Raw genomic sequence first — 57,671 nt, 5'->3', positions numbered from 1 at the left:
ACATGAACATTGCCGCCGCCATGGACCGCGCCGTCGAGGCGTCGTATGCGGCCATGGGTGTCAGCTCGCCCAACCCGCCTGTCGGAGCGGTGATCCTGGCAGCCGACGGCACCCTTGCCGGCGTCGGCGCCACCCAGCCGCCGGGCGGCCCGCACGCCGAGGTGATGGCACTGCGTGCGGCCGGTGACGCGGCGCGGGGCGGGACTGCGATCGTCACGCTCGAACCCTGCAACCACACCGGCCGCACCGGGCCGTGTTCGCAGGCACTCATCGAGGCCGGCATCGCCGAAGTCCACTACGCGGTCAGCGACCCCAACCCCGTCGCCGCCGGCGGCGCGGACACCCTGCGAGCCGCCGGCATTCGGGTGACCGGGGGAGTCGCAGTCGACGTCGTGGAGAACGGTCCGCTGCGTCCGTGGCTGACCCGACAGCGACTCGGGCGCCCGATGATCACCGCCAAGATGGCGGCCGGCGTCGACGGCCGGATCGCCGCACCCGACGGCACCAGCCAGTGGATCACCGGCCCCGCTGCCCGCGACCACGCCCACGGGCAGCGGTCACGCCTCGACGCCATCGTGATCGGCACCGGCACCGCCCTCGCGGACAACCCGACCCTCACCGCCCGCACCTCCGACGGCGGTCTGTACCCGCACCAGCCGTCACGCGTCGTACTCGGACGCCGCGACCTGCCTGCCGACGCCAACCTCCGCGACGACACCGGCGGGCCGCTGGTCCGCGTCGAATCGCACGAGCCGGCCGACGTCCTCGCCGCGCTGCCCGACGCACTGTGGGTCCTGGTGGAGGGTGGTCCGCACATCCTGGGCGCCTTCTTCGACGCCGACCTCGTCGACGAGGTCCACGCCTACGTCGCGCCGATGGTCCTGGGGGCCGGCCGCAGCTCTGTCGAGATCCCCGGGGTGACGACACTCTCCGACGCCAGGCGGTTCGAGACCTCGGGGGTCGCAACGCTCGGTGATGATGTCTTGATCACACTCACACGCCGTTTGTCGACGTCGGGGCAGGGTTGAGCAGGACATGTTGCGCGACACACCGCCGGCGAACTGTTTCGCTCAGCGAAATTCCAATGCGACTCCGTTCTCGCATCGTGCTAGCGTCGATATCACCAGTTCTCGGGGCGGGGTGAGATTCCCCACCGGCGGTGATGAAGGTGCGGTGGATACGCAACTTCCAGCCCGCGAGCGCCTGTCAGATGACAGGGACAGCAGATTCGGTGAGATTCCGGAGCCGACGGTCATAGTCCGGATGCGAGAGAACAGGCGACACAATGCCGCCCTGTCTGCTCCGAGCGAGCAGGAGGAGTGCGTGTTCACCGGAATCGTGGAGGAACTCGGCGTCATCGCCGACCGCGAGGATCTCTCTGATGCAGCCCGCTTCACCGTGCGGGGACCCATCGTCACCGCCGATGCGGGCCACGGCGACTCCATTGCCGTCAACGGCGTGTGTCTCACCGTCGTCGACCTCCGTCCCGGCGAGTTCACCGTGGACGTGATGGGGGAGACCCTGCGTCGAAGTTCCCTGTCCGACCTCGCCGCCGGCAGCACCGTCAACCTCGAGCGCGCCATGCCCGCGAACGGGCGTTTCGGCGGCCACATCGTGCAGGGCCACGTCGACGGGACCGGTCGCGTCCTGTCCGTGAGCCCCTCGGAGAACTGGACGGTCGTACGGATCGGCGTGCCCGGGAAACTCACCCGCTACCTCGTCGAGAAGGGCTCGATCACCGTCGACGGTGTGTCGCTGACCGTCTCGTCCGTCGGCGGGACAGGTGACGACTCGTGGTTCGAGATCTCCCTGATCCCCACCACTCTCAACGAGACCAATCTCGGTGCCACCAAGCCGGGCACCGTGGTCAACCTCGAGGTCGACGTCATCGCGAAGTACGTGGAACGTCTGCACCTCGGCAACCAGGCCGATGTCCCTGCGCTTGATGTCACAGAGGCGAAATGAGCACAACGAGTGAGGTTTTCATGAGCGAATTGCCACGTGACGGAGAAGGCGAGACCAGCGGTGAGGGGGTCAAGCTCGACTCGATCGAACGCGCCATCGCCGACATCGCGGCGGGCAAGGCCGTCGTCGTGGTCGACGACGAGGATCGCGAGAACGAGGGCGACCTGATCTTCGCGGCCGAGATGGCCACCCCGGAGCTCGTCGCGTTCATGGTCCGCTACACGTCCGGCTACCTGTGCGTGCCGCTCGACGGCGACTCCTGCGACCGCCTCGGCCTGCCCCCGATGTACTCGATGAACCAGGACAAGCACGGCACCGCCTACACGGTGACCGTCGACGCCCGCGAAGGCATCGGCACCGGTATCAGTGCCTCGGACCGCGCCACCACCATGCGTCTCCTCGCCGACCCGGAGGCCACCGCGGGAGACTTCACCCGTCCCGGTCACGTCGTCCCGCTGCGCGCCAAGGAAGGCGGCGTGCTGCGTCGTCCCGGCCACACCGAGGCCGCCGTCGACCTCGCCCGCCTCGCCGACCTCGCACCGGCCGGCGTCATCTGCGAGATCGTCAGCCAGAAGGACGTCGGCTCGATGGCCCGCTCCGACGAGCTGCGCGTCTTCGCCGACGAGCACGACCTCGCCATGATCTCGATCGCCGACCTCATCGCGTGGCGTCGCCGCCACGAGAAGCACGTCGTGCGCGTCGCCGACGCCCGGATCCCCACACGTCACGGCGACTTCCGCGCCGTCGGCTACTCCAGCATCTACGACGACGTCGAGCACGTCGCCCTGGTAAAGGGCGACATCACCGGCGACGACGGCGAGGGACACGACGTCCTGGTCCGCGTGCACTCCGAGTGCCTGACCGGCGACGTCTTCGGCTCGCTGCGCTGCGACTGCGGTCCGCAGCTCGACGCCGCGATGGAGATGGTGGCCGAGGAAGGCCGCGGCATCATCCTGTACATGCGTGGCCACGAGGGCCGCGGCATCGGCCTGCTGCACAAGCTGCAGGCCTACCAGCTGCAGGACGCAGGAGCCGACACCGTCGACGCCAACCTGGAACTCGGCCTGCCCGCCGACTCCCGGGATTACGGCCTCGGCGCGCAGATCCTCGTCGACCTGGGGGTCTCGTCGATGCGTCTGCTCACCAACAACCCGGCCAAGCGCGTCGGGCTCGACGGCTACGGTCTGCACATCGTGGACCGGGTCGCGATGCCGGTGCGCGCCAACGCCGAGAACCTGCGCTACCTTCGCACCAAGCGCGACCGGATGGGACACGACCTCGTGGGCCTCGACGACCACGCGCTGCCCGGTGACGACGCATCTGAAGGAGCCCCCGCATGAGCGGCCACGGAGAACCGACCCTCGAACTCGCCGACGCCGGCAAGCTCCGGCTGGCGATCGTGTCGTCGCAGTGGCACGAGAAGATCTGCGGCGCACTGCTCGACGGCGCGGTCCGCGCAGCCAACGAGAACGGTGTCACCGAGCCCACCATCGTGCAGGTCGCCGGTGCGATCGAACTGCCGGTCATCGCGCAGGCGCTGGCCCGCACCCACGACGCCGTGGTCGCGCTCGGCGTCGTGATCAAGGGTGAGACACCGCATTTCGAGTACGTGTGCGACGCGGTGACCGCCGGTCTGACCCGGGTCTCGCTCGACGAGTCGACGCCGGTCGGCAACGGTGTGCTGACCACGCTCAACGAGGATCAGGCGATCGCCCGCGCGGGCCTGCCCGGTTCGACCGAGGACAAGGGTGCGCAGGCGACCGTCGCCGCACTGGCCTCGGCGCTGACCCTGCGTGCGCTGCAGCGCGGCGAGGCCCTGCCGACCGCGGTCGGAGGAGCATCGGCGTGACCTCCCCCCGTTGGGACCTCGTCTACCGGCCGCGCAAGCTGCCGCGGTGGGCGATCGCGGCGGCCGTCGTGATCATGGCGATCCACATCACCTTCGGGCTGCTGCTGACGATCGAGGACGTCGGGGTCCGCAACCTCGGCGGCTCCGACCAGGTCGCGATCATCCTCATCGGTGTCCTGTTCACGGGCGTCGCCCTGCTGTTCACCCGGCCGCGGCTGCGTGTCGGGCCCGAAGGTGTCGAGGTGCGCAACCTGGTGCCCACGCGCCTGTTCACCTGGGACCAGGTCCTCGGACTGACGTACCCGGAGAAGGGTTACGGCGCCTGGCTGCTGTTCCCGTCCGACGAACACATCACCGTGCTGGCGGTCCAGGCCGGCGACGGCCCGCAGGCCGTTGAGGCGATGGCCCGTTTCCGCGAGCTCGAAGAGCGCTACCGCGGGACCGTCCGACCCGCCAACTAGCCTGGAACACGTGGCCGACCCGACTACCTACCGCCCTGCGCCCGGAACCATCCCGACCGATCCCGGGGTGTACAAGTTCCGCGACGAGCACGGTCGTGTCATCTACGTGGGCAAGGCCAAGAACCTCCGGTCTCGCCTGACGTCGTACTTCGCCGACATCGCCTCGCTGCACCCGCGCACCCGTCAGATGGTGACGACCGCCGCGTCGGTCGAGTGGACCGTCGTGGGCACCGAGGTCGAGGCCCTCCAGCTCGAATACAACTGGATCAAGGAGTTCGATCCGCGGTTCAACGTCCGCTACCGCGACGACAAGACCTATCCGATGCTGGCCGTCACCCTAAACGAGGAGTACCCGCGGTTGTTCGTCTACCGCGGGCCGCGGCGTCGTGGCGTGCGGTACTTCGGGCCGTACGCGCATGCATGGGCGATCCGCGAGACCGTCGACCTGCTGACCCGGGTGTTCCCCGCCCGCACCTGTTCGGCGGGCGTGTTCAAACGGCACCGCCAGATCGACCGTCCGTGCCTGCTCGGCTACATCGACAAATGCGCCGCCCCCTGCATCGGCCGGGTCGACGCCGAGGAACACCGCGAGATCGTCGAGGACTTCTGCGACTTCCTCGCGGGCCGCACCGACATGTTGATCCGCAAGCTGGAACGCGACATGACCGCCGCGGCCGAGGACCTCGACTTCGAGCGGGCGGCCCGGCTGCGCGACGACATCGGCGCACTGCGGCGCGCCATGGAGAAACAGGCCGTGGTCCTCGGCGACGGCACCACCGCCGACGTCGTCGCGGTGGCCGGCGACGACCTCGAGGTGTCCCTGCAGGTGTTCCACGTACGGGAGGGCCGCGTCCGCGGTCAGCGCGGCTGGGTCGTCGAACGCACTGACAACGGGACCGACGGCGACGTCGTCGGCGACTTCATCACCCAGTTCTACGGCGCGCAGGTCGATTTCGACGCCACGGTCGACGTCGGCGCCGACCGCGCGCACGGCGAGTCGGTTCCGCGTGAGGTCCTGGTTCCCGAATTGCCCGCCAACGCAACCGAACTCGAGGAATGGCTCACCGGACTGCGAGGGAGCAGGGTCACCCTGCGCGTACCGCAGCGCGGCGACAAGAAGGCGCTCTTCGAGACCGTCGCACGGAACGCGGGCGAAGCGCTCACCCAGCACAAGCTCCGCCGCGCCGGCGATCTCACCACCCGGTCCGCCGCGCTCACCGAGTTGCAGGAGAACCTGATGCTCGATCAGGCGCCGCTGCGCATCGAATGCGTCGACATCTCCCATGTGCAGGGCACCGACGTGGTGGCCTCCCTCGTCGTGTTCGAGGACGGCCTGCCGCGCAAGTCCGACTACCGGCACTACTCGATCCGCCACGCCGCCGGGGACGGGCACTCCGACGACGTCGCGTCGATCGCCGAGGTCACCCGGCGCCGCTTCCTGCGTCACCGAGCCGATCGCGATGCACCGCCGCCGGAGTCGGGGGCGGTCGATGCGGAGCCCCAGACCCCCGCGCAGCCACGGAAGTTCGCGTACCCGCCCAACCTGTTCGTCGTCGACGGCGGTGCGCCGCAGGTGCACGCCGCGGCAGCGGTCCTCGACGAACTGGGCATCACCGACGTCGCGGTGATCGGACTCGCCAAGCGCCTCGAGGAGGTGTGGGTGCCCGGCGAGGACGACCCGATGATCCTGCCGCGCAGCAGCCAGGCACTGTTCCTGCTGCAGCGTGTCCGCGACGAGGCGCACCGGTTCGCCATCACCTTCCACCGCAGCAAGCGCAGCAAGCGGATGACCGAGTCGGTACTCGACGGCATCCCGGGTCTCGGAAAGACACGACGCACCGCGCTGGTGACCCACTTCGGGTCGGTCGCGCGTCTGCGTGAGGCATCCTTGGAGGAGATCGCCCAGGTCCCCGGGATCGGTCGGACCACCGCGAGTGCGGTGCAGGCCGCGCTGGGCGGTGACACTGTTGCAGAGGCGGTGTCGACGGTGTTGGCCGAGACGGTGAACGAAGCAGAGATGACGGTGGTGACCGGTGACGCGGGACGGGGTGTCGATGAGTGAGCGGGCCGAGGCCGAACACGACGAGCAGGTGACCGGGGGAGCGCACGACTCCGCCGCGTCGGACGAACTGACCGTGCTGTTCGTCACGGGCATGTCCGGCGCGGGCCGCTCCACGGCGGCAAACGTGCTCGAGGACGACGGCTGGTATGTCGCCGACAACGTCCCGCCGTCGCTGATCTCGACGATGGTCGGGATGGTGCGGGAGAGCGACCCGACCATCAGCCGGCTCGCCATGGTGCTGCGCGCCTCCGACCCGAACCTCGCCCACGAACTCGAGCAGCTACGGGACAGCCTGGAACGGTCGGGGATTCGTACCCGGCTGCTGTACCTCGATGCGAGTGAAGAGGCGCTGGTCCGCCGCTTCGAGCAGGTGCGTCGCCGGCACCCGTTGCAGGGCAAGGAAACCCTCGTCGAGGGCATCGCCCGCGAGCGCGCGATCCTGGCGCCCATCAAGAATGTCGCCGATCTGGTCGTCGAGACCTCGGCGCTGACCGCGGCCAAGCTGCGTTCGGTGGTGGAAGGCGTGGCACCGGGTGACACCGAACCCCGGCTCAGCATCGCGGTGCAGTCCTTCGGCTTCAAGTACGGACTGCCCATCGACTCCGACCTCGTCGCCGACGTCCGGTTCCTGCCCAACCCGCACTGGATCGATGAGCTGCGCGACCACAACGGGCGGGAGGCGCCCGTCCGCGACTACGTCCTCGGCCAGCCCGACGCCGAGGACTTCCTCGACCTCTACACCGGTCTGGTGTCCATCGTCGGCCGCGGCTACCTGCGAGAAGGCAAGCGCTACATGACGATCAGCGTCGGCTGTACCGGTGGCAAACATCGCAGCGTCGCCATCTCCGAGGAGCTCGCCCGACGGCTCCGCAAAACCGTCGACGACGCCGGTGCGGCCTCCTACGACGTGCGCGTGATGCACCGCGATCTGGGGCGCGAATGACCCAGAAGATCGTCGCTCTCGGAGGCGGCCACGGTCTGTACGCAACGCTGACCGCGATGCGCTACCTGAGCACCGACGTCACCGCGGTGGTGACGGTCGCCGACGACGGGGGATCGTCGGGCCGCCTCCGCGCCGAACTCGGTCTCATCCCGCCGGGTGACCTGCGAATGGCGCTGGCGGCGTTGATGTCTGCGCCGAAGGCGCTCGAGGACTTCCAGACCGCGGGGGATCCCGACACCCGTCGACGCCACGAGTTGTGGGCCGAGGTGCTGCAACACCGCTTCGGCGGTCGCGGCGCACTCGCCGGACACCCCATCGGCAATCTGATGCTGGCCGGTCTCACCGAGGTCCTCGGCGACACGGTGGCCGCACTGCAGGAACTGCGGTCGATGTTCGGGATCGTCGGGCAGGTGCTGCCGATGTCGACCGTCCCGCTCGACATCGAGGCGGACGTGTCCGGACTCGAGGCCGACCCGCGCATCAGCCGCGAGATCCGCGGACAGGTCGCGGTGGCGACGACGCCCGGCAAGGTGCGGCGCGTCCGGTTGATCCCCGAGGATCCCCCGGCCTGCGAGAGTGCGGTCGAGGCAATCGAATCCGCCGATCTGGTGATGCTCGGCCCGGGGTCCTGGTTCTCCAGCGTGATCCCGCACGTGCTCGTGCCCGAACAGCTCAAGGCGTTGCAGCGCACCGCTGCCCGCAAGGTGCTCGTCGTGAACCTCGCACCCGAGCCGGGGGAGACGCCCGGGTTCTCGGTGGAGAGGCATCTGCACGTGCTGCACGCCCACGCCGACACCTTCCGCATCGATCACGTCCTGGTCGATGCGTCGTCGGTTCCGGCCGGACGCGAACGCGAACACCTCGTGCGCGCGGCCGGACTCTTCGGCGCCGAACTCAACGTCGGCGATGTGGCGGTACCCGGTCGCCAGGTCCATGACCCGGCGAAAGTCGCCGCCGTCGTGAACGAACTGTGCGAAGGTGAATCGAACCGTTACGCTGACCGGGCGGACGCCTGACCCAGGCGATGATGATCCGACGTTTTCTTTCAGGGACGTGTGGTCAGTTGACAGGAGGACAGGGACCGGTGGCGATGACGGCAGCGGTGAAAGACGAGCTGAGTCGCCTGGCGGTGACCCAGGTGAGTTGCCGGAGAGCCGAGGTGTCGGCGCTGCTGCGTTTCGCCGGCGGTCTGCACATCGTGGCGGGCCGCGTCGTGGTGGAGGCCGAGGTCGACATGGGCAATGTCGCGCGGCGCCTGCGACGCGAGATCCACGACCTCTTCGGCTACGGCTCCGATGTCCACGTGCTGCGGGGTGGCGGTCTGCGCAAGTCGGCCCGCTACATCGTGCGGATCACCAAGGACGGCGAGGGCCTCGCCCGGCAGACCGGGTTGCTCGACCTGCGCGGCCGCCCGGTGCGCGGACTCCCGGCCCAGGTCGTCGGCGGCAGCGTCGCGGACGCCGAAGCCGCTTGGCGCGGTGCGTTTCTCGCACACGGGTCACTGACCGAACCCGGTCGGTCGTCGGCGCTCGAGGTCAGCTGCCCCGGACCCGAGGCCGCACTCGCACTCGTCGGCGCCGCCCGCCGGCTCGGTGTGACCGCCAAGGCCCGCGAGGTCCGCGGGGCCGACCGCGTCGTCATCCGCGACGGCGAGGCCATCGGCGCGCTGCTCACGCGGATGGGCGCCCATGACACCCGTCTGGTGTGGGAGGAACGCCGCATGCGCCGCGAGGTGCGTGCCACCGCGAACCGCCTCGCCAACTTCGACGACGCCAACCTCCGGCGCTCGGCCCGTGCGGCCGTGGCCGCGGCGGCCCGCGTCGAACGCGCCCTGGAGATCCTCGGCGACGAGGTGCCCGATCATCTCGTCGCGGCGGGACAACTCCGCGTCACCCACCGTCAGGCCTCCCTGGAGGAGCTCGGCCAGCTGGCCGACCCGCCGATGACCAAGGACGCCGTCGCAGGCCGCATCAGACGCCTGCTGTCCATGGCCGACAAGAAGGCCCGTCAGGACGGCATCCCGGACACCGAGTCGGCGGTCACCTCGGAGCTTCTCGACGACGCGTGAGCAAGCGCTCGGCACCTGACAGGAGGACCTGCGATGTGCCGTACGTAACCCGGCCTACTAGGCTGGGGTCGACGTGTGCGGACCGGAGGTCACCCGTGTGCCATCGGTGACCGCTCACGGCGCGGCCAGCAGGGCTTGGACCCACAGGCCTGACCATGAATACCGCTAAGGAGCACAACTGTGACTGTTCGGGTAGGCGTCAACGGATTCGGCCGGATCGGCCGCAACTTCTTCCGTGCCGTCGAAGCGCAAAAGGCTTTGGGCACCACTGACATCGAGATCGTCGCGGTCAACGATCTCACCGACAACGCGACCCTCGCGCACCTGCTGAAGTTCGACTCGATCCTCGGCCGTCTGCCCGAAGACGTCAGCCTCGAGGGCGACGACACCATCGTGGTGGGCGACAAGAAGATCAAGGCGCTCGAGGTCAAGGAAGGCCCGGCTGCCATCCCGTGGGGCGACCTGGGCGTCGACGTCGTCGTCGAGTCGACCGGCATCTTCACCGCACGCGCCAAGGCCCAGGGTCACCTGGACGCCGGCGCCAAGAAGGTCATCATCTCGGCCCCCGCGTCGGATGAGGACATCACCATCGTCATGGGCGTCAACGACGACAAGTACGACGGCAGCCAGAACATCATCTCGAACGCCTCGTGCACCACGAACTGCCTCGGCCCGCTGGCCAAGGTCCTCAACGACGAGTTCGGCATCGTCAAGGGCCTCATGACCACGATCCACGCCTACACCCAGGATCAGAACCTGCAGGACGGCCCGCACAAGGACCTGCGCCGCGCACGCGGTGCCGCGATCAACATCGTGCCGACCTCGACCGGTGCCGCCAAGGCCATCGGCCTGGTCCTCCCGGAGCTGAAGGGCAAGCTCGACGGCTACGCGCTGCGCGTGCCGATCCCCACCGGCTCGGTCACCGACCTCACCGCACAGCTGGCCAAGCCGGCCACCGCCGATGAGATCAACGCCGCGCTCAAGGCTGCTGCCGAGGGCCCGCTGAAGGGCATCCTGAAGTACTACGACGCCCCGATCGTCTCCTCCGACATCGTCACCGATCCGCACAGCTCGCTGTTCGACGCCGGCCTGACCAAGGTCATCGACGATCAGGCCAAGGTCGTCTCCTGGTACGACAACGAGTGGGGTTACTCCAACCGTCTCGTCGACCTCATCGGACTCGTCAGCAAGTCTCTCTAGTCCACTCGTCGTACAACGGAAAGAGGAGTCAACGCCTCATGGGTGTTCCCACTCTGAAGAACCTTCTGGAAGAAGGTGTTTCGGGTCGGGGTGTGCTGGTCCGCTCGGATTTCAACGTCCCGCTCGACGGGTCGACGATCACCGATCCGGGTCGCATCCTCGCCTCGCTGCCCACCCTCAACGCGCTGATCGACGCCGGTGCCAAGGTGATCATCACCGCGCACCTGGGTCGTCCGAAGGGCGAGCCCGACCCGAAGTTCTCGCTCGCGCCCGTCGCGGCGCGGCTCGGCGAGGAACTCGGCCGCAACGTGCAGCTCGCCGGTGATGTCGTCGGTACCGACGCGCTCGCCCGCGCGGAGGGTCTCACCGACGGCGACGTCCTGCTCCTGGAGAACATCCGCTTCGATCCGCGGGAGACCTCCAAGGACGACGCCGAACGCGAGAAGCTCGCGAAGGCCCTCGTCGAACTCGTCGGCGAGGACGGCGCGTTCGTGTCGGACGGCTTCGGAGTGGTCCACCGCAAGCAGGCGTCGGTCTACGACGTCGCCAAGCTGCTCCCGCACTACGCGGGAGAGCTGGTGGCGGCGGAGGTCGACGTCCTGTCGAAGCTCACCGACGAGGTGACCCGTCCCTACGCGGTCGTCCTCGGCGGCTCGAAGGTCTCCGACAAGCTCGGGGTCATCGAGGCGTTGGCTCCCAAGGTCGACACGCTGGTCATCGGCGGCGGCATGGCGTTCACCTTCCTGGCCGCACAGGGTCATCCGGTGGGCACCTCGCTGCTGCAGGAAGATCAGATCGACGTCTGCAAGAGCCTGCTGGAGCGGTTCGGCGACGTCATCCACCTGCCCGTCGACGTGGTGGTGGCCGACAAGTTCGCCGCCGACGCGGAGGCGAACACGGTGGCTGCCGACGCCATCCCGGACGGCTGGATGGGTCTCGACATCGGACCGGAATCGGTGAAGCGATTCGCCGCGGTCCTGTCGGGCGCCAAGACCATCTTCTGGAACGGCCCGTCGGGTGTGTTCGAGTTCGAGAAGTTCTCGGCCGGCACCCGCGGCGTCGCCGAGGCCATCGCCGGCGCGACCGGCAACGGTGCGTTCACCGTGGTCGGCGGCGGCGATTCCGCCGCTGCGGTGCGGACCCTCGGTCTGCCCGACAGCGACTTCTCGCACATCTCCACCGGAGGTGGCGCATCGCTGGAGTACCTCGAGGGCAAGGAACTCCCCGGACTCAAGGTGTTGGAGAGCTGATGGCCACGCGCAAGCCGCTCATCGCGGGCAACTGGAAGATGAACCTGAACCACCTCGAGGCCATCGCGCTGGTTCAGAAGATCGCCTTCGCACTGCCGGCGAAGTACTTCGACAAGGTCGACGTGACGGTCATCCCGCCGTTCACCGACATCCGCAGCGTGCAGACCGTCGTCGACGGTGACAAGCTCCTGCTCACCTACGGTGCACAGGACCTGTCGGCGCACGACTCGGGCGCCTACACCGGCGAGATCAGCGGTGCCTTCCTCGCGAAGCTCGGCTGCACCTTCGTCGTCGTCGGCCACTCCGAGCGTCGCACCCTGCACGGTGAGACCGACGAGATCGTCCTGGCGAAGACCAAGGCGGCGCTCAAGCACGAGCTCACCCCGATCGTGTGCATCGGTGAGGGCCTCGACATCCGTGAGGCCGGCGAGCACGTGTCGTACAACGTGGCGCAGCTCAAGGGTTCCCTCGCAGGCCTGTCGGCGGCGGAGATCGCCAAGACGGTCATCGCCTACGAGCCGGTCTGGGCCATCGGCACCGGCCGGGTGGCCAGTGCCGCCGACGCCCAGGAGGTCTGCAAGGCCATCCGCGAGACCCTCGCGGAGATCGCCGACGCGGAGACCGCGGCCTCGGTGCGGATCCTCTACGGCGGTTCGGTGAACGCCAAGAACGTGGGCGACATCGTCGGCCAGACCGACGTCGACGGTGCTCTCGTCGGCGGCGCGTCGCTGAAGTCCGACGAGTTCGCGACCCTGTCGGCGATCGCCGCGGGTGGCCCCTTGCCCTGACGGGTCACACCCACGCGTACACTATGGCAGGTTGGCTTCTTGCCGGTTCGTCCGGCAGCCGGAGCCGACCTGCCACAGCTGTATCTTCAGATGTTTACGGAAGGGCGTTGCAACTCGTGACTGTGCAAGGTGCACTCGACATCGGATTGATCGTGACCAGCGTGCTGCTGATCGTGCTCGTCCTGCTGCACCGCGGCAAGGGTGGCGGTCTGTCGTCGCTGTTCGGCGGCGGTGTCCAGTCCAGTCTGTCGGGTTCGAGCGTCGTCGAACGCAACCTCGACCGGCTGACGATCTTCGTCGGCCTCATCTGGGTGATCTTCATCGTCGGCGTGGGCGTCGACATCAAGCTTTCCTGAGTTTCTTTCTGCACTCCGACCTCGGGCGACGCGTGATACGCGTCGCCCGACGCTTTCCCCGGGATGCCGGATACCGCCGATCTCGGGATACTTGACGGCATGAGTGAAACCGCCCCCGCCAAGGGAGCCCCGGCATCTCGTCCGTCCATCTCGATCGTCGATCACATCGTCGTCGACGACGAGGGCCGTGCACTCACCGAACCATTACGCGAGGACATCCGTCTGCTCGGCGGCATCCTCGGTGAGGTCGTCGCCGAACATTCCGGCACCGACGTCTTCGACCTCGTCGAATCCGCTCGGGTGGCCGCTTTCGGCGTGCGCCGCAACGAGATCGATCGCAACGAACTCGCGGACATGTTCGTCGACCTCGACGTCTCCACCGCGGTTCCGGTCATCCGCGCCTTCAGCCATTTCGCGTTGCTGGCGAACCTGGCCGAGGACATCCACCGCGAACGTCGACGCGCGATCCATGTGCGGGCCGGTGATCCGCCCCAGAAGTCCAGCCTCGCCGCGACGTACCGGCAACTCGCCGACGCCGGACTCGGCGACGACGAGGTCGGCAAGGCACTCGCCGACGCGAACGTCGTCCCGGTCATCACCGCACATCCCACCGAGACGCGGCGTCGTACCGTGTTCGAGGCGCAGAACCGCATCACCGAGCTGATGCGCTTCCGCGGACGCACCGAACTCACCCCCGACGAGGACGCCGAGGTCACCGAGGCGATCCGGCGTCAGATCCTCACGCTGTGGCAGACCGCGCTCATCCGCCTCGAACGACTCACCATTCAGGACGAGATCCGTTCGGGCCTGCGCTATTACGACGCCTCGTTCTTCGACGTGGTGCCGGCCATCAACACCTCGGTCCGTGCCGCACTGCGGTCGGCGTACCCCGACGCCGGTCTCGCCGACGAGCCGATGATCCGCATGGGGTCCTGGATCGGCGGCGACCGCGACGGCAACCCGTTCGTGACCGCCGAGGTCGTCACCCTGGCCACCACGCTGGCCGCCGAGACGGCGGTGGGGCACCACCTCGCCGAACTCGAGAACCTGGCCCAGGAACTGAGCATGTCGGCGCGACTGATCACCGGCACCGAGCCGTTGCTCGACCTCGCCGAGGCCGACGCCGACGACCCGGGCGTCGACGAGCCGTTCCGACTCGCGTTGCGGCACATCCGCTCCCGCCTCGCGGCAACAGCCAACGGCATGTTCGACGAGGACTTCCTCTCCTCGAGTGATCTCTTTCTCATCGACGGCAAACCGCCCTACGCCGACGCCGCCGAGCTTCTCGCCGACCTGGACGTCATCGATGCCGCCCTGCGCGCCAACAAAGACGACTCCATCGCCGACGACCGACTCCTCGCCCTGCGGGAATCGGTGCGGACCTTCGGATTCCACCTGTCCGGACTCGACATGCGGCAGAACTCCGACATGCACGAGGAGGTCGTCGCCGAACTCCTGGCCTGGGCGGGTGTGCACGCCGACTACGCCTCGCTGGACGAGGAGGCGCGCGTCGAGATCCTGTCCGCCGAACTGCAGGCACGACGCCCGCTGACCAGTCCCGACGCAGAGCTGAGCGAGCTCGCGACCAAGGAACTCGGCATCGTGCGGGCCGGCGCGAAGGCCGTCGCGACCTTCGGCCCGGAGGCCGTGCCCAACTACATCATCAGCATGTGCACCTCGGTCAGCGACATGCTCGAGGCCCTGATCCTGCTGAAGGAGGCCGGTCTCTTCGATCCCGGCGTCGCCGGTGAGAACGCGCCGCAGTGCACCGTCCGCGTCGTGCCGCTGTTCGAGACCATCGAGGATCTGCAGCAGGGCGCCACGACGCTGCTCGCCGTCCTCGACGTGCCGTTCTACCGCGCTCTGGTGGAGTCCCAGAACGGCATGCAGGAGATCATGCTCGGCTACTCCGACTCCAACAAGGACGGCGGCTACATGGCCGCCAACTGGGCGCTGTACCGCGCCGAACTCGATCTCGTGGAGGCGGCGTCCCGGTCGGGAATCCGGTTGCGACTGTTCCACGGTCGCGGTGGAACGGTCGGCCGCGGCGGCGGCCCCAGCTACGACGCGATCCTCGCTCAGCCGCCCGGTGCGGTACAGGGTTCACTGCGGATCACCGAGCAGGGCGAGATCATCGCCGCCAAGTACGCCGAACCGGTCACCGCGCGCCGCAACCTCGAGACACTGCTCGCCGCGACCATCGAGTCGTCACTGCTCGACGTCGAAGGCCTCGGCGACGAATCGGAGTCGGCCTACGAGATCATGGACGACATCGCCGCCAAGGCGCGTGCGGCGTACAGCCGGCTGGTCCACGAGACTCCGGGTTTCGTCGAATACTTCACCACGTCGACGCCGCTGTCGGAGATCGGCGCCCTCAACATCGGCAGCCGCCCGGCATCGCGCAAGCAGACCGAGAAGATCACCGATCTCCGCGCGATCCCGTGGGTCTTGTCCTGGACGCAGTCGCGGGTGATGCTGCCTGGTTGGTACGGCACGGGTTCCGCATTCGAGGAGTGGGTGGCCGACGACCCGGCTCGCCTGGAGGCGTTGCAGCGCTACTACGAGAAGTGGCCGTTCTTCCGCACCGTCATGTCCAACATGGCCCAGGTCCTGGCGAAGTCCGACATGGGTCTGGCCCACCGCTACGCACAGCTCGTACCCGACGAGGAACTGCGCGAGAAGGTGTTCGGCATGATCGTCGACGAGCACGAGCGCACCATCGCGATGTGCGCGAAGATCACCGGCACCGACGACCTGCTGCACGACAACGCCGCCCTGAAACGTTCGGTCTACAACCGGTTCCCGTACCTCGAGCCGCTCAACCTGCTGCAGGTGGAGTTGCTGCGCCGGTTCCGTGCGGGGGAGGACACCCCGCTGGTGCGTCGCGGTATCCAGCTGACCATGAACGGTCTGGCGACGGCGCTGCGGAACTCGGGCTAACGCCGCACGCAAAGATATAGCCCGAAACCGCGCCTGCCGCGGTTTCGGGCTATGAGATCGTCGAATGTCCTCAGCCGTAGTGGCAGACGTAGCTGACGGCGTCGGTGACCTCGATGTCGAACGAGGAGTCGCCGGGCACCGAGAACGAGTCGCCGGCGCCGTAGGTGGCCCAGTCCTCGCTGCCGGCGAGCCGCACTCGGCAGGTGCCGCTGTGCAGTTCCATGACCTCGGGTGCTCCGGTGCCGAAATTCAGCGACGCGGGCAGGATGACGCCGGCCGACTTGCGGGTTCCGTCGGCGAGGTGGAACGTGTGGCTCACGCATTTGCCGTCGAAGTAGACGTTGGCGCGCGGGTCGAGGGTCACGTTCGCGTAGGTCGAGGTATCGGTCACGATGACAGAGCCTAGCCAATCAGCTGTCGAGGTTCTTCGCGGCGTCCTCGTCGAGGAACCAGATGGTCCCCTCGGTGCCGTGGGCGCCGGCGCAGGGCCAGTCGGCCGGGTCGGCACCGCTGTGGGCGGCGGCGACGGCCTCCGCCTTGTCGGCGCCGGCGACGAGGAACCACACGTTGCGCGACCGATTGACCACCGGCAGCGTCAGGGTGATCCGACGCGGCGGCGGTTTGGGTGAGTCCTCCACGGCGACAACCGTTTTCTCGGTCTCCGCGGTGGCCGCGGTGTGCGGGAAGAGGGAATTGATGTGGCCCTCGCCGCCCATGCCGAGCAGGTGCAGATCGAACTGCGGTGCGACGCCGTCCGACGAGCGTCCGGCCAGGATGGCTGCGTAATCGGCTGCGGCGGCGTGGATGTCGTCGCCGAACGGGCCGTCGGACGGAGCCATCGGGAACACCCGCGTCGGGTCCACCGGCACTTTGTCGAGCAGTGCCTCGCGCGCCTGGCCGGAGTTGCGTTCCGGGTCGTCGGCGGGCACGAAACGGTCGTCGCCCCAGTACAGATCGACCTTCGACCAGTCGATCGTGCCGCTGTCGGCGGCGAGCGCCGACAGGATGCCGATCCCGTTGCTGCCGCCGGTCAACACGATGCTCGCGACCCCGCGCTCGGCCTGCGCGCGCTCGACCAGGTCGACGAAGCGTGCGGCGGCGGTGACGACGAGTTCCTGCTTGGAGTCGAAGACGAGCGTCTCGGCAGCGGTCATGGGGTGAGAACTCCTTCGTTCGTGTCGGTGAAGTCGACCTCGGGCACCCCGCGCAGGGCGTCGGCGTAGACCTCGTCGGTGTCGAGGCGGCGGAGCTCCTCGGCGATGCACACGGGTAGATCGCGGTGTCCCATGGCGATCCGGCCATCGGGTTTGCCGGGCATGGTCAGTACCGCGTTGTTGCCCTCGTCCACGGCGAGGATCGTCGGACCCTCGTCGCGGTGGAGGCGGATCTCGAAGCTGCCGCGCCGGCGGCGGGTCGGCACGCCGAGCGCCGAACGCAGCCATCCGGCGATGAGATCCACCGCCGGGGATTCGTGTGCGCCGGTCACGTCGACCGCGGTGATGGGCGAGTGCGGCGCCCGGTCGACGGCGGACGCCAGAATGGCACGCCAGTGCGTGACCCGCGACCACGCGATGTCGGTGTCGCCGGGGGAGTAGGACTCGAGGCGACGGGCGAGCACCGTGGCGGGATCGGAGTCCTTGGTCGCGTCGAGGATTCGGCGATGGCCGAGTTTGCCCAGCGGGTCGTCCGCTGGGCGCGTCGGGCCTTCGCCCGGCCACCACGTCACCACGGGTGTGTCCGGTAGCAGGAACGGGGTCACCACACTGGCCGGCTGGTCGGCGAGGTCGCCGTACAGCGACAGCACCACGACCTCCGACGCGCCGGCATCCCCGCCGACGCGGATCTGGGCGTCGAGGCGCGAATTCTCGTCGCGGCTACCGCGATACACGACGATGACGCGACTGGGGTGTTCGCGGCTGGCCCCGATGACGGCCTCGATGGCCCCTTCCATCGGTTCGCCCTGTTCCACGCAGACGACGAGGGTGAGCACGCGACCGAGACTGAGAGCGCCACCGGCGGCCCGCACCTCGATGATCCTCTTCGCGACACTTCGGGTGTCCGTGTCGGGCAGCTCGACGATCATCGCGGATCCTCCTGGAGGGGCTGGGCGGTGGACATCAGGGCCGGCGCCACGCGCGTCCCGCGCGGGTCATCATCTCGTCGGCCGACGGCGGTCCCCAGGTTCCCGACTCGTAGGTGTCGGGGGAGCCCTCGGCCGCCCATTGCTCGAGCACGGGATCGAGTATCTTCCACGACAACTCGACCTCCTCGTTCACCGGGAACAGCGACGGCACGCCGAGCAGGACGTCGAGGATGAGTCGTTCGTAGGCCTCCGGCGACGCCTCGGTGAACGCGGTGCCGTAGCTGAAGTCCATGTTGACGTCGCGGACCTCCATGCTGGAGCCCGGCACCTTCGACCCGAAGCGGAGGGTGATCCCCTCATCGGGCTGCACCCGGATGACGAGGGCGTTCTGGCTGAGCTCCTCGGTCATCGTCTGGTCGAACGGCAGATGCGGCGCACGCTTGAACACCAATGCGATCTCGGTGACGCGCCGGCCGAGGCGCTTGCCGGTCCGCAGGTAGAACGGCACTCCCGCCCAGCGACGGGAGTCGACCTCGAGGGCGATCGCGGCGAAGGTCTCGGTCTTGGAGTCCTTGGCGAACCCGTCCTCCTCCTTGAGCCCGGCCACCTTCTCGCTGCCCTGCCAGCCCGGGCCGTACTGGCCCCGGGCCGTGTTCTCGTAGATCGGCAGGACGTTGCGCGTGGCCGCCAGGACCTTGATCTTCTCGGCCTGTAACTGCTTGGGCTCGAAGGAGATCGGTTCCTCCATCGCCACCAGCGCCATCAGCTGGAGCAGGTGGTTCTGGATGACGTCACGCGCCGCGCCGATGCCGTCGTAGTAGCCGGCCCGGCCGCCGAGGCCGATGTCCTCGGCCATGGTGATCTGGACGTGGTCGACGTAGTGCGAACTCCACAGCGGGTCGAACAACTGGTTGGCGAAGCGCAGCGCCAGGATGTTCTGCACCGTCTCCTTGCCCAGGTAGTGGTCGATGCGGAACACCGACGACTCCGGGAAGACGTTGTTGACGATGGCGTTGAGTTCGCGGGCGGACTCGAGGTCGTGGCCGAAGGGCTTCTCGATGACCACCCGGCGCCAGCTGTCGCCATTCTGTGTCGCCAGCCCGCTGCGTTCGAGCTGCTCACACACAGTAGGGAACGCCTTGGGTGGGATCGACAGGTAGAACGCGTGATTGCCGTCCGTGCCGCGTTCGGCGTCGAGCGACTTGAGGGTGTCGCGCAACATGTCGAACGCGGAGTCGTCGTCGAAGTCGCCCTGCACGAAGCGGAACCCCTCCGCGAGGCGCTCCCACACCTCCTCGCGGAAGCCCGTGCGGGCATGTTCCCGCACGGCGTCGTGCACGATCGCCCCGAAGTCCTCGTCGGTCCAGTCGCGTCGGGCGAAGCCGACGAGAGCGAACGACGGGGGGAGCAGACCGCGGTTGGCGAGGTCGTAGACCGCAGGCATCAACTTCTTGCGTGCCAGGTCTCCGGTGACGCCGAAGATGACCAGACTGCACGGGCCCGCGATGCGGGGCAGCCGCTTGTCCTGGGGGTCACGGAGCGGATTGGTCCAATTATCGGGTCCCACTGCGTCCTCGCCGACGGCCACGGGGGGTTCAGCCCTTGATCGCCGCGGACAACTGCTCGGCGGTCGCGTTGAGCAGATCGTTCCACGCGTCCTCGAACTTGCTCACGCCCTCGTCCTCGAGGACCTTGAAGACATCGACCGTGTCGACGCCCACCGCCGAGATCTTGTCGAAGACCTCCTGGGACTCCTGCGCGAGACCGATGATCGAGCCGGTGTTGACCCAACCGTGGTCGGCGAAGGCGTCCATCGTCTTGCCCGGCATGGTGTTGACCGTGTTCGGGGCGACGAGCTCGCTCACGTACAGGGTGTCCGGGTAGTCGGGGTTCTTCACGCCGGTCGACGCCCAGAGCGCGCGCTGCGGGCGGGCGCCGTGTGCGAGCAGGTCGGGGAAACGCGATTCGACCTCGAAGATCTGCTGGTAGGCCGAGTAGGCCAGCCGGGCGTTGGCGAGGGCCGCCTTGCCCTTGAGCTCGGTGGCCTCCGGGGTGCCGATGGCGTCGAGGCGCTTGTCGATCTCGGTGTCCACGCGGGAGACGAAGAACGACGCCACCGAGTGGATGTTCGACAGGTCGTGGCCGGCCTCCGCGGCGGCGTCGAGGCCGTCGAGGTAGGCGTCCATGACCTCTTTGTAGCGCTCCACCGAGAAGATCAGCGTCACGTTGACGCTGATGCCCTCGGCGATGACCTTGGTGATCGCGGGGAGCCCGGCCTTGGTGGCCGGGATCTTGATCAGCAGGTTGGGGCGGTCGACGATCTTCCACAGCTCGATCGCCTGGGCGACCGTGCCGTCGGTGTCGTGGGCCAGGCGCGGATCGACCTCGATCGACACCCGCCCGTCGACGCCGTCGGACTCCTCGTACACCGGCGCGAGGACGTCGCAGGCGTTGCGTACGTCGTCGGTGGTGACCGTGCGGATGGTGCCGTCGACATCGGTACCGCGTGCGGCCAGTTCGGTGACCTGTGCGTTGTAGGCGGTGCCCTTCGACAGTGCGGCCTGGAAGATCGACGGGTTGGTGGTCACGCCGACCACCGACTTCGTGGCGATCAGTTCGGCGAGATCACCGGAGCTGATCAGGTCCCTGGACAGGTCGTCCAGCCACACCGAGACACCGGCGGCGGACAGTTCGGCGAGCTTCTCGTTCTGGGTCACGATTTCTCTCCTTGGTTTGTGCGGCTGCTCAGCCGGCGATGACGCGTTCGGCGGCCGAGGTGACGGCCTCTGCGGTGATCCCGAACTTGGTGAAGAGCACCTTGTAGTCGGCCGACGCACCGAAGTGCTCGATGCTGACGATCTCGCCACCGGCGCCGACGATGCGGTACCACGGCATCGCGATGCCGGCCTCGACGGCGACACGCGGAACCGACGGCGGCAGCACGTGATCCTGGTACCCCTTGGGCTGCTCGTCGAACCACTCGATACTCGGCATGGACACGACGCGGGCCTTGATTCCCTTGTCGGCCAGGGCCTTCTGCGCCTCGACGGCCAGGTACACCTCGGAACCGGTGCCGATCAGCACGACCTGCGGGTCGCCCTCGGAGTCGCTGAGGATGTAGCCGCCGTTGGCGACGCCCTGCGCCGAGGTGCCCTCGAGGATCGGGAGGTTCTGGCGGGTGAGCGCCAGGCCGACCGGGTGATTGCGCCGGGTCAGCAGATGCGCCCACGCGTAGGCGGTCTCGTTGGCGTCGGCCGGACGCACGACGTCGAGATTCGGGATCGCGCGCAGTGCGGCCAGATGCTCGATCGGCTGGTGGGTCGGGCCGTCCTCGCCGAGACCGATCGAGTCGTGGGTCCAGACGTAGATCGGGTCGATCTCCATCAAAGCGGCCAGGCGGACGGCCGGACGCATGTAGTCGGCGAACTGGAGGAAGGTGCCGCCGTAGGCGCGGGTAGGGCCGTGCAGGGCGATGCCCGACAGGATCGACCCCATCGCGTGTTCGCGGACACCGAAGTGCAGGGTGCGGCCGTACGGGTTGGCCGACCACTTCTTGGTGCTGATCGACGTCGGGCCGAACGAGGGCTCGCCGTCCATCGTGGTGTTGTTCGAGCCGGCGAGGTCGGCGGAACCGCCCCACAGCTCGGGCAGCACGGGCGCGAGCGCGCCGAGCACCTTGCCCGAGGCGCTGCGCGTCGCCACGTCCTTGTCCCCGACGTTCCAGCTGGGCAGGTGTTCGGCCCAGCCCTCGGGGAGTTCGTGTGCGGTCAGGCGGTCGAAGAGCGCCTTCTGCTGCGGGTTCTTCTCGGCCCAGGCGTCGAAGGACGCGGTCCAGGCCTTGCGCTCCTCGGCGCCGCGCTCGACCAGCTTGCGGGTGTGGCCGATGACCTCGTCGGTGACCTCGAAGTTCTTCTCCGGGTCGAAGCCGAGGATCTTCTTGGTCGCGGCGATCTCCTCGTCACCGAGCGCCGCGCCGTGGGCCGCGCCGGTGTTCATGAGGTTGGGCGCCGGGAAGCCGATGATGGTGCGCAGGCAGATGATCGACGGACGGTCGACGACCTCCTGGGCGGCCTTGATCGCGGCCTCGATGGCCACCACGTCCTCGCCGCCCTCGACGGTCTGCACGTGCCAGCCGTAGGCCTCGTAGCGCTTGGCCACGTCCTCCGACAGTGCGATGTCGGTGTCGTCCTCGATCGAGATCTGGTTCTGGTCGTAGAACACGATGAGGTTTCCGAGCTGCTGCGTGCCGGCGAGCGAGCTCGCCTCGGAGGTGACGCCCTCCTCGATGTCACCGTCGGAGGCGATCACATAGATGTAGTGGTCGAAGGGGCTCTCGCCGACGCCGGCATCGGGATCGAAGAGTCCGCGCTCGCGGCGGGCGGCCATCGCCATGCCGACCGACGAGGCCAGGCCCTGTCCCAGCGGGCCGGTGGTGATCTCCACACCGCGGGTGTGGCGGAACTCCGGGTGGCCGGGGGTCAGTGAATCCCAGGTGCGCAGCGCTTCGATGTCGTCGAGCTCGAGACCGAATCCGCCGAGGTAGAGCTGGATGTAGAGGGTGAGGCTCGAATGACCGCACGACAGCACGAATCGGTCGCGGCCGGCCCAGTCGGTGTCGGTGGGGTCGTGACGCATGACGCGCTGGAAGAGCGTGTAGGCCAGCGGTGCGAGGCTCATCGCGGTGCCGGGATGACCACTGCCACACTTCTGCACCGCGTCGGCGGCCAGCAGGCGGGCCGTGTCGACGGCCCGGGTGTCGAGGTCGCTCCAGTCGTCCGGATGGCGAGGGGTGGTCAGTGCGCGGATCTCATCTGTGTCGGCCACGATGGTGATTGTCTCCTGTGCCTGCTCGGGGTGTCGGCGCGTTCGGAGTCCAGAGTAATCGGCCGCGAGGGTGCCCTGCGCGCCGACCGAAGGTTACCGGTGGGTTCGGTGATCGTCGCCGGTCACGGGCTCCGCTGCGACGCGATTACGGTTCGCGAAGGCAAACGTCTACCATGCTCTGTAGTAGCCCGCGGCGATCTGTGCGGGCGGACGAGGAGTGTTCGTGAGGATAGGGGAGCGTGTGAGCGGAGATCATCCCGCCGCATCCCACTCGACCGACACCGCATCACAGCAGGTCTCGACCGAGCCGGTCATGCCGGCGGATCTGACGTGGGCCGGACGTGTGCGTGCGACGGTGCTCGCGTACATCGCGCTGACGAAGCCGCGGGTCATAGAGTTGCTGCTGGTTGCGACGATTCCGGTGATGCTGCAGGCCGATCGCGGTCATGTCGACATCGCCGTCATCGCCTTCACCTTGATCGGTGGATGGCTCGGTGCCGGCAGTGCGAACACCCTCAACATGGTCGTCGACGCCGACATCGACAAGAAGATGAAGCGCACCGAGCGACGTCCGCTCGCCCGGCACGCGGTCGCCACGCGCAGTGCGCTGATCTTCGGTCTGGTGCTCTGGGCCGCGTCGTTCGCGGTCCTGTACTTCGCGGCGAATCTGCTGTCCTCGCTGCTCGTCTCGGCGACGATCATCTTCTACGTCGGTGTCTACACGATGATCCTCAAGCGCCGCACCTGGCAGAACGTGGTGTGGGGCGGTGCCGCCGGATGCATGCCGACCCTGGTCGGCTGGGCGGCCGTCACCGGTTCGATCAGCTGGCAGCCGATCGTGCTGTTCCTCGTCATCTTCTTCTGGACTCCGCCGCACACCTGGGCGCTGGCGATGCGCTACAAGGAGGACTACAAGGCGGCCGGCGTGCCGATGCTCCCGGTCATCGCGACCGAGGAACACGTCACCCGCCAGATGCTGATCTACACCTGGCTGACCGTCATCACCTCGCTGCTCCTGATCCCGGCGACCAGCTGGATCTACACGGTGATCGCCGTCGTCGCCGGAGCATGGTTCCTGGAGCGGGTCACCAAGCTCTACCGCGACACGAAGCGCGGTGCCGAGGTGAAGCCGCTCAAGGTCTTCCTGCAGTCCAACGAGTACCTGGCGATCGTCTTCTGCGGTCTCGCGATCGACGCGGTCGTCGGCCTGCAGACGATCTCCTCGTACTTCTGATCGATCCGTGCTCCTGATCTGTCACTGATCAGACGGCAACAGGACTGTCGCACCCGTGGTCTTGCGTGCCTCGAGATCCGCGTGGGCCTGCGCGGCGTCGGCCAGTCGGTAACGCTGTCCCACCCGGACGTCGACATCGCCGTCGAGGATCGCCTCGAAGTACTCGCCCGCACGCCAGTTCAGCTCTTCGGGCGTCGCGGTGAAATGCGCCAGGGTGGGTCGGGTCACCGACAGCGAGCCGGCCGGGTTGAGGCGCTGCAGATCAAACGGCGGTACGGGTCCGCTGGACGCTCCGAACAACACGATGATGCCGCGGACGGCTGTCGCGGCGAGTGACTGCTCGAAGGTGTCCGCGCCGACCCCGTCGTAGACCACCGGAGCACCGCGGCCGTCGGTCAGTTCGCGGACGCGCGCGGCCAGGTCGTCCCCGTACCGCAGCACATGGTCGGCTCCGGCCTGCCGGGACAGTTCCTCCTTCTCGTCGGAGGACACCGTCGTGATCACCCGCAATCCGTGGCGTTTGGCCATCTGCGTGAGGATCAGCCCGACCCCGCCGGCCCCGGCGTGGATCAGAACGGTGTCCTCCGGATGAGGGTGGGCACTTCCGTCGAGGAGGTAGTGGGCGGTGAGCCCGCGCAGCAGCGACGAACCGGCGATGGCGTCGTCGACCCCGTCGGGCACGATGACCGCCTGGGCTGCCGGCACCGCGACGAGTTCGGCGTATGAGGCCGGCGCCGCACACCAGGCGACCCGCTGACCCACGTCGAGTCCCGCGACCTCCGACCCCAGGGAGACGACCTCTCCGGCGCCTTCCGTGCCGGGGATGTACGGCGGGGTCGACGGGTACAGTCCGCGCCGGAGATAGGTGTCGATGTAGTTCACTCCCACCGCGGATGTCCGGACGATCACTTCGTCGGCGGCCGGGATCGGATCGTCGACGGTACCGAAGGCCAACACATCCGGACCGCCGTGGCGGGTCACCTGTATCGCACGCACGACACCCGTTGTACACGGGGAACACGCCGGGTGTGATGCCCATCCCGGTATCCGGATCACTCTGCGCCCACCGGTATGCTGAGCGTCATGACTGACAGTGCCGCCACCGACACCACAGCCACGCCGACGGTTCAGGCCCCGAGCGATGTCGTCGCCTCGGTGAAGAAGTTCGTCGCCCGCGAGGGCGGCAGCGCCAAGGTCGTCCTGCAGGCGATCGGTGCGGCCGGTGTCCGGATCACCCTCGTCGGTGACGCCGGCGGAGTCCTCGGTGACCGGGTGGTGGCCGACCTCGCGACCGCGCAGGCCGTCGTCGATGCCGTCGACGGCCTCGAGATCGCCGAGTGGGACCGCGACCTCACGTCGGAGACCACCGTCAAGCCGTCGCACTACCGGAAGATGGCCGGCTGGGTGGCCCGCCAGAAGCGCTTCCCGAAGGCGCGGAACCGCGCGATCCTCTGACGCGGCGGTTCTCTCCCGCAGACGAAGAAACGACCCCCGGCGACTTGGGTTCTAGTGATCCCCGCAACACCCTGGCTATCAGGGAGTTGCGGGGATCATGGTTTCTGCGGAGTTGAAGGAGCTGTTTTTCGAGGCGTTGGACCGTGAATACGGCAACGTGACAGCAGCGGCGCGCAGTGTGGGAGTCAACCGTGCCACGGCATATGGGTGGGTTCGTCGAGCCGGCTTACGTGGTCGCGGCAAACGGGGCACTTCCGGGCATCCAGGACGCGCTCGCTATGACGCGCTGCGCGCTGCCGGTGTCGGCCGCCGTGAGGCTGCCAAGCAAGTCGGAGTGCACATCCGCACCGCCCGGGACTGGGATAAAGGGATCCGCAAGATCGGCAACGCGCGCCTCCACCCCGATGGCCGTCGGATCGACTACAAGACCGGTGTGACCACTGTTGACACGCGACCGTCACTGGCCCGGATCGAAGCCCCACTGCATCCTCGGTTTCTCACCTTGTCCGAGCGGGAACAGATCGCCGACATGCGTCGCGCCGGCGACTCGCTGCGGGAGATCGGGCGCCAGCTGGGTCGGCCGGCATCGACGATCAAACGAGAAATCGATGCCTACTCCGTTTCTGGGGTGTATCGCCCTCATCGAGCCCAAAGAGACTGGGCAAGTTCGCGTTTACGACCAAAAGACTCCAAGCTGGCGGTCGGTGGACCGTTGCGGGATTACGTTTCGAACAAACTCGCCGAGCAATGGTCTCCCGAACAGATCAGTCACACTTTGATCATCGAATTCCCCGATGACGAGGCGATGCGAGTGAGTACCGAAACGATCTATCAGGCGATCTACGTCCAAGCCCGGGGGGGGTTGCGCCGCGAACTCGCCGACGCGTTACGCACCGGCCGCACCCACCGCAAACCTCACCGGTCCCCAGATCGACGCACCACCCGGTTCGTCGACGAGATGGTGATGATTTCCGATCGACCGGCCGAGGTCGAGGATCGGGCTGTGCCCGGTCACTGGGAGGGTGACCTCATCGTCGGCAGCCGGTCGGAATCAGCCATCGTGACGTTGGTCGAACGCTCGACTCGCTATGTGCTCCTCGGTCATCTACCCGGCGAGCACACGGCCGAAGCAGTCCGTGACGTACTGATCCCGCTGATCGGTTCTCTGCCCGAGCACCTGCGGGGATCGTTGACCTGGGACCAGGGCTGCGAGATGGCCGCCCACAAGCAGTTCAGCATCGCTACCAATGTGCCCGTCTACTTCTGCGACCCGCATTCACCCTGGCAGCGAGGCTCGAATGAGAACACCAATGGGCTACTGCGCCAATACTTTCCGAAGGGCACCGACCTGTCGGTGCACACTGCCGCAGACCTCGAACTCGTCGCCCAACGACTCAACAGTCGACCACGCAAAACGCTCGACTGGACAACCCCAGCCGAGCGTCTGCGTGATTTACTTGTACCCGTCTAACCAACCGGTGTTGCGAGGACCCCTAGAATCCGCCCGATCGCCGGGGGTCGTTTCTTCTGTCGGTGGGTCAGGCAGCGTCGACGCGCGGCTGGTCGGTGGCCTGTGCCACCAGAACCTGCCAGGTCGCGCCGATGAGGAGCAGTGCGCTGCCGAACATGTGCGCGATGACCAGCGCGACGGGTAGATCGGTGAAGTACTGGACGAAGCCGATCACGCCCTGCAGCACGAGCAGCGCCACGAAGACCAGCGCCGACCGCTGCTGCGGACGCGCGAACACGCGGGCGTACACCAGCGCGGCAAGGCCCAGCCCGACGAGGACGAACACCGCGTCGGCGTGGAGCTGGGTGGCGTTGTCGGGGTCGAGTCCGTTCCGTGGGGCGTCGACGTCGCCGGCGTGCGGGCCGGAGCCGGTGACCACCGTGCCGAGGTAGATGGTCACCCAGGTGACCACGTAGAGCAGCCAGGCGAGGTAGATGCCGAGTCGGCGGGTGGCCGTCGAGGGGGCGTCGGTGTCGACGACGGCGGGCTCGGTGGCGGTCGGGTAGGGGCGCATCCGGTAGACCAGGACGGTCGCCGCCGACACGAGCACCATCGACAGCACGAAGTGCAGGGCCACGACCCACGGGTTGAGGTCGGTGAGCACGGTGATGCCGCCGATCACGCCCTGGAACGGGATGCCGAGAGCGATCAGCGTGACCGTCCACTTGTCCCGACGCTCCGAACCCGCATAGCGGAGCACCGCGACGAAGGCGGCGATCGCGATGACGATCAGGACCCACGTGAGCATGCGGTTGCCGAACTCGATCGCGCCGTGGATGCCGAGTTCTCCGTGCGGCACGAAGGAGTCGTCGGTGCATCGCGGCCAGGTCGGGCAGCCGAGCCCGGAACCCGTGACGCGGACCGCGCCGCCGGTGGCGACGATGCCGACGTTCGAGACGAGCAGGGCGATCGCCCAGCGGTGTACGAATCGGGCCGTCGGCCGGCCGAATCCAGGGATGAACCGCCAGAAACCGCTCGCCACCCGCTGGGTGCCGTGCTCGTCGGGAGCCGTGCCGTCGGGTCGTGTCGAAGTCTGCGACGTCGTCATCGGAATCGGAACCACCTCACTGCCAAGGTGCCGGCCACCGCGGACCACACCAGCAAGACGCCCACCCCGAAGGCGTCGAACGAACCTCGTGCGGCCATTTCGAGGGCCTCACTGAGCGCACCCGAGGGGATGCACCGTGCGAACGTGTGCACGGCGCCGGGCACGTTGGAATCGACGACCACCAGGCTGCCGAGACCGATGAACGCGAACCACAGGAGGTTCGCCAGGGCCAGGACGACCTCGGCCTTCAGCGTGCCGCCGATCAGCAGACCGAGGGCCGCGAAACACGCCGTCCCGATGATGATCACGAGCGCGCCGATGAACAGGCCGATCGTGTCGGGACGCCATCCGAAGGCGAATCCGATGGCGCCGAGGATGACCGACTGCAGGGCCACCACGATCAGCACCGCCACCGACTTGCCGACGATGATGCCCCAGCGCGGGATCGGCGTGGCGCCGAGTCGTTTCAGGGCTCCGTACCGCCGGTCGAAGCCGACGGCGATGGCCTGGCCGGTGAAGGCCGTCGACATGATCGCGACCGTCAGGATCGCCGGGACGAAGAGGGTGGCGCGCTCGGCCGGACCGTCACCGAAGGTGGTGTTGATCGGGAGCAGGCACAACCCGATGAGAAGCGTGATCGGGATGAACATGGTGAGCAACAGCTGCTCACCGTTGCGGAGCAGGAGCTTGAGCTCGAGCGTCGACTGGGCGATGATCATCGCCGCCAGGGACGCCGGTCGCGGCGCAGGGCGGAACATGCCCTCGGGGAAGAGATCCGAGTCGGTCGCGGGGGAGTTCACTGCGGGGGAATTCACTGTCGTAGGGCCCGTCCGGTGAGGTCGAGGAACACGTCTTCGAGGCTGCGGGTCTCGACCCGGAGGTCGGTGGCGAGGACGTTGATCTTTGCGCACCAGGCGGTCACCGTGGCGAGGACCTGCGGGGTCATCGGGCCGATGACGAGGTAGGAGCCGGGATTGGGCTCGGTGCAGTGATAGCCCTCGGGCAGGGCGAGGGTCAGCATCGACAGGTCGAGCCCGCGGGGCGCGGTGAAACGCAGCTCGTTCTCGGCGCCGGTGCTGGTGAGATCGGCGGGCGTGCCCGCGGCGACCGCGCGCCCGTGATCGATGATCACGACCTGATCGGCGAGTTGCTCGGCCTCGTCCATGAGGTGGGTGGTGAGGAGGACGGACACGCCGTCGGCGCGGAGCCGGTCGACGAGCTCCCACACGACGAGACGTGCATGGGCGTCGAGGCCGGCGGTCGGCTCGTCGAGGAACACCAGTTCGGGACGGCCGACGATGGCGCAGGCGAGTGCGAGGCGCTGCTGCTGACCGCCGGAGAGCCTCCGGTAGGAGGTGCGCCGGACCTCGCGGAGGCCGAGCGCATCGATCAGGAACTCGGGGTCGATCGGGTCGGCCGAGTAGGCGGCGACCAGCCGCAACATCTCCTCGGCGCGGGCACCCGGGTAGGCGCCGCCGCCCTGCAGCATCACGCCGATGCGGCGTCGGAGTGCGTCGTTGTCGGCGATCGGATCGAGACCGAGGACGCGCACGGTACCGGCGTCGGGTGCGGTGAATCCCTCGCAGATCTCGACGGTGGTGGTCTTGCCCGCACCGTTGGGCCCCAGGAGCGCGAGGATCTGACCGCGTTCCACGGTCAGATCGAGCTTGTCGACGGCGGTGCGGTCACCGAAGGTCTTGACCAGTCCGCGTACCTCGACCGCGGGAACGCCCAGCGGACGATCGTTCATCCGATCGTCGTCGTTGATCTGCCGCGAAGTCGTGCTGTGCACACAGGTCAGACTAGGCGCTCGGACCCCGCGGACGAAAAACGCTGTTCGCGGGTACGACGGGGGATGGTCACGGTCTCGGCACGTTGTCGGCAGGCTCCGGGGTGTCCTTCCGGGCCCCGGTTCTGCGACGACGCCACGAGCGCGGTGACCGGTCCTCGAAGAAGAGTGCGGTGAGCGCTGCGACCATGATCACACCCGCCAGAAGGCCCTGCGCGAGAACGACTCCGCTGGTGTTGGAGCTCGTCGGCATCACGACGATGGCGATGATCGCGGACGCCGCGATGGTCGAGATCCGGAACCAGGCACCCGTCGCCCACGCCGCGAGCGGGATGACCGCCCAGAGGAGATACCAGGCCTGGACGAACGGAAAGAACAGGATGAATGTGGCCATTGACACACCCAGTGCGCCGAGCGGGTGCAGGCGTCCGCCGAGGGTCGCGAGCATCCACCGGATGATGAACAGACCCGCGACGAGCTGACCGATCGGGCGCGCGACGTCGAGGATCGCCTGGGTCTGCTCGCCGAGTCCGAGGGTCACACCGATCCGGCCCGTCGTCACCCCGAGCAGCGTCGGCATCGACATCCATGACCGGACGATCTCACCGGTCGACAGGGTGCCCGTCCAGCCGAATCCGAGCCCGGTCCCCAGTGAGATGCCGACCATCACGATGCCGAGCACCACCACATAGAAGCCGGCGGAGACGCAGAGGGCGTAGACGGACCATTTCGATCGGGTCCACCATTCGCGGATCGGCGCGTGCCGGAGGGCCGGCAGCGTGGCGCCCCAGCGCATGGCCAGGGCGATCCCGACGAAGCCGAGCGCGAGCATGGAGGCCACCTTGATCATCGCGGACGCCGCTATCACCGCGCCGCCGGCGATCAGTATCCACCCGGCTCTCGTGGGTATCAGCGTTCCCGGCTTCCGCAGCCGGTCGACGCCGTAGATGGCGCGGAAGCTCAGCTCGAGACCCACGAGCATCAGGCCGAGCATGAGTGCCTCGTTGTGGATGCCGCCCACCAGATGGAGGATCACGAGCGGGTTCATCGCGCCGAGCCACAGTGCCGCGACGGAGGACACCCCGCAGCGGCGTGCCAGCCGGGGCAACGCCCACACGATGAGTGCGACGCCGAGCAACGCGACGATGCGGTGCAGGAAGATCGCTGCGGTGATGTTCTCGCCGGTCACCTTGGTGATGCCCTCTCCGATCCATAGGAACAGCGGTCCGTAGGGAGCGGGGGTGTCGCGCCAGAGGTTGGGCACCGATCGGGTGAGGATGTGGTCGACGCCGAGGCCGCCCACCGGGCTCACCGAGTAGGGATCCATGCCTCGGAAGGCGATCGCGCTCTGGGCGAGATAGGAGTAGACGTCCTTGCTCAGCAGCGGGGGAGCCAGGACGATCGGCGTGATCCACAGCATGAGGGTCCGGTCGGCCTGGCGTCGGCTCATCCGACGCTCCGGACTGCGTCCGTGCAGCACCTCGACGCTGAATCGGCCCACCGCGAAGCGGCCGATCAGCAGCCAGGCGACCACCAGGGTGATCGTGCCGCCGATGGAGAGGGCGAGTGCGGTGCCGAACATCCGCGACGGCAGGGACAGCACGCGCATCCCGGCGACCGGGTTCTGCAGCACCGGAACCGCTCCGGTGCCGAGAGCACCGATCAGGATCAAGACGGAGCCGGTGGCGCCGAAGAGCTTGATGCGGCGGAGGCGACGGGTCTCCGCGGCGTTGAGGGGGCCGACCTCGCGTTCGTCGTCGTGTAGGCGGGCGACGGTCTTTCCGTAGTCGCCGCGCTGCTCGGTGGCATCGCCGGTCTCGGGGCCGACGGGGCGCTGTTTGCGCAGTCCGAGGTAGTTCAGCACGGTGAGCAGGTGATTCCACACGAGTCCGAAGAAGTCCGGCACGCGGCGGCCAGCTGTGGTTTCGGGCACACGACGACTGTAATCGGCGGCGGCCGATACCTCGCGACCACCCTTTATCCCGACAATCGCGACCTGCGGTCGAGAGTCGGACGCATCGCTAAGGGCACCCTTGCTGGCAGCGTGGAATCAATTACGTCACACTCGTGTTGTGAAAACCATGCGGAACGATGTTGTGCTGCCTTCGGGCGGCGGCAATGCCGTGCCCTCCGCTGGTGCGGCCGCCTCTCACACGACTGCCGGTGGTGTCGACGTCCACCACGACGGCCAGACGCGTGATGCCGTGGTGAACCTGCTCGTCGAGGACGGCCCGCTCACCGCCGGTGAGATCGGCGAACGTCTCGGTATCTCCGCTGCGGGAGTGCGTCGTCACCTCGACGCGCTCACCAGTGCCGGGGACATCGAGGTCGCGTCGACCGGTTTCGGCCAGCGCGGTCGTGGTCGTCCGGCTAAGTGGTTCCAGCTCACACCGGAGGGGCGCGGCAAGATGCGCCATGCCTATGACGACCTCGCCGGTGCCGCGATGCGCAAACTCCGTGACCTCGGCGGGCACGAAGCCGTCGCCGACTTCGCGCGGGAGCGTGTCGAACGGATCGTCGCCGATGTGTCGCCCAGTACCGACCCGGTGACCGTCTCCGACACGGTCGAGGAGATCGCCGACGCGCTGACCAGTGCCGGGTACGCCACCAACACCCGGCAGGTCGGCAACGGAATGCAGATCTGCCAGCATCACTGCCCGGTGGCGCATGTCGCCACCGAGTTCCCGGAACTCTGTGAGGCCGAGACCGCGGTCTTCACCGAATTGCTCGGCACGCATGTGCAACGCCTGGCGACCATCGCGAACGGCGACTGCGCCTGCACCACCCACGTGCCGATACATCCGCCGCCGGAGTCCGCGGAGTCTCCACCGCCCGACACCTCACAGACACTGCCCACGACAACCCGAAAGGCCACGCGATGACCGTCACCGAACCGGCCGCCACCACGCCGACCGCCCCGGCTCCCCTCACGCAGGAAGAGACGATTGCCGCCCTCGGCAAGTACGGCTACGGCTGGGCCGACTCCGACGTGGCCGGCGCCAGCGCCAAGCGCGGGTTGTCCCCGGCGGTCGTCGCCGACATCTCGGCCAAGAAGAGCGAGCCCGAGTGGATGCTCGAGCAGCGCCTCAAGGCACTGAAGATCTTCGACAAGAAGCCGATGCCGCACTGGGGCGCCGGACTCGAGGGCATCGACTTCGACAACATCAAGTACTTCGTGCGGTCCAGCGAGAAGCAGGCCGCCAGCTGGGACGACCTCCCCGAGGACATCAAGAACACCTACGACAAGCTCGGCATCCCGGAGGCGGAGAAGCAGCGCCTGGTCTCCGGCGTCGCCGCGCAGTACGAGTCCGAGGTCGTCTACCACTCGATCCGTGAGGACCTCGAGAAGCAGGGCGTGATCTTCCTCGACACCGACACCGCTCTCAAGGAGCACCCGGAGATCTTCCAGGAGTACTTCGGGTCGGTCATCCCCGCCGGTGACAACAAGTTCTCCGCGCTCAACACCGCGGTGTGGTCGGGTGGCTCGTTCATCTACGTCCCGCCGGGCGTCCACGTCGACATCCCGCTCCAGGCCTACTTCCGGATCAACACCGAGAACATGGGTCAGTTCGAGCGCACGCTGATCATCGTCGACGAGGGTGCCTATGTGCACTACGTCGAGGGTTGTACCGCGCCGATCTACAAGACCGACTCGCTGCACTCCGCGGTCGTCGAGATCATCGTGAAGAAGGGCGGCCGCTGCCGCTACACGACCATCCAGAACTGGTCGAACAACGTCTACAACCTGGTCACCAAGCGCGCCAAGGCCGAGGCCGGCGCCACCATGGAGTGGGTCGACGGCAACATCGGCTCCAAGGTGACCATGAAGTACCCGGCGGTCTGGCTGACCGGCGAGCACGCCAAGGGCGAGGTCCTCTCGGTCGCCTTCGCGGGCCCCGGCCAGCACCAGGACACCGGTTCCAAGATGGTGCACCTCGCGCCCAACACCTCGAGCAACATCGTCTCCAAGTCGGTGGCCCGTGGTGGCGGACGCGCGTCCTACCGCGGTCTGATCAAGATCAACAACGGTGCTCACGGCAGCCGTTCGACGGTGAAGTGCGATGCGCTGCTGGTCGACACCATCTCCCGCAGTGATACCTACCCCTATGTCGACATCCGCGAGGACGACGTCACGATGGGGCACGAGGCGACCGTCTCGAAGGTCAGCGACGACCAGCTCTTCTATCTGATGAGCCGTGGCTTGACCGAGGACGAGGCGATGGCCATGGTGGTCCGCGGCTTCGTCGAGCCGATCGCCAAGGAACTCCCGATGGAATACGCGCTCGAGCTCAACCGCCTGATCGAGCTTCAGATGGAAGGAGCCGTCGGCTGATGGCCGATCCGACACTCCCGGTCAACACACCGGGATCGCATTCGCCTGTCGTCAACAAGGGTGAGCAGTTCACCTCGTTCGACGTCAACGCCTTCGAGGTGCCCAGCCCTCGCGAAGAGGCCTGGCGCTTCACCCCGTTCCGCCGCCTGCGCGGTCTGCACGACGGTTCCGCACAGCGGACCGCCGAGGCGAGCGTCGAGGTCACCGGTGTGGCCGACGGCGTGAAGGTGGAGACCGTCGGCCGCGACGACGAGCGTCTCGGCCAGGGCGGCGTGCCCTTCGATCGGGTTGCCGCACAGGCGTACTCGTCGTTCACCCAGGCCACGGTGGTCACCGTCGGCCGCGAGGTCGAGCTCGCCGAGCCGGTCACCATCACCGTCACCGGTCCCGGTGAGGGCGAGACCGCGTTCGGGCACACCCAGGTCCGGCTCGAGCCCTTCGCCCGCGCCGTCGTGGTGCTCGATCAGAAGGGCGGCGGAACCTTCGCCGAGAACGTCGAATTCGTCGTCGGCGACAGCGCAGCGCTGACCGTCGTCAACGTGCACGACTGGGACGACGACGCCGTGCATGTCGTCGCGCATCACGTGCGGACCGGCCGCGACTCCGTGGTCCGGCACTTCGCGATCAGCTTCGGCGGCAACCTCGTCCGCCTGTCGCCGATCGTCCACTACGACGCGCCCGGCGGCGACGTCGAACTGTGGGGTCTGTACTTCGCCGACGCCGGTCAGCACCTCGAACAGCGACTCCTCGTCGACCACAGCCAGCCCAACTGCCGCTCGAACGTGGTGTACAAGGGTGCGCTGCAGGGCGATACGAGTGGCGACCGGGCGCGCGAGGCGCACACCGTCTGGGTCGGCGACGTGCTGATCCGCGCCGAGGCCGAGGGCACCGACACCTTCGAGCTCAACCGCAACCTGGTGCTCACCGACAATGCCCGCGCCGACTCGGTGCCGAACCTCGAGATCGAGACGGGCGAGATCGTCGGTGCCGGCCACGCCAGTGCCACCGGACGCTTCGACGACGAGCAGCTGTTCTACCTGCAGGCTCGCGGCATCCCCGAGGATCTGGCCCGACGCCTCGTGATCCGCGGATTCTTCGGCGAGGTGATCGCCAAGATCGGTGTGCCCGAGCTGCGTGAGCGACTGTCCGCCGCCGTCGAGCGCGAGCTCGAACTCTCGGGCGCCTGAGCAGCTTTCGCGCCTGACCACGAACCTCCCACAGCCTGTAAGAGAGACACAGAACATGACCACACTGGAAATCCGTGACCTGCACGTCGACGTCGCCCAGACCGACGCCGACGCCGAGCCCATCCACATCCTCAAGGGTGTCGACCTGACCGTGAAGTCCGGTGAGACGCACGCGATCATGGGCCCCAACGGCTCGGGCAAGTCGACGCTGTCCTACGCCATCGCCGGCCACCCGAAGTACCAGGTGACCTCGGGGTCGATCACCCTCGACGGCGAGGACGTGCTGGAGATGAGCGTCGACGAGCGTGCGCGTGCCGGCCTGTTCCTGGCCATGCAGTACCCCGTCGAGGTGCCCGGCGTCTCGATGTCGAACTTCCTGCGCACCGCCGCCACCGCGGTCCGCGGCGAGGCCCCGAAGCTGCGCCACTGGGTCAAGGAGACCAAGGAGGCGATGACCGCGCTGGAGATCGATCCGTCGTTCTCCGAGCGCAGCGTCAACGAGGGCTTCTCCGGCGGCGAGAAGAAGCGCCACGAGATCCTTCAGCTCGATCTGCTCAAGCCGAAGATCGCCATCCTCGACGAGACCGACTCCGGTCTCGACGTCGACGCGCTGCGCGTCGTGAGCGAGGGTGTCAACCGCTACAAGGAGCGCGACAACGGTGGCGTGCTGCTGATCACGCACTACACGCGCATCCTCCGCTACATCAAGCCGGACTTCGTGCACGTGTTCGTCAACGGCCGCGTCGTCGAGTCGGGCGGCTCCGAGCTGGCCGACGTGCTCGAGGAGAACGGCTACGAGCGGTTCACCTCGGCGGCGAAGGCCGGCTGAACCAAACACCTGGAGGAGGTGCACGTAGGTGACACTCTCGCCTGAGACGACAACCGCAGGGACGACGCCGGCGGGTGCCGCGGCATTCGACGTCGACGCTCTGCGGGCGGACTTCCCGATCCTGTCGCGCACCGTTCGCGATGAGAAGCCGCTGGTGTACCTCGATTCCGGGGCCACCTCGCAGCGGCCGGTCCAGGTGCTCGACGCCGAGCGGTACTTCCTGACGCACCACAATGCGGCGGTGCATCGGGGAGCCCATCAGCTCGCCGAAGAGGCCACCGACGCCTACGAGGACGCGCGCGAGGTCATCGCCGGGTTCGTCGGGGCGTCGTCGGATCAGTTGGTGTTCACCAAGAACGCCACCGAGGCGCTCAATCTGGTGACCTACACCCTCGGTGACCCGCGCTCGGCGTCGGTCCTGGGCGGATCGGCACTGGGCCCGGGCGACACCGTGGTCATCACCGAGCTCGAGCATCACGCGAATCTGGTTCCGTGGCAAGAACTCTGTCGCCGGACCGGCGCGACCCTGCGCTGGTACGGCGTGACCGACGACGGTCGCATCGACCTGGACTCGCTGACGCTCGACGAGACGGTGAAGGTCGTGTCCTTCACCCACCAGTCGAACGTCACCGGTGCGGTCGCCGATGTCGCCGAACTCGTGTCGCGCGCACGCGCCGTCGGCGCGCTGGTCGTGCTCGACGCCTGCCAGTCGGTGCCGCACATGCCGGTCGACCTCACCGCGCTCGACGTCGACTTCGCCGCATTCTCCGGGCACAAGATGTTCGGCCCCAGCGGTGTCGGCGCGCTGTACGGTAAGAGCGAACTCCTGGATGCGTTGCCGCCGTTCATCACCGGCGGCTCGATGATCGAGACCGTCACGATGGAGGTGTCGACCTACGCGCCGCCGCCCCAGCGTTTCGAGGCGGGCGTGCCGATGACGTCGCAGGTCGTGGGTCTCGGTGCCGCGGTGCGCTACCTGCAGGCAATCGGCATGGAAGCCGTTGCCGCCCACGAACACGCGCTCGTCGGATACGCACTGTCCCGACTCGGTGAGATCGACGGTCTGCGGATCATCGGACCGGCCACCACGGAGAATCGCGGGGGAGCGGTGTCCTTCCTGGTCGACGGCATCCATGCCCACGACCTCGGACAGATCCTCGACGACGAGGGCGTCGCCATCCGTGTCGGTCACCACTGCGCGTGGCCGTTGCATCGCCGGTTCGGCGTGGCCGCGACCGCGCGCGCTTCGTTCGCCGCCTACAACACGCTCGCCGAGGTCGACGCGCTCGCCGCGGCGATCGTCAAGGCGCAGACGTTCTTCGGGGTGAACTGAATCATGCGGATGGAGCAGATGTACCAGGAAGTGATCCTGGACCACTACAAGCACCCGCACGGTCGTGGCCTGCGCGAGCCGTTCGGCACCGAGGTGCACCACGTCAATCCGACCTGCGGCGACGAGGTGACCCTGCGCGTCGCGGTCTCCGACGACGGAACGACGATCGACGACGTGTCCTACGACGGCCAGGGATGTTCCATCTCGCAGGCCTCGACGTCGGTGCTGTACGACCTGATCGTCGGCCAGTCGGTCGGCGAGGCCCTGGCCATCGTCGAGTCGTTCAACGCGATGATGACCTCCCGCGGTAAGGATCCGGGCGACGAGGACGTCATCGGTGACGGCATCGCGTTCACCGGCGTCAGCAAGTACCCCGCGCGCGTCAAGTGCGCACTCCTCGGCTGGATGGCGTTCAAGGATGCGCTCGCCCAGACCATGGACGTTCACGCTACCGACAGCCACGACAGAGAAGCGGAGACAGCATGAGCGACGAGACCACCACAGCGACAGACACCGGCCCGGTCGCGGACACCACCCCGGCAGGTACCCCGCGGCGCCCGCGACCTCGCTCCCGGCCCTCGAGGACGTCGAAGAGGCGATGCGCGACGTCGTCGACCCCGAGCTGGGGATCAACGTCGTCGACCTCGGACTCGTCTACGGCATCGAGGTGACCGACGACGCCGTCGCGAAGATCGACATGACCCTCACGTCGGCGGCCTGCCCGCTGACCGACGTCATCGAGGATCAGTCGCGCGGCGCCCTGGTCGGCAGCGGTCTGTGCACCGATCTCGAGATCAACTGGGTGTGGCTGCCGCCGTGGGGCCCCGACAAGATCACCGACGACGGCCGCGAACAGCTTCGAGCCCTGGGCTTCACCGTCTAGGCCCCTGCTCACGGGCATGACGTCGTGGTTCATTCCGGGCGATTCGAGTCACGCGTCGAGCGGATGATCCGTGAGGCGACCGAACGCGGCGAGTTCGACAACCTGCCGGGTGCCGGGAAGCCCCTCGACCTCTCCGACAGCGACGATCCCGACTGGTGGGTCAAGCGCAAGATCCGCGACGAGGACCTGGACACCTCGGCGCTCCTCCCGGCGCCGCTACAGCTGCGCCGGGAAGCGCAGGATTTCCCGGAGTCGTTGCGCGGGATCGCCGACGAGTCCGCGGTCCGCGACATCCTCCTCGACTTCAACCGCCGCGTCCGGGAGGCCCTCCTGGCCTCGCGCCAGGTTGCGTTGCCGCACAGCGTGGTCGCGCACACCGTCGACGTCGAGGACATGGTTCGCCGTTGGCGAGTGACCCGCCGGGGACCAAGTTGAGGCTAGCCTAACCTGCATGCTAACTTTCCCGTCAGGAGCTGCGCAGCAAGCTCACCGGGGACGAAGGCGGGCAGGGTGGCGGTTGCAGTCGATGCCGTGCGCGGTGAACAACCGCAGCCGTCCTATCGGGAACGCTGGCTCGACGTCCAGGGTCTGCGCGCGGTAGCGGTTCTGGTCGTCGTCCTCGACCATGTCGGAATGCCTGGTTTCCCAGGGGGATTCGTCGGCGTCGACGTCTTCTTCGTGATCTCCGGCTACGTGATCACCCGAATGCTCCTGCGGCGGCCGGGTCGGTCGGACTCCACGCAGTCGCAAGGGGCCTGGTTCCTCGACTTCTACGCGAAACGCGCTCGTCGCATCGTCCCGGCGGCCACCCTGGTGATCGCGCTGACCGTCATCGCTACCTTCGAACTCACCAACTTCCTTCGCGGAGCACGGGTTCTGCCGGATGCGACGTCCGCCTCACTGTTCCTCGCCAACTTCCATTTCATCGCCACCGGAACCGACTACGCCCGACTGGGTGGTGATCCGTCCCCGCTGCAGCACTACTGGTCGCTGGCGGTGGAGGAGCAGTTCTACCTGGTCTGGCCGTCGGTGGTGCTCGTGGCAATCGTCGGCGCGGCCCGGACCCGACGGGTCACGTTGCGGCAGATGCTCGTCGGGCTCCTGATCGCCATCGTCGCGGTCAGCTACCTGTACTCGATCATGTTGACCCCTGCCAACGGGGTCGCGGCGTTCTTCTCGCCGCTGACCCGGGCCTGGGAGTTGGCCATCGGTTGCCTGATCGCGGTGGCCGGGCCGTGGCTGGCGGCCAAGATCGCGACCAGTCCGGTCACGGCGACGATCCTGGGCTGGTCCGGCGTCGCGGCAATCGCATGGGCGGTCACCTGTCTCGACGACAGCAGTCGATTCCCGGGCTGGGTGGCCGCGATCCCGGTGCTCGGCGCCGCAGCGATCCTCGTCGCCGGGATGCGAGAGAAGCCGACGGCCCCGGCCGCAGTGCTGGGCACTCGCACCTTCGTCTACATCGGCGACCTCTCCTACTCGCTCTACCTCGTGCACTGGCCGATCTTCACGATCACCGCCGCCCGCATCGGCGACGACTTCTCCCTTCCCGTGCAGTTGTTGCTCATCGCAGCGTCTTTCGTGCTCGCCGCGGCCATGTATCACGCATTCGAGAACCCGATCCGGCGATCACACACCCTCGCGACGCGGCCGTGGCCGAGCCTGGCCATCGTCCCGGTGAGCATCGCCGTGGTCTTCGCGGTCGCGGCGTTCGAGCGCTACCGATGGGCCCTCCCGGTTCCCCTTGTTCAACAGTTGTTCTGAGAGTTCTGCGAAAGGATCATTTCGATGGCGATGCGTTTCACCGCCAGAACCGCCGCGGTCGTGGCGATGTGCGCCGCGATGCTGCTGGCCGGATGTCAGGCCGCGGTGACCGAGCGACCCGACGCGCCGCAGGGGCCGTCGTCGGCACCCGTCCCGGCGGCGGTGTCGCAAGCCGAGGTGCTGGACGCGGTGAAGGCCGCGGCCACCCTGCGTGACCTCCCGTCGAGCATCTCGAGTAACGAATTGCTCGCCGCCAGCGGCGATTACACGGAGCAGTGGTCGATCAGGGGATGCGAACCGGGGCTGGAGCAGAGTCGCCTCGACGACATCGGGCCCTGCGTTCTCGGCGACACGACCAGCGAGCGGACGATGGCTCTGGTCGGTGACTCGGCCGCGGCCATGTGGCACCCGGCTCTCGATCTCATCGGCAAGCGCGCGGGTTGGCGGGTACTCGCGCTGACCAAGAGCAACTGCGGTCCCGCGTCGCTGACCTACTACCAGTGGCAGCTCAAGCGCGCCTACACCGAGTGCGACGACTGGCAGGACTGGCGGATGGAGACCATCCGTCAGGAGAAGGCCGAGATCGTCGTGCTGGCCGGGTTCTTCGACGGCGGCAACCAGGGACCCGGCAAGGACACGACCCCGCAGGTGTGGCGCGACGCCCTGGCGAAGACGATCCGAGCGCTTCCCGAGGGAACGAAATCCTTTGTGCTCGGCGCCATCCCGAGTCGATCGGAGAGCCCGGCCGAGTGCGTGGCGTCGAACACCACCGATCTCACGCGGTGCGCGGTGCCGGCCGCCGAGGCCCTGCCGGACCAGTCGGGGTGGTCGGGTGCCGCGGAACTCACGGGCCAGACCTACGTCGACGTCGACGCGTGGTTCTGCACCGACGTCTGCCCGGCGGTGATCGCCGACCAGCTCGTCTACTCGGGACGGTTCCACATCGCGGGCGGGTACGCCGAGTACCTGTCGGGATCGATCGAGGAGATCATGTCCCCGGCGCTGGCCGCGCGGAGCTGACCGGTCGGCTCGACAGGGAGGGTGAGGTCAGCCTCGCGGAAGGTGCGGAGCCGACCCGACGTCGCCCGCCCACGCCGGGGTCGACATGGCGCCGCGGGCAACGACGACCCGCGTCCGCATGTCGACGGCCCGGATCACCCGGGTCATCGCGCCCATCGTGCCCGTCAGGTCGTCGCGCCGGCTGAGGTAACTGCGCTGCGCCTCGATCGGCATCGCGAAGAACGCCTCGAAGAAGGCGATCGTCTGGGTCGGGCTGAGGCGCAGGAGAGCGCTGAGTCCGCGTAGCCGAAGGTTGTGGACGGCACGGGTGTTGGCCGGCCACAACTCCGTCGCCGGGTCGTGGCCCGCGGCGAGGGCGCCGACCACCTCGTCGACGCACATCAGCGAGGTGGCGACGCTGTACCCGGTCGTCGGATTCTTGAATCCGCCTGCGGCGCCGAATCGGAACGTCGGATCCCGCCACGGCTGCGGTGATGAGCCGGTCAGCGGGAACGCGACGTGTTCGACCCGGCGGATGTCCGACGGCAACCCGCCGAGCCGGACGTCGAGCCGGCGCTTCAGCTCGTCGAGGTCGAGCGCCGGCGACCCCGCCAGGCATGTCTCCTCCAGCAGGTACTCGTCCCCGCCGAGCGGCACCACATAGAGGAACGACGGCAGCGACCGACGGTCGACGATCCCGCCGCGCCAGTCCATCAGCAGTGTGTCGTGGTCCTCGAGAACGGGTGCGGCCGTGGCCTTGTCGACGACGATGCCGTAGGCGGTCTGCCGCGGCGCCTCATGGGGGAGTGCGCCCCGGCAGTCCACCACCACATCGCCGGTCAGTACCCGGCCGGACTCGAGATGCACTCGCGCGCCGTCGATCCCGGCGACCCGGTCGGTCACGATCTCCGCGCCGTCGAGCGTCAGGGAGCGCTGTAGACCGGGGGTGTCGAAGACGGTGTAGCCGCGGTCCACCTCCTCGAGGGCGGTACCGGCGACGCCGACGCGTTCGAGTCGGGCCGCGAAGGCCGTGGGATCGAGCCAGCCGGGCAGCTCGTCGGACCAGCAGGCGAAGGTGGACTGCCATACCCGGTCGGGATGGGTGTCGACCACGGTCACGGGTACCGAGGCGGCGAGCAGTCGGTGCGCCAGCGCACGTCCGGCCGGTCCCGCACCTACGACGATCACTCCAGAGTTCACACCTCGTCCTTCGTCACGGATGATGATCGGGACGGGAACCGTTCCGCCCGGGTTCCATCATGAACCACCGGTGGCAAGCATGCCGCCGTCGACCGCGAGGGTCTCGCCGGTGATCCACGCCGACTCGTCACTGGCGAGGAAGGCGACCGCACGGGCGACGTCCTCGGGCTCGCCGATGCGCTTCATCGGGTACGACGCCGCGGCGCGGGCCTCGTTCTCGCCCTCGATCAGGCCGGACGCGAACTTGGTACGGATGATCGAGGGTGCGATCGCGTTCACGCGGATGTTCGGGCCCAGCTCCCACGCCAGTTCTGCGGTGAGGCGGATGAGTGCTGCCTTGGACGTGCCGTACGCCGCGATCACGCCCGTGGACCGGAGGCCGGCCACGGACGAGATGTTGACCACCGAGCCGCCGGTGTCCTTCATGCCCGCCTTGTAGGCCTCCTGGACGAAACCGAGGGCGGCGACGACGTTGGTGTCGAAGGTCTTGCGGTAGGCGTCGAGGTCGGCGTCCATCAGCGGGCCGGCGAGGGGTGCGATGCCCGTGTTGTTGACGAGGATGTGGATTCCGCCGCCCTGCTCGACCGCTGCGGCGACGGCGCCGGCGCGATGATCGGGATCGCCGGTGTTGCCCGCGAACGCGGTCACCACCGCGCCCGGGACGGCCTGACGGATACGCTCCGCGGCTTCGGCGAGGGGCTCCGGCTTGCGGCTCGTGATGACCACCGAGGCGCCCCGGCGGGCGAGCTCGGTGGCGATTCCCTCGCCGATGCCCCGGCTGGCCCCGGTGACCAGAGCGGAACGGCCGGTGAGGTCGGATGTCTGGGGGAACGATGATTGGGGAAACGTTGTGGATTGCGTCACGTCTGCCACCGTATCGGTCCACCGTGTCGCGGCGGGGCGACTCCGTGGCGTGGTCTCCGACCTCTTCGGTGGACAAAGCACTCGCTGGACCCCGGTAGACTGGTCCGTCGTGATCACCGCGACCGACCTGGAGGTACGAGCGGGCGCTCGGACCCTGTTGTCGGCGCCCGGCGACGCCCTCCGTATCCAGCCCGGCGACCGGATCGGCCTAGTGGGCCGCAACGGCGCCGGCAAGACCACCACCCTGCGCATCCTGGCCGGCGAGACGGAGCCCTACGCGGGCACCATCCGCCGCTCGGGCGAACTCGGCTACCTGCCGCAGGATCCCAAGGAGGGCGACCTCGACGTCCTCGCCAAGGATCGCGTGCTCTCCGCGCGCGGGCTCGACGAGATCCTGCGCGACATGGAGAAGCAGCAGGCCCTGATGGCCGAGGCCGCCGACGACAAGGTGCGCGACAAGGCCGTCGCCCGCTACGGCCGCCTCGAGGAGCGCTTCGCCGCTCTCGGCGGCTATGTCGCCGAGTCCGAGGCCGCCCGCATCTGTAACAGCCTGGGCCTGCCGGACCGCGTGCTCAACCAGCCGCTGCGTACCCTCTCAGGTGGTCAGCGCCGACGCATCGAGCTCGCACGAATCCTGTTCGCCGCCTCCGACGGCTCCGGGAAGTCCGACACCACGTTGCTGCTCGACGAGCCGACCAACCACCTCGACGCCGACTCCATCACGTGGCTGCGCAGCTTCCTGCAGAACCATGAGGGCGGACTCGTCGTGATCAGCCACGACGTCGACCTGCTCTCCGACGTCGTGAACCGTGTCTGGTTCCTCGACGCCGTACGCGGTGAGGCCGACATCTACAACATGAGCTGGAAGCGCTACCTCGACGCGCGCGCCACCGACGAACAGCGTCGCCGGCGCGAGCGTGCCAACGCCGAGAAGAAGGCCTCCGCCCTGCGTACGCAGGCCGCGAAGCTCGGTGCCAAGGCCACCAAGGCCACCGCCGCGCAGAACATGCTCAAGCGCGCCGAGCGCATGATCGACGAGCTCGACGACGAGCGGGTGGCCGACCGCACCGCGCGGATCCGGTTCCCGGAGCCAGCCGCCTGCGGCAAGACCCCGCTGATGACCTCGGGTCTGTCGAAGAGCTACGGCTCGCTGGAGATCTTCACCGGCGTCGACCTCGCGATCGACAAGGGCAGCCGCGTCGTCGTGCTGGGCCTGAACGGCGCCGGCAAGACGACGCTTCTGAAAATGCTTGCGGGCGTGGAGAAGCCGGACACCGGCCGCCTCGAGCCCGGGTACGGGCTCAAGATCGGGTACTTCGCGCAGGAACACGACACCCTCGACGATCAGGCATCGGTGTGGGAGAACATCCGCCACGCCGCCCCCGACGCGGGCGAGCAGGAACTCCGAAGCCTGCTGGGCGCCTTCATGTTCACCGGTCCGCAGCTCGAGCAGCCGGCCGGGACCCTGTCCGGTGGTGAGAAGACCCGCCTCACACTGGCCGGTCTCGTGTCGTCGGCGGCCAACGTCCTGCTGCTCGACGAGCCGACCAACAACCTCGACCCCGTGTCACGCGAGCAGGTGCTCGATGCGCTGCGCAGCTACACCGGGGCCGTCGTCCTCGTGACCCACGACCCCGGTGCCGCCGCCGCTCTCGATCCGCAACGCGTGATCCTGCTGCCCGACGGCACCGAGGATCACTGGAGCGACGAGTACCAGGAGCTCATCGAGCTCGCCTGACCCTTCGTGGCTCGCTTCGCTCGCACCTCAGGGAGCAGTGGCTCGCACCTCAGGGAGCGGTGGCGCGACCGCTCCCTGAGGGATCGAACTAACCTGCGGGCCAGTACTTCTTGCGCAGTTCGCCCTTCACCAGCTTGCCGGTGGGCGTGCGCGGCAGTTCGTCGACGAAGTCGACCGACCGCGGCGCCTTGTAGGCGGCGATGCTGTCCTTGGTGAACGCGATGAGCTCGTCGGCCAGTTCGTCGGACGGCTCATATCCCTCGCCGAGCTGCACGCACGCCTTGGCGACCTCGCCGAGATCCGGCTCGGGGACACCGATCACCGCGACATCGAAGACCGCGGGATGGTTGATGAGGACGTTCTCCGCCTCCTGCGGGTAGATGTTGACCCCGCCGGAGATGATCATGAAGGCCTTGCGGTCGGTCAGATACAGGTAGCCGTCGGCGTCGACGTACCCGACATCGCCTGTGGTCGACCAGTTCTCGTGCTCCGGGTGCTGAGCCTTGCGGGTCTTCTCCGGATCGTTGTGGTACTGGAAGGTCACGTCCTCACGTTCGAAGAAGACCTGCCCGACCTCGCCGACCGGCAGTTCCTTGCCGTCCTCGTCGCAGATGTGGATGACGCCGAGCAGTGGCTTGCCGACCGAACCGGGATGATCGAGCGCCTCCTGCGGACCGATGAACGTCGCGCCGGCGGCCTCGGTGGATGCGTAGTACTCGTGGACCACCGGGCCCCACCACTCGATCATGGCCCGCTTCACCTCGACCGGGCAGGGCGCGGCGGCGTGGACCGCGACCTCGAGGCTGCTGACGTCGTAGGAGTTGCGGACCTCTTCGGGCAGCTTCAGCATGCGGATGAACATGGTGGGCACCCACTGGCTGTGCGTGACCTTGTGGTTCTGGATGGCGGCCAGTGCTGCCTCGGGCTCGAAGCGGTCGAGCATGATCACGGTTCCGCCGACCGAGTTGGTCACGCCGCAATAGCGCAGCGGCGCAGCGTGGTACAGCGGTGCGGGGGACAGGTAGACGGAGTTCTCGTCGAAGCCGTACATGGGCGCGAAGATCGCCGTGTAGGTGTCGGGGATCTGGTCGACCTGACCGTCGGGCATGGGGGTCTTGATCCCCTTGGGGCGGCCGGTGGTTCCCGACGAGTAGAGCATGTCGGTGCCGCGCGGCTGATCGGTCCGCGGCTCGGCGGAGGCATTCGCGAGCACCTTGTCGTAGCTGTCGAAACCCTGGAGATCACCACCCCAGACGACTCGGCGGCCGGTGCCGGTGAGGGCCTCGATCTCGCCGGAGCGCGCCACGGCGTCGGCGACCGATGCGCCCGCGAACAGCACCTGTGCGTTGCAGTCCTCGAGGATGTAGTTGGTCTCGGCGGCCGTCAGGTGATGATTGATGGCGGTCACGTACAGGCCGCTGCGCAGCGCCGCCCAGTACACCTCGAAGACGTGGAGATCGTTGGCCGACACCACGGCGATGTTGTCGCCGCGCTGGAGGCCCAGAGACTCCAGGTAGTTGGCGAGCCTGGTCGAGTTCTCGTCGAGCTGGCGGTAGGTCAGCTGCTCGCCGGTGGCGGCACGGACGACGGCGGGCTTGTCCGGAGTGGACTTGGCGAAGACTCCAGGGAACAAGGGTGCACTCCTCTGACGAAGGGGACATTCACCCTGAACGACCGTTATCTAACGATCGTTCAGGGTGTCGTGTGTCACAGTACCCTAGGCCTCGGGATCGACCTCACTGTCGTTGCCGAGGTCGGCCCGAAACTGCGCTCAGTGGTTCCCGAGGAACCGGTCCATGGTCCGTTCGGCGAGTGCAGTGATGGTGAGCGCCGGGTTCACCAGTCCGACGGCACCCGGCACGAACGAGCCGTCGACGACGTAGAGATTGTCATAGCCGCGCACCGCCCCGTCCATCGACGCGGCCTCTCCCATGACGACGCCGCCGAGACCGTGATATGTACCGGCCGAACCGAATCCGACGGCGCGGGTGTAGATCGGGACGCCGTTGGCGGGTCGGCCGTAGCGTGCCTCCGTCCGCTGGTGGAACTTGCCGACGAAGGCGGCCGCCTGCCGGTCGACGTCGTTGCTCCCCTCCGGGTACGGATAGTTGAGCTTCGCCGTCCGGGTGGAGTGGTCGAAGTCGACCGTGCCGCGCTCGTCGGTGTGGGTCTGGACGAGGTGGGTGGTCCCGGCCTTGCCGAGGGGCGCCGGCAGCGGCGTCGCCTGATACACCATCGACATCGGGGTCTCGGAGAGCCTGTCCTCGTAGATCCGCGCGTATCCCGGTCCGCCCTGGACCAACCCGAAGTCGTCGGACGGGTTGGTGCGGATGGTGAGGAAGTCGCCGTTGGTCCCGAACCCGTTCCCGATGCGCGGGGACAGTTGCGGCAGAGTGCCTTTCGCTCGCGCCTCGACGAGCATGCGGGTGGTGTGGAACGAGCCGGCGGCCATGAAGAGATGATCGGCCTCGGCGGTCACCGTCCGGATCGTGCGACCCTGCTCGTCGCGGACCCGCGCGGTGACGACGAATCCCGCACTGCGTGGGCGTGGGCGGATGTCGAACACCTCGTGCATCGGTTTGATCGTGACGTTGCCGGTGCGTTCGGCGGCGGCGAGATAGGTCCGGTCGGTGGACTTCTTGGCGCCGCTGTTCACGCCGTAGCTCAGCTCGCCGATGATGACGGACGGACGTTTGCGGCCGGCCATCTCGGCGCGGACGATGTCCCAGTCGATCGCGAAGTCGAAGAAGTGGGGAGTGGCGCCGTAGCGTGCGATCACCTCGAGCCAGGATCGGGGCCCGACATAGTTCGGGTGCTTCAGGATGTCGGCCGGCATCGGCGAGACGCCGAGCGTCCTCTTGGCGCGCGGGTAGTAGGTCGAGAGGAGTTCGGAGTAGTTCGCCGCGGCGGGGAAGATGTGCTCGAAGTCCTGACGGCGGGGGACCGGGGTGAAGGACCCGAACACCAGCGAGCCGCCGCCGACGCCGGCGCCGTAGACGGCCTCGATGCCGTTGCCCTCGACGTGGTCGAGTACGCCCGGGTACGGCTCGACGGGGATGGCGGTGGCGCTGTTCGCGCCCGCCCGGTTGCCGAACCACGCTGCGCGCTTGTCCGGGCTGGAGAAGGTGGCGAAGGTGTTGCCGTCGGGGCGGATCGGCCAGCGGCGGCCACGTTCGAACACCGTTGTGGTGAAACCGGCTTCGCCGAGTCGCAGGGCGGCGACCGACCCGCCGAAGCCGGTGCCGATCACGATCGCGGTGCGTCCGGGCGCGGCCGTCGCGGGAGCTGCGGTACTCGCGGTGGCGGCCAATGCGGCGAGAGCTCCGGCGCCTGCCGCGGAGCGGAGAACGGTCCGGCGTGAGACGGCAGGGTCGGGTATGTCCAAGTTCACTGCGAAACCTTAGCTTGCACTAACTAAGGTAAGGAACGCCTTACTAACCAGTGGCGGTGTGGGATGCATCACCCTGAGGCTTCGCTCCGAAGAGTACTCCGATCGCCGCATACACTCCGGATGATGACTGATTCGTTCGACATCGACATCGACATCGACATCGACGTGGACCGCGACAGCGTCGCCATGGGGGATGATGTCCTCTCTCATCATCGTCGGATCTCCGTCTCGGTCGGCACCCTGCTGAGCGCGGTCCTCGCGGAGGCGGCACCTGAGATCCGGGCTCGCGGTTGGTCATGGGTGGCCGAGGTCGACGGCCACCCGGCAGCCGTCTGGTCCGTTGATCACGGCGTCCGGATTCTCGTCCGGGATGTTCCGGTGACCCGCGGCAATGCTCCACGGCAGATCTTCTTCCGGTACTTCGTCCAGATCGATCCCGAGTGGCTGTACCGGCGGCTCGTCGACGGCGCGGAAGCGAATCGATATGTGCTGGAACGTGAATACCGGCCGATCGGCGACCGGCTCCGTGAGGAGGAGGAACGGCGCCGGGAAAAAGAACTCCCGGGGCGGCTCCTGGGCGTCGAATGTTCTGCGGCGCTGCGCGGCCTCGGCGTGGACTTCGATCTGCATAATGATCGTCTGGCGCGATTCGGTGTGGCGGGGTCCACGTGGCGGGTACGGCGGATGGACACGATGACGGTCACCGACCACGGTCGGAACCGATTCTTGTCGTCCATACGCCCTGCCGCGGTCGCCGAGGTCTGGCTGGCGGCTGCAGTGGGGCAACGGGTGCGGGAGGTCCGGGGCCTGCCCCGGACCCCGGACCATCTGCTGTCCCAGCCGGATCTGTACCCGATGTCCCGGGGCGTGGCCGGTGAACCTCGCTGGACGACGAGAGGCCATCCCACCGTCCAGCTCACCGGTGACGACGCGGTGAACGCTTATCGACTGTCGATGGGGCGGACGATCGGGGAGATCATGCAGATCCTGACCGGCCGCTGACTCAGTCCTTGGCCCGCACCGACTCCTCGACGAGGTCGAGGACTGCATGCAGATCGGCGGTGGGCTGACCTGACGCCAATCGGGTGATCAGTCCGTCGAGGACGAGATCCAGATACTTGACCAGGACCTCGGTGGGGACGTCATCGCGAAGCCGACCGGCCTGGCGGCCGCGTTCGAGCCGGCGGAGGGTGGCCTGTTCGAGTTCGGCCGACCGCGCAGTCCATTCAGCCCGAAAGCTGTTGTCGGTGCGCAACTTTCGCGCGATCTCGAGACGGGTGCCGAGCCAGTCGAAATCCTCTGGCCGCGTGAGCATGTCACGCATGACCTGTACGAGGCCCTCCTCTGCGGCTACATCGGCCATGCGCTCGGCGTCCTCGTGTGCGAGCGCGAGGAAGAGCGCCTCCTTGTCCCGGTAGTGGTGGAAGATCGCGCCGCGGGACAGGCCCGTCGACTCCTCGATCCGCTTGACGGTCGCACCGTCGTATCCGTACTCCGCGAAGCAGTGCCGCGCGCCGTCGAGAATCTCCCGACGACGCGCGGCAAGGCGGTCATCACTGACCTTGGGCACGTCGCGTGCTCCTTGTCAGCTCTTGATCATGTTCCGCAGCACGTACTGCAGGATGCCTCCGTTGCGGTAGTAGTCGGCTTCGCCGGGGGTGTCGATGCGGACCTTCGCATCGAACTCCACCTTCGAGCCGTCCTCCTTGGTGGCGGTGACGTGCACGGTCTTCGGGGTCTTGCCCTCGTTGAGCTCCTCGATACCCGAGATGTCGAACGTCTCGGTGCCGTCGAGGCCCAGCGACTTGTGCGACTCGCCCTCGGGGAACTGCAGCGGGATGACGCCCATACCGATCAGGTTCGAGCGGTGGATGCGCTCGAAGCTCTCGGTGATGACCGCCTTGACGCCCAGCAGGCTGGTGCCCTTGGCCGCCCAGTCACGCGACGAACCGGTGCCGTACTCCTTGCCGCCGAGCACGACGAGCGGGGTGTTCTGTGCGGCGTAGTTCTGCGCGGCGTCGTAGATGAACGACTGCGGCGCACCTTCCTGGGTGAAGTCGCGGGTGTAACCGCCGGTGACACCGTCGAGCAGCTGGTTCTGCAGGCGGATGTTGCCGAAGGTCGAGCGGATCATCACCTCGTGGTTGCCACGACGGGCGCCCAGCGAGTTGTAGTCCTTGCGTGCCACACCGTTGGCGTCGAGGTACTGCGCGGCGGGGGTGCCGGGCTTGATCGTCGACGCGGGGGAGATGTGGTCGGTGGTCACCGAGTCGCCGAGCTTCGCGAGCACGCGAGCGCCCTTGATGTCGGAGACGGGCGACGGCTCGAGCTGCATGCCCTCGAAGTACGGAGGCTTCCGCACGTAGGTGGACTTGTCGTCCCACTCGAAGGTCTTGCCCGACGGGGTCGGCAGGTTCTGCCAGCGCTCGTCGCCCTTGAAGACGTCGGCGTAGTCGGCGGCATACTGCTCGGCCGAGATCGACGAGGCGATGGTCGCCTCGATCTCCTCGTTGGTCGGCCAGATGTCCTTCAGGAAGACGTCGTTGCCCTCGGTGTCCTGACCCAGCGGATCGGTCTCGAAGTCGAAGTCCATCGTGCCGGCGATCGCGTAGGCGATGACCAGCGGCGGCGAGGCCAGGTAGTTCATCTTCACGTCGGGGTTGATGCGACCCTCGAAGTTGCGGTTGCCCGACAGCACCGCGGTGGCGGTGATGTCGTTGTCGTTGATCGCCTTCGAGATCTCCTCGGGCAGCGGGCCCGAGTTGCCGATGCAGGTGGTGCAGCCGTAGCCGACCAGGTAGAAGCCCAGCTTCTCCAGGTAGGGCCACACGCCGGCCTTGTCGTAGTAGCCGGTGACGACCTGCGAACCCGGAGCCATCGAGGTCTTGACCCACGGCTTGGAGGTCAGGCCCTTCTCGACAGCCTTCTTGGCGAGCAGCGCCGCGCCGAGCATGACCGACGGGTTGGAGGTGTTGGTGCAGCTGGTGATCGACGCGATGGTCACGATGCCGTGGTCGAGGATCATTGAGCCGCGCTCTTCGGAGTCCACGCGCACCGGGTTGGTCGGGCGGCCCTCGGCGCCGTTGGCGGCCGACGGGAGCTGTGCGCCGTCGTCGGCGAAGGACAGCGTGGCCGGGTCGGAAGCCGGGAAGGACTCCTCGACGGCCTCGTCGAGCTGCGTGTGCGGGGTGGCGGTGCCGTTCTCCACGTAGTTGTGGATGTCCTTGCGGAAGGCGTTCTTGGCGTCCCACAGCTCGATGCGGTCCTGCGGACGCTTCGGGCCGGCGATCGACGGGACGACGTCGGCCAGGTCGAGTTCGAGGTACTCGGAGTAGACGGCCTCGTCGGCGTCCTTCTCCAGCCACATGCCCTGTTCCTTGGCGTAGGCCTCGACGAGGGCGAGCGTCTCTTCGCTGCGGCCGGTGAGGCGCAGGTACTTCACGGTCTCCTCGTCGATGGGGAACATCGCACAGGTCGAACCGAACTCGGGGCTCATGTTGCCGATGGTGGCGCGGTTGGCCAGCGGCACCTCGGCGACGCCGTTGCCGTAGAACTCGACGAACTTGCCGACCACACCGTGCTTGCGCAGCATCTCGGTGATGGTGAGGACCACGTCGGTGGCGGTCACGCCCGGCTTGGTGGCACCGGTCAGCTTGAAGCCGACGACGCGCGGGATGAGCATCGAGACCGGCTGGCCGAGCATCGCTGCCTCGGCCTCGATGCCGCCGACGCCCCAGCCCAGGACGCCGAGACCGTTCTCCATGGTGGTGTGCGAGTCGGTGCCGATGCAGGTGTCGGGGTAGGCGACGCCGTCACGGACCATGACCGAGCGCGCGAGGTGCTCGATGTTGACCTGGTGGACGATGCCGGTGCCCGGCGGGACGACGCGGAAGTCGTCGAAGGCGCCCTGGCCCCAGCGGAGGAACTTGTAGCGCTCTTCGTTGCGCTGGTACTCGATCTCGACGTTGCGCTCGAAGGCCTGGGCGTTGCCGAAGGCCTCGATGATCACCGAGTGGTCGATGACCATCTCGGCGGGTGCGAGCGGGTTGACCTTGTCCGGGTCGCCGCCGAGCTCCTTGACGGCGTCACGCATCGTGGTGAGGTCCACGATGCAGGGCACGCCGGTGAAGTCCTGCATGATCACGCGGGCGGGGGTGAACTGGATCTCGATGCTCGGCTCGGCGCTCGGATCCCAGTTGGCCAGGGCCTCGATGTGATCCTTGGTGATGTTGGCGCCGTCCTCGGTACGGAGGAGGTTCTCGGTCAGCACCTTGAGGGCGTAGGGGAGTTTCTCGGCGCCCTTGACGGCGTTCAGGCGGTAGATCTCGTAGCTGTTGTCGCCGACGTCCAGCGTGCCGCGGGCGCCGAAGGAATTGATACTCACGTCTAAATCCACTCTCCTCGTGTACCGACGGGCTGCGTCGGCGATGCTCGATGAATTTCTGAACCCGGCGGGCTGCACCGGTGCCATCGGATGTCCGCGAGGCGACCCGCGACAACATCGTCCAGTCTAACAGTACGAGCGTACTGCCGAAGCCGGGTGGGGACGACACGCCGCCGGGGCCTCTCGTCGTGGCCGAATACCCGGACGCGTCCATTGTGTCGTACCGTGCAGGTCGAAGTCCGGTGAGCGTGCGGTTTGCTCGCCGCGGGGTGTTACCGACAGACAGGGGTGAGGCCACATGGGTCCCGAGCCGACGACGTTGATGCTGGCCGCTCCCGCGGAGAACAACGAACTCACGGGACTCGTCGGGGTCGACATGGCCGAGCTTTCGCGCGACATCGCCGACGACGGGGTGGCGGGCGCCACTCCCGAGCAGGTACCCGGGATGCTCGAGGTGATCGAGTACGCCAAGTCCAAGGGCCAGGACTTCAGCTTCGTGGTCGTCGACCAGGTGCAGCCGCGCTTCAGCCTCTACCGCGACATCGCCAACCAGCTCCAGGAGCAGGTCGGCGGCACCGTGATCGTGCTCGGCCCCAACTCTGTCGGCAGCTCCTCGCCCGAGTTCAGCCGGGTGATCCAGGAGGAGGCGACCCAGAATCTCGCCCTCACCGATCCGCCCGGGGCCGCGCGACAGATGGTCGACTCGATGACCGGTTCACACGTCGACTGGACCGTCGTCGGACTCGTCCTCATCCTGGTCGTCGTGCTCGGTGCGGCGGGCGCCCGACTCCGCACCCGGCGCGCACGCGCCGCAGCGGCGAGCGGCCCGCTCGGTCCGCTGACCCCGGCCGGCGCCGGGGCCGCGTCGTCGGAGGGTTCGGACTCGGACGCGCCATCCTCCTGAGGTCCCACCTCTCGTTTCGCCGGCATCGCTGACGGCCGCTTCCCGCGGTCCATCGGTGCCGGCGTCTTCGTGCTCGTACCCCATCCGGTTCGCGCACCGTTTTGTTGCGAATTCGAGACCTGGGCCACGGTGGTGAACTTTTTCCAGTTCACAGCATTTTCCCAGGTAATCACGCCTTTGTAATTCATTCCTTTCGGTTTTCTCGTGTGGTTGATGTGACGTACGGTTCTGATGTCGCACGTGTGGCCTGAGTTCCCTACAGGGTCATGTGCGACGGATGTGCAGTGTGTGGTCGGGGCGGCCGAACATGGCCGTTCGATCGACAACCGGAGATCGCCGCAGATCCCCGGCAGAACCGCAAGGAGTTCAGGTGAGGCGAGGAAGAACAGGTGCGTCCTGGCCGGCGCGCGTCACGGCGGCCACGGCTGCCGTTCTCATCTGCGCGGTCGGCGCCGGTCATGCGACCGCGGCCCCGAAGAAGGCCGAGTCGCCGGTGTCCGGGCTGATCAACGAGATCGCCTCGGTGAACCAGGACATCGTCGACCTCGACCAGGCCCTCGCGGTGCGTCAGGAGGACGTCAACCGCGCCATCGTCGACTTCCAGAACTCCCTCGCCCAGCGGCGCCTGGCCACGGTCGCCGCACGCGGCGCGCGGACCGAGCTCGATCGGGCCGGTCAGGCCGTGATCGCGGCGCAGAAGGAGTTCGACGGTTTCGTCCGGCTCGCCTACCAGCAGGGCGCCGAGCAGGGTTCGATGTCGAACTACGTGGCGTCCCCGGACCCCCAGGCGGTCCTGGACCGGATGAAGCTTCTCGACCAGGTCGGCAAGAAGCAGCAGGAGACCATCCGACGTCTCCAGGTCGCCCGCAACCAGAAGGCCAATCGCGTGGCGGCGGTCGAGGCGACCCGCCGGCAGGCGTCCTTCGCCGCCAAGAGCGCCGAACAGCGCAAGCGCGACGCACTGTCCGCGGTCACCGAGGCCAAGACCGCCATCTCCGAACAGCAGGAGCGCAAGGCCACCCTGGTCGCCAAGCGCGACCGGGTGCAGAAGAAGATCGACTCGATCCGCGGCTACGTGCCCAAGAAGCAGGCCGCCGGACCGTCCACCCGTGACCTGCTGTCCAACATCTTCCCGTCGGCGCCGAGTCTCCCGGACCTGCCGACGACCAACGTCTCCGACAACGAACTGCTCGCGATCGCGGCGCGTGCCGCCGCCCGGATCGCGGTCGACGTGGGTTCGGCGGCCCTCGGCATGGGTCTGGACATGGGTTCGCAGATGCTCTCGACCATCATCGGGGAGCAGCGGCTCCCGCAGTCCGAACTCCTCAACGAACTCGGTCTCGGCGGCGTCGACCTCACCGGCAGCAGCGGCAACGACAGCCTTAGCTCCCGACTGGGATCGGGAAGTCTCGGTTCCTTGTTCGGCGGCTCCGGCGGCGGGGGCGGATCGGGCGGCATGGTGCGGCCGGGTCTGCGCGGCCCGCAGGCGGTCGAGATCGTCGTCAACCGTGCGCTGTCGCAGCTGGGCGTCACCTACGCCTGGGGCGGTGGTGACACCAACGGTCCGACCCAGGGCATCCGCGACGGCGGCGTCGCCGACAGCTACGGCGACTACCGCAAGGTCGGCTTCGACTGCTCGGGCCTGATGATCTACGCCTTCGCCGGCGTCGGCATCGAACTGCCGCACTACACGGGTTACCAGTACACCTCGGGTCCGCAGTTCCCGCTCTCGCAGATGCGCCGCGGCGACATGATCTTCTACGGCCCGAACGCGAGCCAGCACGTCGCGCTCTACCTGGGGGACAACAAGATGGTCGAGGCCCCGCAGTCCGGCTCCGTCGTCAAGGTGTCGCCGCTGCGTACCAACGGTGCGATGCCGAACGTCGTCCGCCTGGTCTGACGGCGTCTGAACGACGGGCCGTGCATCTTCTTGGCGGCTTTTCAGTTCGCACGGCTAGGCTGGCACAAACACGCGGGGGTGTCTCGCCTCGACGTGGCCTCACCAGTGAGCAGCAGAGTTCAGACGAACAGGAGCACGGGTTGACCGAATCGCACTCCCTCGACAAGGCGGCCACGGGGGACCCGGCCGCGGCAGGCGCCGACTCGTCGGTGCTGAGCGACGCCGACGTCGCCCTGCTCGAGCGGGCCATCTACGAGGTCAAGCGTGTCATCGTCGGTCAGGATCAGCTCGTCGAGCGGATTCTCGTGGGCCTGCTGGCCCGCGGCCACATCCTCCTCGAAGGTGTCCCGGGCGTCGCGAAGACGCTCGCGGTCGAGACCTTCGCCAGGGTCGTCGGCGGCTCGTTCTCCCGGGTGCAGTTCACCCCCGACCTGGTGCCCACCGACCTCATCGGTACCCGCATCTACCGCCAGGGCCGTGAGCAGTTCGACACCGAACTCGGACCGGTGGTCGCGAACTTCCTGCTCGCCGACGAGATCAACCGCGCACCCGCCAAGGTGCAGTCCGCGCTGCTGGAGGTCATGGCCGAGCGACACGTGTCGATCGGCGGCAAGACCTACGCGATGCCCGACCCGTTCCTGGTGATGGCGACGCAGAACCCCATCGAGAACGAGGGTGTCTACCCGCTGCCCGAGGCACAGCGCGACCGCTTCCTGTTCAAGGTCCTCGTCGACTACCCGTCGGTGGAGGAGGAGCGCGAGATCGTCTACCGGATGGGCAATGTCCCGCCGACGGCCTCGCAGGTACTCGATCCCGCCGCGATGCTGCGTCTGCAGAAGACCGCCGCGAACGTCTTCGTCCACCACGCTCTCGTCGACTACGTCGTCCGCGTCATCAACGCGACGCGCCGTCCGGCCGAGCTCGGCCTCCACGACGTCGCGTCGTGGCTGTCCTACGGCGCCTCGCCCCGCGCGACCCTGGGCATCGTGGCCGCGGCACGCGCGCTCGCACTCGTGCGCGGACGCGACTACGTCATCCCGCAGGACATCGTCGAGATCATGCCCGACGTCCTGCGACACCGCCTGGTGCTGTCCTACGACGCCCTCGCCGACGAGATCGACGCCGACCAGGTCATCAGCCGGGTACTGCAGACCGTGGGACTCCCGCAGGTCGGCGCGCAGCCGGTGGCGCAGAACTCCTACCAGTCGGGTCCCGGTCCGCAGGGCCACGCCGCCGGGATGCCGCAGGCCGCCCCGCAGGGAACCAATGGCTATGCCGCACAACAGGTTCCGCAGGGCTCCGGTCCGGTGAACCCGAATTCGCCGCGGTATGGCGGCTAATCGGGACCTGCCGAGCCTCGGTGCCGGGTTGCTCGAGGAGCCCCAGCTCACCGCGGCTCTGAAGATGCTGGAGCTCACGGTCCGTCGCAAGCTCGACGGCGTGCTCCAGGGCGAGCACCTCGGACTCATCCCCGGACCGGGTTCGGAGCCGGGGGAGGCGCGCGCCTACCAGCCGGGCGACGACGTCCGTCGGATGGAGTGGTCGGTCACCGCACGGACCACCCAGCCGCACGTGCGCCAGATGATCGCCGACCGTGAGCTCGAGACCTGGCTGGTCGTCGACGCGTCGGCGAGTCTCGACTTCGGCACCGTCGGCTGCACCAAACGCGATCTCGCGGTGGCCGCCGCGGCGGCGATCGTGCATCTGACCACCGGCGGCGGCAACCGGCACGGCGCCCTCGTCGTGACCGGCGACGACCTCGTCCGCGTCCCTGCACGGGCCGGGCGCGCACACGCCCAGAACCTGCTCAAGGCGATCGCGACGACGCGTCGCAGCTCGCCCGGTGTCCGCGGCGATCTCAAGGCCGGCATCGAGGCCCTGCGTCGTCCGCAGCGTCGCAGGGGTCTGGCGGTCGTGATCAGCGACTTCCTCGGCCCGATCGACTGGGAACGCTCGCTGCGCGCCATCGGCGCCCATCACGAGCTGCTCGCGGTCGAGGTCCTCGACCCGCGTGACCTGGAGCTGCCGCCGATCGGCGAGGTCACTCTGGCCGACGCCGAATCGGGGGAGATCCACGACGTGACCGTGACCGAGGACCTGCGACGCGACTTCGCCGCGGCCGCGCGGGCGCACCAGG

49 protein-coding genes, 1 pseudogene and 1 riboswitch (1 of these 51 running past the window's edge) are annotated in these 57,671 nt (G+C 67.8%); of the genes and pseudogenes, 33 read left to right on the top strand and 17 right to left on the bottom strand.

Features of this window, described 5'->3' with window-relative positions; translation table 11 throughout:
- The first annotated feature begins 2 nt into the window (after positions 1–2).
- The 14 genes from ribD to ppc all read left to right on the top strand — a co-directional run bounded on the left by ribD (position 3) and on the right by ppc (position 15,882).
- Positions 3–1,028: a bifunctional diaminohydroxyphosphoribosylaminopyrimidine deaminase/5-amino-6-(5-phosphoribosylamino)uracil reductase RibD gene (ribD, locus tag BLU62_RS07955; RefSeq protein ID WP_074849023.1), complete on the top strand. Its 1,026-nt coding sequence runs from the start codon at positions 3–5 to the stop codon at positions 1,026–1,028.
- Positions 1,029–1,122: 94 nt separating this feature from the next.
- A riboswitch (FMN riboswitch) is annotated at positions 1,123–1,279 on the top strand.
- A gap of 44 nt (positions 1,280–1,323) precedes the next feature.
- Entirely contained in the window at positions 1,324–1,965 is a 642-nt protein-coding gene (locus BLU62_RS07950) for a riboflavin synthase (RefSeq protein WP_074852762.1), read from the top strand.
- A 20-nt stretch (positions 1,966–1,985) separates the two neighbouring features.
- Positions 1,986–3,305, top strand: a complete 1,320-nt coding sequence (locus BLU62_RS07945) for a bifunctional 3,4-dihydroxy-2-butanone-4-phosphate synthase/GTP cyclohydrolase II (RefSeq protein WP_074849022.1) — start codon at positions 1,986–1,988, stop codon at positions 3,303–3,305.
- Entirely contained in the window at positions 3,302–3,814 is a 513-nt protein-coding gene (gene ribH, locus BLU62_RS07940) for a 6,7-dimethyl-8-ribityllumazine synthase (RefSeq protein ID WP_074849021.1), read from the top strand. Before BLU62_RS07945 ends, ribH begins: the two co-directional genes overlap by 4 nt.
- Positions 3,811–4,275, top strand: coding sequence for a PH domain-containing protein (locus BLU62_RS07935; protein ID WP_074849020.1), 465 nt, complete (start codon positions 3,811–3,813; stop codon positions 4,273–4,275). The genes ribH and BLU62_RS07935 overlap by 4 nt, the downstream gene beginning before the upstream one ends.
- A gap of 10 nt (positions 4,276–4,285) precedes the next feature.
- Entirely contained in the window at positions 4,286–6,337 is a 2,052-nt protein-coding gene (uvrC, locus tag BLU62_RS07930) for an excinuclease ABC subunit UvrC (protein WP_074849019.1), read from the top strand.
- The gene (gene rapZ / locus BLU62_RS07925; protein ID WP_375295790.1) at positions 6,309–7,280 is read left to right on the top strand and encodes an RNase adapter RapZ; all 972 of its coding nucleotides are present in this window, start codon (positions 6,309–6,311) and stop codon (positions 7,278–7,280) included. Before uvrC ends, rapZ begins: the two co-directional genes overlap by 29 nt.
- On the top strand, positions 7,277–8,296 hold the full coding sequence (locus tag BLU62_RS07920; protein ID WP_074849018.1) for a gluconeogenesis factor YvcK family protein: 1,020 nt from the start codon (positions 7,277–7,279) through the stop codon (positions 8,294–8,296). Before rapZ ends, BLU62_RS07920 begins: the two co-directional genes overlap by 4 nt.
- A gap of 74 nt (positions 8,297–8,370) precedes the next feature.
- Entirely contained in the window at positions 8,371–9,348 is a 978-nt protein-coding gene (whiA, locus tag BLU62_RS07915; RefSeq protein WP_208863611.1) for a DNA-binding protein WhiA, read from the top strand.
- 180 nt (positions 9,349–9,528) lie between these two features.
- Entirely contained in the window at positions 9,529–10,548 is a 1,020-nt protein-coding gene (gene gap / locus BLU62_RS07910; RefSeq protein WP_074849016.1) for a type I glyceraldehyde-3-phosphate dehydrogenase, read from the top strand.
- Positions 10,549–10,586: 38 nt separating this feature from the next.
- On the top strand, positions 10,587–11,798 hold the full coding sequence (locus tag BLU62_RS07905) for a phosphoglycerate kinase (RefSeq protein WP_074849015.1): 1,212 nt from the start codon (positions 10,587–10,589) through the stop codon (positions 11,796–11,798).
- A complete protein-coding gene (tpiA, locus tag BLU62_RS07900) occupies positions 11,798–12,586 on the top strand; it encodes a triose-phosphate isomerase (RefSeq protein ID WP_074849014.1) in 789 nt (262 codons plus the stop codon). The genes BLU62_RS07905 and tpiA overlap by 1 nt, the downstream gene beginning before the upstream one ends.
- 122 nt (positions 12,587–12,708) lie before the next feature.
- Positions 12,709–12,942: a preprotein translocase subunit SecG gene (gene secG / locus BLU62_RS07895; RefSeq protein WP_006357231.1), complete on the top strand. Its 234-nt coding sequence runs from the start codon at positions 12,709–12,711 to the stop codon at positions 12,940–12,942.
- 99 nt (positions 12,943–13,041) lie between these two features.
- Positions 13,042–15,882: a phosphoenolpyruvate carboxylase gene (gene ppc, locus BLU62_RS07890; protein ID WP_074852760.1), complete on the top strand. Its 2,841-nt coding sequence runs from the start codon at positions 13,042–13,044 to the stop codon at positions 15,880–15,882.
- Between the two features lie 70 nt (positions 15,883–15,952).
- Here the strand turns inward: ppc and ppnP are convergent, their stop codons facing one another.
- The 6 genes from ppnP to tkt are packed head-to-tail and all read right to left on the bottom strand — an operon-like array spanning position 15,953 to position 22,789.
- A complete protein-coding gene (gene ppnP / locus BLU62_RS07885) occupies positions 15,953–16,276 on the bottom strand; it encodes a pyrimidine/purine nucleoside phosphorylase (RefSeq protein WP_208863668.1) in 324 nt (107 codons plus the stop codon).
- 16 nt (positions 16,277–16,292) lie between these two features.
- Positions 16,293–17,036 (bottom strand): 6-phosphogluconolactonase, encoded by a 744-nt coding sequence (pgl, locus tag BLU62_RS07880; protein ID WP_074849012.1) that lies wholly within the window; start codon positions 17,034–17,036, stop codon positions 16,293–16,295.
- Positions 17,033–17,965 carry a glucose-6-phosphate dehydrogenase assembly protein OpcA gene (locus BLU62_RS07875; RefSeq protein ID WP_074849011.1) on the bottom strand — a complete coding sequence of 311 codons (933 nt, stop codon included), beginning with the start codon at positions 17,963–17,965 and terminating at the stop codon, positions 17,033–17,035. The genes pgl and BLU62_RS07875 overlap by 4 nt, the downstream gene beginning before the upstream one ends.
- A 34-nt stretch (positions 17,966–17,999) precedes the next feature.
- On the bottom strand, positions 18,000–19,553 hold the full coding sequence (gene zwf, locus BLU62_RS07870) for a glucose-6-phosphate dehydrogenase (protein ID WP_074849010.1): 1,554 nt from the start codon (positions 19,551–19,553) through the stop codon (positions 18,000–18,002).
- Positions 19,554–19,560: 7 nt separating this feature from the next.
- A complete protein-coding gene (tal, locus tag BLU62_RS07865; protein ID WP_074849009.1) occupies positions 19,561–20,682 on the bottom strand; it encodes a transaldolase in 1,122 nt (373 codons plus the stop codon).
- 28 nt (positions 20,683–20,710) lie between these two features.
- Positions 20,711–22,789: a transketolase gene (tkt, locus tag BLU62_RS07860; RefSeq protein WP_074849008.1), complete on the bottom strand. Its 2,079-nt coding sequence runs from the start codon at positions 22,787–22,789 to the stop codon at positions 20,711–20,713.
- A gap of 241 nt (positions 22,790–23,030) precedes the next feature.
- Here tkt and BLU62_RS07855 point away from each other — a divergent pair, with 241 nt between their 5' ends.
- The gene (locus tag BLU62_RS07855; RefSeq protein ID WP_074849007.1) at positions 23,031–24,023 is read left to right on the top strand and encodes a heme o synthase; all 993 of its coding nucleotides are present in this window, start codon (positions 23,031–23,033) and stop codon (positions 24,021–24,023) included.
- A 21-nt stretch (positions 24,024–24,044) separates the two neighbouring features.
- Here the strand turns inward: BLU62_RS07855 and BLU62_RS07850 are convergent, their stop codons facing one another.
- A complete protein-coding gene (locus tag BLU62_RS07850; protein ID WP_074849006.1) occupies positions 24,045–25,019 on the bottom strand; it encodes a quinone oxidoreductase family protein in 975 nt (324 codons plus the stop codon).
- Between the two features lie 75 nt (positions 25,020–25,094).
- Between BLU62_RS07850 and BLU62_RS07845 the strand changes: the two genes are divergently transcribed.
- Entirely contained in the window at positions 25,095–25,478 is a 384-nt protein-coding gene (locus BLU62_RS07845) for a hypothetical protein (RefSeq protein WP_074849005.1), read from the top strand.
- A gap of 97 nt (positions 25,479–25,575) precedes the next feature.
- Positions 25,576–26,949: an IS30 family transposase gene (locus BLU62_RS07840; RefSeq protein ID WP_074849004.1), complete on the top strand. Its 1,374-nt coding sequence runs from the start codon at positions 25,576–25,578 to the stop codon at positions 26,947–26,949.
- A gap of 67 nt (positions 26,950–27,016) precedes the next feature.
- Here BLU62_RS07840 and BLU62_RS07835 read toward each other — a convergent pair whose 3' ends face one another.
- The 4 genes from BLU62_RS07835 to mptB all read right to left on the bottom strand — a co-directional run bounded on the left by BLU62_RS07835 (position 27,017) and on the right by mptB (position 31,731).
- Entirely contained in the window at positions 27,017–28,036 is a 1,020-nt protein-coding gene (locus tag BLU62_RS07835; protein WP_074849003.1) for a COX15/CtaA family protein, read from the bottom strand.
- Positions 28,033–28,836 carry an ABC transporter permease gene (locus BLU62_RS07830; protein WP_084811760.1) on the bottom strand — a complete coding sequence of 268 codons (804 nt, stop codon included), beginning with the start codon at positions 28,834–28,836 and terminating at the stop codon, positions 28,033–28,035. Before BLU62_RS07830 ends, BLU62_RS07835 begins: the two co-directional genes overlap by 4 nt.
- 11 nt (positions 28,837–28,847) lie before the next feature.
- On the bottom strand, positions 28,848–29,786 hold the full coding sequence (locus tag BLU62_RS07825) for an ABC transporter ATP-binding protein (protein ID WP_074852759.1): 939 nt from the start codon (positions 29,784–29,786) through the stop codon (positions 28,848–28,850).
- A 109-nt stretch (positions 29,787–29,895) separates the two neighbouring features.
- Positions 29,896–31,731 carry a polyprenol phosphomannose-dependent alpha 1,6 mannosyltransferase MptB gene (mptB, locus tag BLU62_RS07820; protein ID WP_074849002.1) on the bottom strand — a complete coding sequence of 612 codons (1,836 nt, stop codon included), beginning with the start codon at positions 31,729–31,731 and terminating at the stop codon, positions 29,896–29,898.
- A 175-nt stretch (positions 31,732–31,906) separates the two neighbouring features.
- Here mptB and BLU62_RS07815 point away from each other — a divergent pair, with 175 nt between their 5' ends.
- From BLU62_RS07815 to BLU62_RS07770, 10 genes and pseudogenes are all read left to right on the top strand, one after another.
- Positions 31,907–32,707 carry a helix-turn-helix transcriptional regulator gene (locus BLU62_RS07815; RefSeq protein ID WP_099047838.1) on the top strand — a complete coding sequence of 267 codons (801 nt, stop codon included), beginning with the start codon at positions 31,907–31,909 and terminating at the stop codon, positions 32,705–32,707.
- Positions 32,704–34,158, top strand: a complete 1,455-nt coding sequence (gene sufB / locus BLU62_RS07810) for a Fe-S cluster assembly protein SufB (protein ID WP_074849000.1) — start codon at positions 32,704–32,706, stop codon at positions 34,156–34,158. The genes BLU62_RS07815 and sufB overlap by 4 nt, the downstream gene beginning before the upstream one ends.
- On the top strand, positions 34,158–35,345 hold the full coding sequence (gene sufD / locus BLU62_RS07805) for a Fe-S cluster assembly protein SufD (RefSeq protein WP_074848999.1): 1,188 nt from the start codon (positions 34,158–34,160) through the stop codon (positions 35,343–35,345). The genes sufB and sufD overlap by 1 nt, the downstream gene beginning before the upstream one ends.
- A gap of 55 nt (positions 35,346–35,400) precedes the next feature.
- Positions 35,401–36,174: a Fe-S cluster assembly ATPase SufC gene (gene sufC, locus BLU62_RS07800; protein WP_074848998.1), complete on the top strand. Its 774-nt coding sequence runs from the start codon at positions 35,401–35,403 to the stop codon at positions 36,172–36,174.
- A 28-nt stretch (positions 36,175–36,202) separates the two neighbouring features.
- Positions 36,203–37,507 carry a cysteine desulfurase gene (locus tag BLU62_RS07795; protein ID WP_074848997.1) on the top strand — a complete coding sequence of 435 codons (1,305 nt, stop codon included), beginning with the start codon at positions 36,203–36,205 and terminating at the stop codon, positions 37,505–37,507.
- 3 nt (positions 37,508–37,510) lie between these two features.
- Positions 37,511–37,993, top strand: coding sequence for a Fe-S cluster assembly sulfur transfer protein SufU (gene sufU / locus BLU62_RS07790; protein WP_074848996.1), 483 nt, complete (start codon positions 37,511–37,513; stop codon positions 37,991–37,993).
- Positions 37,990–38,390 (top strand): annotated as a pseudogene (locus tag BLU62_RS07785) (metal-sulfur cluster assembly factor). The gene sufU and the pseudogene BLU62_RS07785 overlap by 4 nt, the downstream one beginning before the upstream one ends.
- A 63-nt stretch (positions 38,391–38,453) precedes the next feature.
- Complete coding sequence (locus BLU62_RS07780) at positions 38,454–38,825, top strand: DnaJ family domain-containing protein (RefSeq protein ID WP_074852757.1); 372 nt, start codon at positions 38,454–38,456, stop codon at positions 38,823–38,825.
- Positions 38,826–38,900: 75 nt separating this feature from the next.
- Positions 38,901–40,154 carry an acyltransferase family protein gene (locus tag BLU62_RS07775; protein ID WP_074848995.1) on the top strand — a complete coding sequence of 418 codons (1,254 nt, stop codon included), beginning with the start codon at positions 38,901–38,903 and terminating at the stop codon, positions 40,152–40,154.
- A gap of 24 nt (positions 40,155–40,178) precedes the next feature.
- Positions 40,179–41,174, top strand: coding sequence for an SGNH hydrolase domain-containing protein (locus BLU62_RS07770; protein WP_074848994.1), 996 nt, complete (start codon positions 40,179–40,181; stop codon positions 41,172–41,174).
- A 27-nt stretch (positions 41,175–41,201) separates the two neighbouring features.
- On the opposite strand, the gene BLU62_RS07765 is transcribed toward BLU62_RS07770, so the two are convergent.
- Together BLU62_RS07765 and BLU62_RS07760 are read right to left on the bottom strand one after the other, a co-directional pair.
- Entirely contained in the window at positions 41,202–42,353 is a 1,152-nt protein-coding gene (locus BLU62_RS07765) for a lycopene cyclase family protein (protein ID WP_074848993.1), read from the bottom strand.
- Positions 42,354–42,410: 57 nt separating this feature from the next.
- Positions 42,411–43,226: an SDR family oxidoreductase gene (locus BLU62_RS07760; RefSeq protein WP_074848992.1), complete on the bottom strand. Its 816-nt coding sequence runs from the start codon at positions 43,224–43,226 to the stop codon at positions 42,411–42,413.
- A gap of 100 nt (positions 43,227–43,326) precedes the next feature.
- Here BLU62_RS07760 and BLU62_RS07755 point away from each other — a divergent pair, with 100 nt between their 5' ends.
- On the top strand, positions 43,327–44,955 hold the full coding sequence (locus tag BLU62_RS07755) for an ABC-F family ATP-binding cassette domain-containing protein (RefSeq protein WP_074848991.1): 1,629 nt from the start codon (positions 43,327–43,329) through the stop codon (positions 44,953–44,955).
- Between the two features lie 88 nt (positions 44,956–45,043).
- Here BLU62_RS07755 and BLU62_RS07750 read toward each other — a convergent pair whose 3' ends face one another.
- Positions 45,044–46,588 carry an AMP-binding protein gene (locus BLU62_RS07750; RefSeq protein WP_074848990.1) on the bottom strand — a complete coding sequence of 515 codons (1,545 nt, stop codon included), beginning with the start codon at positions 46,586–46,588 and terminating at the stop codon, positions 45,044–45,046.
- A gap of 138 nt (positions 46,589–46,726) precedes the next feature.
- Positions 46,727–48,346, bottom strand: a complete 1,620-nt coding sequence (locus tag BLU62_RS07745; protein ID WP_074848989.1) for a GMC oxidoreductase — start codon at positions 48,344–48,346, stop codon at positions 46,727–46,729.
- 123 nt (positions 48,347–48,469) lie between these two features.
- On the opposite strand from BLU62_RS07745, the gene BLU62_RS07740 reads away from it, so the two are divergent.
- Entirely contained in the window at positions 48,470–49,348 is an 879-nt protein-coding gene (locus tag BLU62_RS07740; protein WP_074852756.1) for a hypothetical protein, read from the top strand.
- A gap of 1 nt (position 49,349) precedes the next feature.
- Here the strand turns inward: BLU62_RS07740 and BLU62_RS07735 are convergent, their stop codons facing one another.
- Positions 49,350–49,916, bottom strand: a complete 567-nt coding sequence (locus BLU62_RS07735) for a TetR/AcrR family transcriptional regulator (protein WP_074848988.1) — start codon at positions 49,914–49,916, stop codon at positions 49,350–49,352.
- Between the two features lie 15 nt (positions 49,917–49,931).
- A complete protein-coding gene (locus tag BLU62_RS07730; protein WP_074848987.1) occupies positions 49,932–52,730 on the bottom strand; it encodes an aconitate hydratase in 2,799 nt (932 codons plus the stop codon).
- 298 nt (positions 52,731–53,028) lie between these two features.
- Between BLU62_RS07730 and BLU62_RS07725 the strand changes: the two genes are divergently transcribed.
- The 4 genes from BLU62_RS07725 to BLU62_RS07710 form a co-directional block, all read left to right on the top strand.
- Complete coding sequence (locus BLU62_RS07725; RefSeq protein ID WP_074848986.1) at positions 53,029–53,634, top strand: Rv1476 family membrane protein; 606 nt, start codon at positions 53,029–53,031, stop codon at positions 53,632–53,634.
- A gap of 370 nt (positions 53,635–54,004) precedes the next feature.
- Positions 54,005–55,534 (top strand): NlpC/P60 family protein, encoded by a 1,530-nt coding sequence (locus tag BLU62_RS07720; protein WP_074848985.1) that lies wholly within the window; start codon positions 54,005–54,007, stop codon positions 55,532–55,534.
- A 140-nt stretch (positions 55,535–55,674) separates the two neighbouring features.
- Positions 55,675–56,874 (top strand): AAA family ATPase, encoded by a 1,200-nt coding sequence (locus tag BLU62_RS07715; protein ID WP_074848984.1) that lies wholly within the window; start codon positions 55,675–55,677, stop codon positions 56,872–56,874.
- Positions 56,864–57,671, top strand: partial view of a DUF58 domain-containing protein gene (locus BLU62_RS07710; RefSeq protein WP_074848983.1) — the 5' portion only. 131 nt of this gene lie beyond the right edge of the window; the window shows 808 of its 939 coding nt (coding positions 1–808); its start codon is at positions 56,864–56,866; its stop codon lies off the right edge, out of view. The genes BLU62_RS07715 and BLU62_RS07710 overlap by 11 nt, the downstream gene beginning before the upstream one ends.

The sequence above is a fragment of the Gordonia westfalica genome (assembly GCF_900105725.1).
Taxonomy (GTDB): domain Bacteria; phylum Actinomycetota; class Actinomycetes; order Mycobacteriales; family Mycobacteriaceae; genus Gordonia; species Gordonia westfalica.
This window is presented reverse-complemented; position numbering and strand designations above follow the sequence as displayed.

Coding starts and splice junctions, on each gene's coding strand:
- BLU62_RS07920 (WP_074849018.1), top strand. CDS start 7,277: ATGACCCAGAAGATCGTCGCTCTCGGAGGCGGCCACGGTCTGTACGCA.
- sufD (WP_074848999.1), top strand. CDS start 34,158: ATGGCCGATCCGACACTCCCGGTCAACACACCGGGATCGCATTCGCCT.
- BLU62_RS07845 (WP_074849005.1), top strand. CDS start 25,095: ATGCTGAGCGTCATGACTGACAGTGCCGCCACCGACACCACAGCCACG.
- BLU62_RS07780 (WP_074852757.1), top strand. CDS start 38,454: ATGATCCGTGAGGCGACCGAACGCGGCGAGTTCGACAACCTGCCGGGT.
- sufC (WP_074848998.1), top strand. CDS start 35,401: ATGACCACACTGGAAATCCGTGACCTGCACGTCGACGTCGCCCAGACC.
- sufU (WP_074848996.1), top strand. CDS start 37,511: ATGCGGATGGAGCAGATGTACCAGGAAGTGATCCTGGACCACTACAAG.
- BLU62_RS07725 (WP_074848986.1), top strand. CDS start 53,029: ATGGGTCCCGAGCCGACGACGTTGATGCTGGCCGCTCCCGCGGAGAAC.
- BLU62_RS07740 (WP_074852756.1), top strand. CDS start 48,470: ATGACTGATTCGTTCGACATCGACATCGACATCGACATCGACGTGGAC.
- tpiA (WP_074849014.1), top strand. CDS start 11,798: ATGGCCACGCGCAAGCCGCTCATCGCGGGCAACTGGAAGATGAACCTG.
- BLU62_RS07905 (WP_074849015.1), top strand. CDS start 10,587: ATGGGTGTTCCCACTCTGAAGAACCTTCTGGAAGAAGGTGTTTCGGGT.
- ribD (WP_074849023.1), top strand. CDS start 3: ATGAACATTGCCGCCGCCATGGACCGCGCCGTCGAGGCGTCGTATGCG.
- ppc (WP_074852760.1), top strand. CDS start 13,042: ATGAGTGAAACCGCCCCCGCCAAGGGAGCCCCGGCATCTCGTCCGTCC.
- pgl (WP_074849012.1), bottom strand. CDS start 17,036: ATGACCGCTGCCGAGACGCTCGTCTTCGACTCCAAGCAGGAACTCGTC.
- BLU62_RS07945 (WP_074849022.1), top strand. CDS start 1,986: ATGAGCGAATTGCCACGTGACGGAGAAGGCGAGACCAGCGGTGAGGGG.
- BLU62_RS07840 (WP_074849004.1), top strand. CDS start 25,576: ATGGTTTCTGCGGAGTTGAAGGAGCTGTTTTTCGAGGCGTTGGACCGT.
- BLU62_RS07875 (WP_074849011.1), bottom strand. CDS start 17,965: ATGATCGTCGAGCTGCCCGACACGGACACCCGAAGTGTCGCGAAGAGG.
- whiA (WP_208863611.1), top strand. CDS start 8,371: ATGACGGCAGCGGTGAAAGACGAGCTGAGTCGCCTGGCGGTGACCCAG.
- BLU62_RS07770 (WP_074848994.1), top strand. CDS start 40,179: ATGGCGATGCGTTTCACCGCCAGAACCGCCGCGGTCGTGGCGATGTGC.
- BLU62_RS07815 (WP_099047838.1), top strand. CDS start 31,907: ATGCGGAACGATGTTGTGCTGCCTTCGGGCGGCGGCAATGCCGTGCCC.
- BLU62_RS07825 (WP_074852759.1), bottom strand. CDS start 29,786: ATGAACGATCGTCCGCTGGGCGTTCCCGCGGTCGAGGTACGCGGACTG.
- sufB (WP_074849000.1), top strand. CDS start 32,704: ATGACCGTCACCGAACCGGCCGCCACCACGCCGACCGCCCCGGCTCCC.
- ribH (WP_074849021.1), top strand. CDS start 3,302: ATGAGCGGCCACGGAGAACCGACCCTCGAACTCGCCGACGCCGGCAAG.
- BLU62_RS07835 (WP_074849003.1), bottom strand. CDS start 28,036: ATGACGACGTCGCAGACTTCGACACGACCCGACGGCACGGCTCCCGAC.